Raw genomic sequence first — 57,671 nt, forward strand, 5'->3', positions numbered from 1 at the left:
CCTAGGAGGAGAGGAGCTTCAAACCCTGATTATAACGTTGCTCCTCTCTCTCCTTTGAGGATACAGCTGGTCAATAAGGGCTTAAGCCCTCATTTCACAATACGAAAAATTTATAACCTAGAAAACTTAGGTCATTAGCGGTAAAGTAGGAATAGAAGTAAAATGTATGTTTTCAACCTAGATATAAAAATGATGTCTGGTATTTTAAAGGCTATCAAACCTAATTACCTTCAAGATGTTTATCTCCAACAATTGGATGAACGTTTTTTTGAGCGTTGTTTCGCTCTAAATTCTACTGATGCAGAAGTTTCAGAAGAACTGGCAATCATTGCTCACCGAAATAGCACCAATATCGAAGAGATATTAAATAAATTCTCTGAAGGTTGTACTAATTTACAGAATTGGCTCGATTTGCGTTCAAAAATTACAACTTTTGGGACTAAAGTACAGGCTTTTGTACAAAGCATTTTTCAGTCTGATAAGTCTTCTGATTATTATCAAACTGAAAAAGAGCTATTAGATGCTTATGTTAATAGCTTTTTTCAACAGCTATCTGAACTTAACATGGCTTTATACCATATAGTTGATTCTTACTGGTGTTACTTTTCCTCTGACATCCAAAACTTTGTTTTGCGTGGATATTTTGTATTATCTGGCGTCAACCAAGATTTCTCTTCTGCTGACTTCTCCTCTAATTCTTCTCAAGAGATTAAACAATCTTTTCAAAAATATCAATTTGCATTTTTCAGATTAGAAAAATCCATTAATTCTGTTTTAAGTAAAGAAGAGTTAAATACTCGAAAAAATCTCATAAATAAGGAGATTGCCAAGCTACTTGACAATAACTTGGCAGCACAATATAAGAATGATACCCTAATTCTATCTGAGCGAGATTCTAGATTTCTTCTAGAGATTATAAACAATCCTCCAGAACCTTCAGACGCTTTGTTATCTATTTTTCAGTAAAATTATTAACCTACAGAATTAGCAATAAATTTGTGTCTTGGATCGTTAGTCCCTTAAATTGTACTGGACATACTCGTAGCAGCTTAAAAAAAATATTATTTAACTGCGGGTCAGACGAAGGAGATATCCAGCTTAATAACTACTTAAAGCAATATGCTTGGATTAATCATGAAAGTGGATTAAGTAAAACCTTTGTTGCACATTCCTCTGAAGACAGTAAAAATATAGTTGGTTACTACTCTTCAAGTATGAGCAACATTGAACCATCAGGGTTACCCGATAACTTAAAAAATACTCTTCCTGCTTATCCTATTCCTGTTATGCTAATTGGGAAGCTGGCTGTAGACCAACAACACCAGTCTTTAGGTGTTGGAAAGAGACTTTTAAAACACGCTATTGAAACTGTTTTGCTGATTTCTGACTATATTGGTGTTTATGCAATTAGGATAGATTCAAAAAACGAAAAAGCGAAAAAATATTATGTAGAAAAAAGAGGTTTTTTATCTCTTCAAGATAGTTTAACCGTAATCCTACCACTATCAGTCCTTAAAAAACTTAATTTAGCAATAAAAAAAGAAGATCCGACTTGAAAAACAATTAAAAACTTTTGACGAGTAGATAACGATCGCACTCCCCACCATCCGTGACAGGTTAAGAAAATTACACATTTGTTAAGAGGTTGCAGGAAAAGGGGACAAATCCGGCTTGGATACTGGCTTTCGCAGGGCTTTGACCACACCCTAAGTCTTGTCTTCTACCTACTGAATACTTTATTGTAAAAACCATTCAAAATCAGTAAACTTAAATAGAATCAGAGTGCTGGAGCTGGCTGAAAAATGACTATCGAAGAAGCATTAGTTATTATAGATACAGCGCTGCATCCAGAGTCTTTAAGTGACTTGCAAGAATTAATATTACGTCATTCCTGGGAAGGCAAGAGTTATCCTGAAATAGGAGAAATCTGTGGTTATGACCCTAACTATGTAAAAGACACAGGGTCAAAGTTATGGAAATTACTTTCCAAAAGCTTAGGTGAAGAAATATCCAAAAGCAATTTCCGGACAGTTCTCAGACGGCGTGCTACAGCAGAAGACAAGGCGATACAGGTACAAAATAGACAAGAAGAAATTATCTCCCCCTCCCTCCCTCCCCCCCTCCCCCCCTCCTCTTACCCCCCACTCCCTACTCCCCACTCCCTACTCCCTAAACAAGATTGGGGTGATGCGGTTGATGTCCCCATTTTTCTGGGGCGCACACAGGAAATCAATACGCTTCAGCAATGGATAGTAGAAGAAAACTGTCGTTTAATTGCATTGTTGGGGATGGGGGGTATCGGTAAAACAGCACTGTCTATCAAATTTGCAGAACACATTCAAAATGAGTTTGAATATGTTGTTTGGCGAAGCCTCCGGAATGCTCCACCTGTAGAAGATATGTTGCTCAGCTTACTGCAATTTTTATCTAATCAACAGGCAACAGAAGCAAATTTACCAAAAGATACAAATGGCAGAATTTCTCGATTAATAGACTATTTACGTTCCTCGCGTTGTTTGCTCGTTTTAGATAATGCTGAAACAATTATGGGTGGAGGTAATCGTGCAGGACAGTATTTAGAAGGATATGAAGGTTACGGCGATTTGTTCCGGCGTATAGGAGAAGCTCGCCATAAAAGCTGCTTGTTGTTAACAAGTCGTGAAAAACCCAAGGAATTTGTTGTGCTAGAAGGGGAAATACTTCCGGTTCGCTCATTACCAATTACTGGTTTAACGGAAACAGATGTTAGAGAAATATTAAGAGTGAAAGGTCAGTTTTCTGGTTCCGATAATGAATGGCAATTGCTGATTTCTCACTATGCGGGCAATCCTCTAGCACTGAAAATAGTGGCGGGAGGAATTCAAGATTTATTTGATGGCAGTATTTCTAATTATCTAGAGATTTTAAATCAAGGAACTGTGATTTTTGATGATATACGCGACTTGTTAAAACTCGATTTTTGTCGCCTGCTAGATTTAGAAAAAGAGGTGATGTACTGGTTGGCAATTGAGCGAGAACCCGTTTCTATATTAGAGTTAAGAGAACATATTCTTTCCCCAGAAGCCAAGCAAAAAATACCGGAAACTTTGAGAGGTTTGGGTCAGCGATCGCTTATTGAAAAAACAGCGAATGGTTTTACGCAACAGCCTGTAGTCATGGACTATATTACAGAGCGGTTGATTGACGAATCTTATCAAGGGATAGTGAGTGGAGAAATAAAAATTTTTCAGAATCATTCGCTGTTAAATGCCCAAGTAAAAGACTATATCAGAGAAGCTCAGATTCGTCTGATTGTCAAACCTCTGATTGACAAGCTTCTGGCTGCTAGCAATCAAACTAACTTGGAAAATAGAATAAAGCAAATTCTGGAAAAAGAGCAACAAAAGACACCTCCAGAACCTGGATATGTAGCAGGTAATATTCTCAATATTTTGTCTCAATTAAAAGTTGATTTAACTGGCTATGATTTTTCTCATTTAACTGTATGGCAAGCTTATTTACAAGATACTTCCTTGCAAAAAGTCAATTTTGCTGGTGCAGACCTGACAAAATCAGTTTTTGCAGAAACGTTAAGTAGTATAACTTCAGTTGCTTTTAGTTCAGATGGTGAATTGCTAGCGACATGTGACGTGAATTGTGAAGTGCGCTTGTGGGAAATTAAAGATGTTCAAATAAGATACATAGCATCTTTACAAGGGCATACAAACTGGGTGCATTCTGTGACATTTAGTCCTGTTTCTTCTAGCAAGCCTGAAGGGATGATAGCGAGTGGAAGCGAAGACCAAACTGTTCGTATTTGGGATATCAGCACCGGTGAATGCATCCACGTACTGCAAGGACACACAAGCAGGGTTTGGTCAGTGGCTTTTAGTCCAATTCTAATGGATTCTACACTAGGTGGGATTGTTGCTAGTGGTGGCGATGACCGCACTATTAAACTCTGGGATGTTGCCACAGGAAGATGTCTGAAAACTTTGCAAGAACATACTGGAGGAGTGAGTTCAGTTGCTTTCCATCCTCGAGGAAATTTACTTGCTAGTGGTAGTGGAGATGGTACAATCCGTTTTTGGGATGTCACCGAGGGTCAGTGTGTAAAAATCTTGGAGGGACACACGGGTGGCGTCAGTTCGGTTGCCTTTAGCCCTGATGGAAGTTTACTTGCAAGTGGAAGTGAAGACCGGACAGTTCGTTTGTGGGATATAAAAGAGTCACGCTGTATAAAAACTTTACAAGGACACACGGGTTTAGTTTGGTCAGTTGCTTTTAGCCCTAATGGAAGTTTACTGGCAAGTGGGAGTGAAGACCATACTGTACGTTTGTGGGATATTCCTGAGGGGAATTGCATTAGGGTTTTACACGGACATACCAACCGCATTTGGTCAGTGGCTTTTAATCCCATTTTTCAAAATGGGCTTGGTAGCATTTTAGTGAGTGGTAGCAAAGACCAAACTGTGAGACTGTGGAATGTCTCTAACGGCAGTTGCTTGAGAACTATACGCGGATACACCAATTGGATAGGATGGATTGCCTTTAGTCCTGATGGCAAGTTCCTGACTAGTGCAAATGAAGATCGAACAGTCAGGCTGTGGAATGTTGCTGATGGCAAATGTCAAGCGGTTCTTAAAGGACATACCCATCAGGTTTGGTCTGTGGCGTTCAATCCTGATGGAAAAATCTTAGCGAGTGGAAGTGAAGATCGTACAATCCGTCTGTGGAATGTGGATGATAGCCGATGCATTCATGTTTTATCAGGGCATACCAGTCGTGTTTGGTCGGTTGCTTTTAGTTTGGATGGTAAAACTTTAGCCAGTGGTGGTGGAGATTGCACAATTAAGCTTTGGGATGTAAACAGTGGTAAGTGCAGGAAAACACTAAACGAACACACGAGTTTGGTTTGGTCAGTGGCTTTTTGTCCTGCTCCTATCAGCGCTTCATATAAAGATGGAATATTGGCAAGTGGGAGTGGCGATCGCACTATTAAATTATGGGATATTAACACTGGTGAGTGTATAAAAACTTTAGAAGGGCATAAAAGTTGGGTATTTAGTGTTGCCTTTAGTTCTGACGGCAAGATGTTAGCGAGTTCTGGTGCTGATGGAACTATTAGGTTGTGGAATATTTCAGAAGGGACTTGTGTAAAAGTGTTACAAACCGATACCAAACTGATTTTGCAACTTGCTTTTATTCCGGAAACAGGAAGGCAAAACCTTCCACCATTACTAGCATGTGGTAGTGACGATCGCAAAATCCGTATTTGGGATGTTTCTCAGGGCAAATGTATTAAAGTTTTACAAGGGCATACTGCTTGGATTTGGTCAGTTGCATTTAGCCCAGATGGTAAAATTTTAGCCAGTGGCAGTCAGGATGAAACGATTAAGCTGTGGGACATGAACACGGATGAAAACATCAAAACTCTTGTGTCTGAAAAACCCTACCAAGGAATGAACATCACTGATATTAAGGGTTTAACTCAAGCAAATATTGCTACCTTAAAATCTTTGGGTGCAGTAGAATTTGGTATGGATGAAAAAGGGAAAAATTTATTATAAGGAAAAGCGGTCAGCGAGTGGGTAGATATATATGTTGTTGAATATATTTTAAATTCTTGGGTAACTGTAAATGTTAAAGCAAAATACTAAACCCTCCAAAACAAAAAACCCACCTATCACCTTAATACTTCAGGTTTGTACTTGGATAGAAGTTATTGTACTGACAGCAGCAAGCATTATTTTGTTCTTTTTTCCGGAGTTTAGCAATTCTCGTTGGGTATGGCAAATTCGCCCTTACAACTCACACTTTTTAGGTGCAGTTTACTTGGCAGCAATTGTACCAACAGCCATGCTATTAGTGGTGCGTCAGTGGAAAATAGCACGGCTGATCATCCCCATGCAGTTAACTTTTACCATCATTCTGCTAGTAGTTTCATTATTTTATCTAGAGCGTTTTAACTTTAGCAGACGCATAACCTGGGGTTGGTTCTTCCTTTACGCTATCATTCCCTTCACTACAATCTGTCATATTTGGTTGTATCGACGTTTGCGACCTGTAGAATCTCTTTTTGTATCTTCATCATGGCGTTTTTACCTACGAGTACAGACATTTTTACTGACTTTTTACGGTTTGGGTTTATTATTTGCTCCAAATACTTTTACTGCTTTTTGGCCTTGGAAAGTTGATAGCTTTCACAGTCAGTTATACAGTGCTGTGTTTTTTACCCTTGCTATTGGCGCATTTTTGCTATCCCGTGTCTGTTTATATACAGAGCTTTTTACATTAGGATTAACAGAATTTGTTTTGGGATTCACTCAGATTTTAGGAGTTTTGAAGGCTGATGTAAAACTCCATAAAATTAACTGGTTGATTCCCAGTACTTGGTTTTGGATTAGCATTTTTGTGTTGCTGATGATTTCTGGAGGAGCAATGATTTGGCAATCTCAAAGAACAGTGACCAGTGACCAGTGACCAGTGACCAGTGACCAATGACCAGTGACCAGTGACCAATGACAAATGACAAATAACAAAAATATTACGATTTTACGCTTATATCTCTGGTTAATAGGAAGTAGTTTGTTTGTGCAGGGTATGGTGTCAATGGTTGTGACAACAGCCAACTTGCATCTACCCACCTTAATTCATAAACTCATCATTACAGACCCCTTGCACTCTTTCATTCACATATGCTGGGGACTGGGAATATCACTCTTACTTGCTAGAAGAATCAGCAAACCTCGGCTTGTCCGTTTAGCTTTATCATATGGTGTTTTCATACTTATTCTGGGATTTACAGGCACATTTATCCATCACCCCTTTGGTATGCAACTTGGAAGAGGTGAAAATGTCTTTCATTTCCTAAGTAGTTCAGTAGCTTTGATACTTGGGATTCGGGTGATGAAAGAACTCTAAATTCAGGGTTGGTTTTAAGCCTAGAGCATCGGTACAGTAATCCCAAAAACCCAGTTTCTTCGAGTTGAGCATAGGAGATATCAAGCACGCAAGAGAATTGAAATCGCGGCTATACAAACAAAGTCCACCTGCGTGGACTGATGCATCAAAGCCTGCGGAGGCTGGCTTTGTTTGTATAGCAAGAGAATTCTATTCTTGCAGGCTTGTGCCAAATTGGGATGCTCCCTTACAACATTGAAAGCATTATCGTGCAATAAACTATGAATACTGACAAAGCCCTGATACTTTTAGACAATTTGCTCAAGCCAAAAAGCTTGAATTCCATTCAAGAAACTGTGTTTCGTCACGCCTGGGAAGGAATGGGCTATCGAGAGATGGCGCTTAATTGTGGCTATGATGCAAACTATTTAAAAGATGTCGGTTCCAAATTGTGGAAATTACTTTCTGAAATATTGGAACAGGAAGTGACAAAAAGTAATGTTCGTGCTGTTTTAGGAAGATACGCACGCAGTCTTGCCATGCAAACGTCTTTACAGACTCCTCAAACTCAATTAAAGGATGTAGTTGTTTCTCCTAAACTAACGTCTGAAGCAAGGGAGCCTCAAAATTACAAAGAGACTTTAGACAGGGAAAGTAACAACTCTAACTTAGCAGTTGGCGAAACAGCGATCGCACATCCGCGTGTCGATTGGGGAGAAGCAGTTGATGTTGTGGTTTTCTACGGACGTAATGAGGAACTAACAGAGTTACAAAAATGGATTGTTGATGAAGATTGCCGATTCGTTGCATTATTGGGAATGGGAGGGCTTGGCAAGACGACCTTATCTGTGAAGTTAGCAGAACAACTTCAGCAACACTTTGATTATCTTATCTGGCGTTCTTTACGCAATGCTCCCTCTATTGAAGAAATTCTCGTTGATTTAATTCAGTTCTTTTCTCAATCCCAAGAAACTGAGGCGACTTTACCAAAAGATATTAATGGTAAAATTTTACGTTTGTTAGAGTACTTGCGTTCTTCACGTTGTTTGCTCATTCTTGATAATGTAGAAACAATTTTACGTGGAGGAGATTCACTTGATAAGACTGACACCATACGCGTTGGCAACTATTTGCCTGGATACGAAGGCTATGGTGAACTTTTTAAACGAGTAGGGGAAGTACGTCATAAAAGTTGCTTGTTGATAACTAGTAGGGAGAAACCAAAAGAGTTTATTTCTTTAGAAGGGAATGGTTTTCCAGTTCGTTCCTGGCAATTAACAGGATTACAAGAAGCAGAGGCGCGGAAAGTGTTTCGACTGAAAGGTGAATTCTCTGGTTCAGAAGAAGATTGGAGTACTGTTATTAAACATTATGCTGGTAATCCCTTAGCGTTGAAAATAGTAGCTGCGGCAATTCAAGAAATACTTGATGGAGATATTTCTAAATTTCTAGAATTTTTAAAGAAGGAATTGTTAGTTTTTGACGATCTGCGCGATTTATTAGAGCATCAGTTTAACCGTTTGTCTAAAGCAGAAAAGGAAATCATGTACTGGTTGGCAATTGAGCGAGAACCAGTGACTTTATGTGAACTTCAGAAGAATATTATGTCATCGCTTGCCAAGCAAAAATTACCAGAAACTTTAAGAGCTTTAGGACAGCGATCGCTTATTGAAAAACAAGGTATATTTTTCACTCAAAAACCGGATTTAATGGAGTTAGTGACCCATGAATTGATTGAGCATATTTCCGAAGAAATAATAAACCAAAAATTTTCTCTTTTCCACAGTCATTTTTTGCTCAAAACACAGGCAAAAGACCATATCAAAGAATGTCAAACGCAATTTTTATTAGCACTGCTTACAAAGAAATTAATCGAACGGTTAGGAAGTCAAGCAAATTTAGAGAATCGACTCAAAGATATTCTTGAAAATTGCGGAAAAAGTCAAAGTTTGGAACCTAGTTATGCAGAAGGAAATATTTTCAATATACTTCGTTATTTAAATAAGGATTTAGAGGATGTTTGAAGTGTCATTTGTCATTTGTCATTTGTCACTGGTTACTGGTCACTGGTCACTGGTCACTGGTCACTGTTATGTTGCAACATTGAAATCTTTCGATACGGTAGAAGTTTGAGACGGTAGGATTATTAAGTATAAGTAAGAGTAGGTGAGGTGTATGAATAACGTTAACCCTGAGGAATTCAGTACCAAAGATAATGATATGCTTTTAGAACACGAGCTTACAGGTGGTGAACGTGGGAAAAACTCCCAAGTTTCTCGGCGATCGCACTGTGTTACCATTCAGCAAACAGATGGCACGACAATTGTTCACCACTACACTCGTGAAGATGGCATAGTCATTATCGACCCAGATGTCAGAGAATATTTTCCCAATGCAGAAGCAGTTAACAATGCTTTACGCACACTGATTAACTTGGTTCCCAAGAAACGCGAGTAAATGACAATTCTAACTAGCGATAGTATGGTTTAGATGCAACCGCTATCAACCAGTTCTGTATGAGCGAAACTGTCTACTTAGAAACCAGTATTTTAGGATACCTTACGGCAAGAGCGACTAGAAACCTGATATTGGCAGCGAACATAGAAGTCACGAAAGAGTGGTGGGAATCTCGTAGAAGCTCATTTACACTCTACGTTTCACAAGTTGTTTTGGATGAAGTGGCACGAGGAGACACCGAAATTGCATTGAAACGTTTACAAATCCTCAACGGGTTGCCGTTAGTTGAACTCAATCAGGCTGTAAAAAATTTGTCAGCACAGTTTCTTGCACGCAGTAATCTTCCTCCCAACGCTTCCGACGATGCGGTTCACATCGCCGCAGCAACTGTTCACGGATTAGATTACTTGCTAACGTGGAACTGTAAGCATATTGCAAACGCTCAAATTCAAAGAAAGCTTGCAGCAATCAGCCTTGATTTTGGATACGAGTTACCAATAATTTGCACCCCTTACGAATTATTAGGAGATTAAATTATGTGGCAAGATGAAATTTTAGATGAAATTCACAAAATTCGAGAAGAACACGCTAAATCTTTTAACTATGACTTAGATGCGATGTTTGCAGATTGGCAGAAAAAGCAAGCAGAAAGTGAAAGAGAAATTGTAAGCTTACCACCAAAGCACGGTCTAATAATGCGTTGGAGCCGACAGTTCAAAGGCGATCTGTGAGTGCCAGAGGCGATCTTCTACTACTCTGACTAATCTTAACTGGACTAATCACCCGAAAAGAATGCAATAAATTCCAAAACTTATCAAAATCAAAACTTCTTGGGTCAATTCTTTGACCGGAACGATCGACAGCCCTGTGAGTCGTAATTCTCTCATCCGGGACATTACTTTGAGCAATCAACCAGGCAAGAGAGTTATACTGCTCTTCTGTGTAACCGGTGTGAGTTGTTTCTTTAGTTCCTACTCCAGAAGGCGGAGTTTCTAAACCAACGTGATAGGCAAAGTTATTTACAGATGGAGGCAAATCCGGGTTAGTCTTTACCGTCTCCTGTCCTTGAGAACCATCAAAAACGGAATTACCTGCACCAAAAGCTCTTTTATCCGGCGGAACCAAGTAAACCACAGTGCCATCTAGCTTAATCATAGTGTGGTAACTAGCTTGGACATTCTCATCTTCGTGGGAATTTTTAAAAAAGTTAATGGCACTGGATGCAGGAGCAGCAGTTTCATGAAGCACTATAATTGGTTGATTGTTAACAGGTGTGCCATTCACGTCTGTTGCAAAGCGATCGCCATAATTGCTCGAGTTCGCCCAAGCAATTTCATATCCGGGTTTGTAAGCTGCAAAAGCTGGAGTCGTTTTTACTGAATAACTCGGAGTCTTTGGAGCGTTATTCTTTTGAGTTTTCTGAGCTTTCAGGCGGGGATCTGAAGCTTGACTGGCGATCGCCGTCTTTGCCTTTGGAGTTGGTGCTGTTATTAACTGTTTGATTCGAGAATCTGCTTTAGGTACACTCGCCTGTGGAGTTGGTGTGATTTCAGTTTCCTTCGGTTGAGATTCTAAATCTTCACTAGGAATAGTAGCCTTTGTATCTGATGCTTTTATGCTTTCCTCAGGTTGGAAATCTACATATTGATTGGAAACGGCGGGTTTTGGATTGGATGTGACTTTTTGGTCTTGGAGAAAATCTGCTCTTCCAAGAACCAACCCCAACATCAAACCGACAAGCGCCAGAATACCGAGTACGACACCAGTTGTTTTTACCCTAAATCTCATTTTTTTAACGCTCTTATCAAAACCTTTTACATTTCTGATGTAAAAGCAATAATTTTTAATATAATTTACAAATATAAAATTATACTCTAAAAACAAATCTGTCTATAGGTATATATAGTTAGTGACCAATGACCAGTGACCAGTGACCAGTGACCAGTGACCAATGATCAGTGACCACTAACTAATAATTTATTCGTCAGATTGCCCAACTCGACGAATGTTGAGAATGTCGCTCAGCTTCTTGATTTGGGTGAATATCTGTTCTAGTTGAGAACGATCGCGGATCTCGATCCCCAAGTCAATCAGTGCTGGTTGACCGTTGGAAGTTTTCACTTGAGCGTGACGCACGTTAATACCTTGATCGCTCAGGCGTGAAAGAATATCCTTCAAAACTCCCACTCGGTCTAAGGCTTCAATCTGAATACTCACTGGATATGTTTGAGGACGACCGTAGGGTTCACCTGCTGGGTTCCAATGGACTGGAACTAAGCGTTCGCATTCCACATTATCTAGATTTTGACATCCCTGGCGATGGATGGAAATGCCCCGACCACGGGTGACAACACCAATAATTTGTTCTCCCGGAATGGGGGTACAACAACCAGCAAGATGGTGTACCAATCCTTCGACTCCGACGATTGGCGAGTCAGTGGAACGTGAGGTTGTTGGAGTTGATTCTTTGAGGTTTTTTGCTGCTTGAGATAACTCCTTAGCAAGATCGCTTGTTGAAACTGCCATTGCAGGTTGTTGTGCTTTGACCAATTCTCGCCAACGGTTAAGCACAAGGCTGAGAGTCACTTCACCATAGCCTAAAGCAGCAAGTAAATCCTCACAAGAATGATAATTACATCGCTCTGCAACTGTCTGCATCGGTTGCGACTTAATCAAGTTCTCCACGCCGGATTTACCCAGTTCCTTTTCCAATAACTCCCGACCGCGAGCGACATTTTCTTCACGACGCGATCGCTTGTACCATTGCTTAATTCTGTTCTTTGCGGCTGAAGTTCTGACAAAGTTCAACCAATCCAAACTTGGATGGCTGTTCTTTTGCGTCACTATCTCTACAATATCTCCATTTTGCAAACGGGTGGAGAGGGGAACCATCCGTGCATTCACCTTTGCTCCCGCACAGTGGTTTCCTACCTCTGTATGAATGCGATAGGCAAAATCCACCGTACTAGAACCGGGACTCAAAGAAATCACATCTCCTTTGGGCGTAAAAACATAAACATCATCTTCAAACAAATTGTCTTTAACACTTTCAAGGTATTCCTGAGCATCCTTTAGGTCATTCTGCCATTCCAGTAATTGACGCAACCAAGTAAACTTATCATCTGTTGCTGTCAAATGAGTTGTTAACGAACCGCCCGTTTCTTTATACTTCCAATGAGCCGCAATTCCGTATTCAGCAATCCGGTGCATCTCCAATGTCCGGATTTGCACTTCTAAAGGACGCGCCCACGGACTAATCACACCTGTATGCAATGATTGGTAACGGTTTGGCTTGGGTAATCCAATGTAATCCTTGAATCTCCCAGGAATGGGGCGGAAAGCATCATGCACTATTGCCAAAGCACGGTAACATTCTTCGTTGGTATTAACAATAATTCGTAGCGCTGCCAAATCGTAAATTTCGTGAAATTCTTTATTTTGGCGCTGCATCTTTTGAAAGATACTGTAGAGGTGCTTTGGACGCCCGCTAATATCAAGGCATTGAATTCCTGCTTCTACCAACCGATTCCGCAAAGTTTCAGCGACGCTTGCTAATCTCTCTTCTCTCGCTCCTCGTTTTTCGGCTACGTGCTCTTGAATTTGACGGTATGATTCAGGTTCTAAATACTTAAAGGAGAAATCCTCCAATTCCCATTTAATCCGCCAGATTCCCAATCGATTCGCCAGAGGTGCAAAAATTTCTCGTGTTTCTAGAGCAATGGTTTTGCGTTTGTCTTCGGGAAGATGTTCGAGAGTCCGCATATTGTGCAAGCGATCTGCCAACTTCACCACAATCACTCTAATGTCTTGCGCCATTGACAAGAACATTCGACGAAAATTTTCTGCTTGGCTTTCAGTCTTGCTTTTGAAGTTAATTTTAGAAAGCTTTGTTACGCCTTCCACCAATTGCCTAACTTCAGTACCGAAGTGTTGCTCTATTTCTTCAATTGTGACATTTGTATCTTCCACTACATCATGTAGTAGCCCAGCTGCTATCATAGCAGCACTACCACCGAGATCTCGTAGTATACCCGCAACAGCGACAGGATGAGAAATATATGGCTCTCCCGACTTGCGGTACTGACCTTGATGCAATTGGTAGGCAAATTCAAATGCCCGAAAAATTAGAGATGTTTCGCTATGCCTTCGGTCATCTTCAGCTTGGGCGCTTTGTGCAGATGACCCATTTAGGCATTGCTGTAGCCATTCCGGAAGGGTAATATCAATTCTGGAAGTTAATACAGTGCTGCTCATAGAATAGCGCCAATGGTAATTTAGTGATAAGGTGCAAAAGGGGAAAGAGTTGGCGGTAATACCGTCAACAGAAAGAGTAACTGACAGACGCAAGGAAAATTTGCGTTTTGGGCGATCCCTTAAGGTGTCAGTGCAAATTATCCAGTGCGAATGTCGGGCATAATAGTTGTAAGTGTTGATATATAGCAAATACCGCCCCGAATACTATTCGAGACGCAAGATTTTGAGATAGAGGTTAGAAAAGTTTAGCCTACCAGAAATTTTTTTTGACATTACCTTGTCATTAAATACTATCTCAAGAACTGCTGTATGTCTCTAATTCGTGAGAAATACGACTTATTTGCAACTCAGTTGAAGCAATTGCATTCCGAGATTGCTGCTACTCAATTGGATGCACCCGAAATCAGGCAACGTGTAATAAGCCTGCAAAAATTTTTTCAGCAACAGATTGTACCTTTAGTTAATGAGGACACAAGCAGTCTCAATGGGCGAGTCCAGTCTTATTCGACTGAGATGAGTAAGCAGCTGCGACTATTGGAAATAGATATCACGTTTCTCCAAGGGGCGCGGCAAACTTCCACTGCCAAAGGTAGACTAGATGCCATCGGCAATCGCCTAACCACTCTCATTGAATACTGCAATGCCATATTGGAATAAATAGTACCAGCAGAAGAAGCAATATAACAAAGGAAATAATTAAAAATAATGAAAATAATAATTTAAACTTACTATTGCATTTTAGATTGATATTTCTCCTGTATTTGTCGTAAACTTGACATATTTATAACTGGATAGACTGTTCCTAAAATTTGACAAGTTTTCATGTCAAGAGTTCTTGAAATTTTCAATTTAGTATCCAAGAAGTTTCCAAAAACTAGCATTCACCAAGCAAAATCAATCTAAGTTTGGATAGAAACCTTGGATGTTTTCAATGGGGATCGTAATTGTTTGATTTTCTCTGAATAAAAAATATTTGCCCAGTGACCAATGACCAGTGACCAGTGACCAGTGACCAGTGACCAGTGACCAGTGACCAGTTGAAGCAGAAACAGACTTCTGCAACAACCCTGATGTCCTTGATTCAATCATGTATCCTAATTTTAAAACTTAGAAGTCAATATTCGAGCGCTGATAACAGGGAGGTAAAAATAAAGACACCATTTTTAAGAAATGTAAAGATAATTGGAACCTTTACCAATGACAAATGACAAATGACAAATGACAAATTATTATGAATGAATCTTTATTTTGGATTGACAATTTGCGAGTAGCCTATCCCCATCGCAGTGATGAAGAAATTAAGTGGGCAGTAGATGGCGTGTCTTTCATGCTACAACCAGGTGAAAGAATGGGATTGGTGGGAGAGTCAGGTTGCGGTAAGTCTACGCTAGGAAGAGCTGCAATGCGTTTGTTACCGCTATCGACACAAATTGAGGGAAGAGTGACTTTTCAAGGGCAATCTGTCTTTGATATGACGCCCGAACAGTTACGAAAATTTCGGGGAGAAGCAGTAGCGCTCATTTTCCAAGATCCAATGACACGCTTAGATCCGTTGATGACAATTGGAAATCATTGCGTGGAAACTTTAAAGGCGCACTCACCCCAGTTATCTACCCGAGAAGCCAAGGAAATAGCCATTGCTACTTTAGAAAAAGTGAAAATTCCTGCCAGCCGTTGGAGTCAGTATCCTCACGAATTTAGTGGCGGTATGCGGCAAAGAGTAGCGATCGCTCTCGCTTTACTCCTTAGACCTAAGTTAATTGTAGCTGATGAACCAACCACCAGTTTAGATGTGACCGTTGCTGCTCAGATTTTACGAGAACTCACACGGCTGTGCGGTGAAGAAAACATGGGACTCCTGCTGATTTCTCACGACTTGGCACTTGTGGCAGAGTATTGCGATCGCATTGGGGTGATGTATGAGGGCAAAATGGTAGAAATGGGTTCATCCCAAACAGTCTTTCAACAACCGCAGCACGAGTACACAAAAGCGCTTCTAAAAGCAGCTTTGCATATTCAATCAGTGGATGAGGGGAGTGGGGAGTTGGGAGTTGGGAATGGGGAAAATGCTTCCCACTCACCACTCACGACTCACCACTCCCCTATTTTGCGTGTTACAGAACTCCAACAGCACTACACCTTAGAACCCAATTTTGTAGAACGACTGTTGAGAAGGGAAAGCCAAACAATCAAAGCCGTCGATGGAATTGACCTCGAACTGTATCCTGGAGAAATTTTAGGATTGGTTGGGGAATCTGGTTGCGGAAAGAGTACCCTATCGCGGACAATACTCCAACTGATTCGCCCGACTGGGGGTAAAGTTGAGTTTTTGGGACAAGATTTAACCAGTCTTTCGCGTCAGGAGATTCGCATCTCTAGGCGACAAATGCAGATGGTGTTTCAAGATCCTCATGCTTGTTTAAATCCTGCAATGACAGTAGGGCAAAGTATCGCAGATCCTTTACTGATTCATAAGTTAGCTAGTCCAGATAAGGCAAAACAAGAGGTGATGTGGATGCTGGAAAAAGTAGGGTTAAAGCCAGAGGAGGTTTATTATCGGCGCTATCCTTCCGATTTGTCTGGCGGACAGCAGCAACGGGTTGCGATCGCACGTGCATTAATTACTCGTCCCAAACTCCTCATTTGCGATGAACCAGTGAGTATGTTAGATGCTAGCGTACAATCACAAGTTCTTGACTTAATGTTACAGCTTAAAGAGGAATTTGAGTTAACTTATTTGTTTATTACGCATGACCTTTGGTTGGCAAGATTTTTATGCGATCGCATTGCGGTAATGAACAGTGGCAAAATCGTTGAAATCGGTCAGACAAAACAGATTTTTGCTTATCCACAACATCCTTACACAAAAACCCTTTTGTCAGCCGCACCTCTGTTGGCAAGAGCGTAATACCGATTTTGGATTTTAGATTTTGGATTTTAGATTTTGGATTTTGGATTATTTAGCACTTGCTTCAATCAACTTAGGAATTCTTATACCCGAACCATGTAACTCAACAAATCTATTAAACAGCCACATTGTTTCGTGCTTTGAAAGTCTGTTTCGATCGGTAAGATAGCCTAGATTTCTCTCAGCTAATTTGCGATAATAAGGCAAATCTTCAACCAATGTTAAATAAGAGGCAAGGTGAAGCAGAACTTGCAGGAATGGTTTTGGCCAATCCAAATCGCTGTAAATGTCAATAAAGAAATAATGCTCGTTCTCTGTTAGAGGATGGGCAGTAAACATGACAACGATCCTTTTTTCTTTATAGACAGGAACGCTCAGTTCCACAGTATAGGGAGTATGCAAGATTAAATCCACCTCAGCAATTGGCTGTCTCCAAATTCTTAAGACATTAAAAGGAGAATCCAAATATGTTTCAAAAGTAATTCTACCTCCATTCGGTGTGGATTTAATTGTGTTAATTTTGACAACCTTCAAATTATTGAGGCTAAATTTATGAATTGTCTCTAGATGTTTTAAATTTAACAAGTGATAAATCTGGCATAGATAGGGAAAAGGTAAGATATACTCCTGACTAATCATATGCCGTCTTTTTAACTTCAAACTTCCTGCCTGAGCTTCACATTCCACGTTTTCTTCAGGTTTCAGATACAACCATGTCAAGAAAAAGAAAGAAGCTGTAAAGAGGTGGATTAACTCTATAGTTGATAGATAACCATCAGTAAAAGCTGCGATACTTCTATCAGTAATGCCAAAAAGCCAAGAGGGAATACCAAAGAGCCAAACTCCATTTTTTAGCTTGAAGATAAAAAGACTAATATCTTCTTCTATAAATGGAGTCTTTTTCTTTAATTCACTACTTTCATTCTCAATAATGTTATTCGTAGACATAACAACTTACAAACCTAATATTGACTGTATATAACTGATTTTTTTTGCTATTTACGCTCAGTTTAAAAACTAATAATCCAGCCAACCTCTACCTATAGCTGTAAATATTCGTTACATTGATATTGACCTCATCTGATTTACAGTAATAACAAATACATTTTTGAAAGCTATATATTTGTTTCATAACTTAGAAAGCTGTAGTGACAAAAAGTCATCTATCTTATGAAGGGATAATGAGTAGACTGAAGTGGTAATTTATCTTGAAATTTTGACTTATACATATCTTTTCTTACCACTTAAAGAATACCTATTTCAATAAACCACAAAGACGCGAAGTACACGTTCGCGAACGCGAGTGTGTGTGCTTTGCACATAGCGTCTCGACGAGAAGAAAGAAGAGAAGAAGAGCGGTAATCTTATGGCGGGAGGGGAGTCATGGATTTTCAAACCTCTGGGCGGGTTTTGCCTGTATCGCTGCAAATGCCATTTTTCCTTGAAGAGTAAGCAATATGACTTTTTTGATATCATCTAAAAAAGTCATTAAAGTTGTATAATTTGCTAATATTTTTCGATTTTTGTTTTAGCTAGCAGAAATGATAATCCGCGATGCCACTGAAATTGATTTACCTGCAATTGTGGCAATTTACAATGCTGCAATTCCCAGTCGTTTGGCAACTGCTGATTTAGAACCAGTGTCTGTGGAAAGTCGCCTTGCTTGGTTTAAGGGACGTTCACCCTTAAAACGTCCGCTTTGGGTTCTAGAAGTAGATGGTAAGGTTACTGGCTGGTTAAGTTTACAGTCTTTTTACGGACGACCAGCTTATCATGCTACTGCTGAAATTAGTATTTATATCGCCCCGGAATATCATCGACGTGGTTTGGGACAGCAACTGCTATCCCAAGCTATTCACAAAAGCCCTAGTTTGGGGATCAAAACCCTATTGGGCTTTATCTTCGCTCACAACCTGCCTAGTTTGAAGCTTTTTGAAACATTTGGCTTTCAATCTTGGGGACATTTACCTAATGTTGCAGAACTAGACGGTATTGAGCGCGATTTGATTATTATGGGACTCCGAATTAGAGAGGGATGCGGGAAATAGGGCAATAGGGGGTCAGAAATTTCAACTCCCTACCCCCGTTTTTCGGAATCGCTTCCGGGGAAGGGGTAGTTTTGTACAAGTATAACTAACTTCTATTCTATTTTTGAAAAGTTTCATGAAGATACAATCTTTACATACTTATAATTCTATCTTAGCTTCAACAGCTTTAACTTGTATTGGTATTCTATTTGCTACCGTTGGCATCACAACAGGATTAAACAATCATTCTTTTGTTAAAAAAGCAATATCAACACAGGGAATAGTCATTAATAATTTGCATGACTCAACAAAAAGCTCTAATTCTTACTACCCTTTAGTGAAATTTACAACACGTACAGGCGAAACGGTTGTTTTTGAATCTAAGGTAGGAAGTAGTTCTCCTGAATATACAAAGGGCGATCGGGTTGAAATTTTTTATCATCCCCAAAAGCCTAATGCTGCCATGATTAATACATGGATACATCTATGGTTTTTTCCTATGATTCTTTCTAGTGCTGGCTCTCTTGCTGTATTCATTGGAGCTTCTTTACTGGCGACGAGAGAACTGAAACAAAATAATTTGTTAACAGTGACTAGTGACCAGTTAACAGTGACCAGTGACCAGTGACCAGTTAATTTTCATACTTAACAGTAGGAGATTTGAATTTTGCATTTTATAATTAAAATACATCATGAAATTATAAACTTAGGGATTGAATTATTGATTTTTTTATATTTATATCAATAAAAAATATTTTGTTGAATGCAGATTTTTATTTATTTTAAAATTCTTTCTAAGAAAACACTGTCAATCAAGATAATAAATAAAACTCACTGGTCACTGGTCACTGGTCACTGGTCACTGGTCACTGGTCACTGGTCACTGGTCACTGGTCACTGGTCACTGGTCACTGTTTGGAGGTATTTTGTGCTAGAAGAGAGAAGGCTAATCAGAAGAACTGAGTGGGAAATTACAGAAGGTTTAGCCGGATACCTATTCATGACACCAACTATTCTGGTGTTAGGTACTTTTGTAATAACACCGATTCTCTTGGCTGTTTTTCTTTCTCTACATAAAGTCAAACTTTTAGGTGGAATTGAGTATGAGTTTATTGGTTTTCACAATTTTCTAAGATTAGTTGAAGATGATAGAGTTTGGATTGCTCTACTCAATACAGCACAATACGTTGCTATAGTAGTTCCACTCCAAACTGTCCTTGCTCTCATTCTTGCTGTCACTCTTAATTCAGGGATTCGCGGGAAAAACTGGTGGCGTGTTCTCTACTTTTTGCCAACAGTGACATCTTCAACTGTTCTTACACTTATATTCATGTGGATTTATAACACCAATGGATTGCTGAATGACTTTCTTGCTTTTCTAGGATTACCTACTTATAACTGGTTAGGAGATCCAGCAGTTGCGCTTAAAGGCATTATGCTAATGAATATCTGGTCAACAGCGCCATTATTCATGGTAATTTACTTAGCAGCATTACAAGATATTCCCCGATCTCTTTACGAAGCAGCTGCGATTGATGGAGCTAATAGTTGGCAGCAATTTATTTACATTACTATTCCCATGCTCAAACCTGTTACCTTCTTCGTGGTAACGATGGGAGTCATTGGCACTTTTCAACTGTTCGATCAATCGTACATCTTTTCTAACGGCAGTGGTGGACCAAACAACTCTACCCTAACAGTTGTTCTGTTGATATACCAAGCTGTGTTCCGAAATTTACAAATGGGATATGCTGCTGCGATCGCTTTTATGCTAGCAGCCGTCATTATTAGTATCACATTAATTCAGCGCCGGTTTTTTGGAGGAGAAAGGGTTTGAAAAAGATGTCCCGTCACTTTTGGTTGACAGTCTTGCTCTATATAGTCCTGACATTGTATGCAGTTATTACGCTCATTCCCTTTTTATGGGCGCTTTCAGCATCATTTAAAACCCTCTCTGAAATTGCGGGTGGAGACCCAACTTTCTTTCCCAACAACTTCACTCTCGACAACTACAAACAAATTTTTTTACAAGAACCTTTGTTTCTTCGTTGGCTATTTAATAGCATAGTCATTGCCATCAGTGTGACTATCTTAAACCTCATCTTCAACTCAATGGCAGGTTACGCGCTGGCAAGGTTACATTTTCCGGGTAGACGCTTTTGGTTTTTTCTCATTTTAGCAGTGTTGGCAGTTCCCGCACAAATCACCTTGATTCCCACTTTTTTGATATTAAAAGCCTTCAACTGGTTAAATTCATATCAAGGAATGATTGTTCCTAGCATGGTAAATGCTACCTTCATTTTTATGATGCGGCAATTTTTCATCAATTTTCCTAAGGAACTCGAAGAAGCCGCCCAGCTAGATGGACTCACTACTTTTGGTATTTTTCGACGCATTGTTTTGCCTTTAGCAAAACCCGCACTAGCAGCACAAACAGTTTTTGTATTTATGGGTAGTTGGAATAACTTCTTGCTACCCGTAGTGATTTTGTTTGACCCAGAAATGTTTACCCTTCCCTTAGGTTTAAATACCTTCAAAGGTCAATATATTAGTTACTGGAATTACATTATGGCAGCTTCTATGGTATTCACTTTGCCAGCACTACTTATCTACGCCTTCTTCAACCGATACTTTATTGAAAGCGTCACTTTTACAGGAGGCAAAGGGTAATATTAATTTTGGATTTTAGATTTTGGATTTTGGATTTTAGATTTTGGATTTTGGATTGGGGTATGAGTTATTCTCCCTTGGTCACTGGTCACTGGTCACTGGTCACTGGTCACTGGTCACTGGTCACTGGTCACTCCGGTTTGGGCAACAAATTGCACTCACGACATGATATTGGTATTAGAGCAGCTCAAATCTCTACCTAGTCGTGCTATTGGCTGATGGTGAGTCTATTCCTATATGCGGTGAGACAGACCTGAAGGAGCAGGAGACTGCAAATCTAAAGGGGTTTCCCGCAATACGGAGGATAGCGAGCGCATATGCGATATCGTATAGCGTCTTGTGAAAGGAGATACCGTTCGGGTTAATAGCTAACGGCTGTTAGCAACTATGCTGTAGCGCTAGAGACTGAGCATCGCAATATTTAGCTGTGTTGAGTGTCAAAAATTGTTAAGGGGAAAAATGTTGAGAAGAGTTATTGGCATTTTGGCGGCTACTGTTTTGCTGACGTTTCAATTTATTATTGGTGATGCGTCAGCAGTGGAACTAGATGCAGCTACCCGCACTGTAAAATTAAATGACCAAGGTGATACTGTTGTTCTCAGCCTCCAACAAGTCAAGTCGGGTAAAAGCTTATTTCAATTTGCTTGTGCTCAATGTCATGTTGGCGGTGTGACCAAGACCAATCAAAACGTAGGGCTAGAGCCAGAATCTCTAGCAGGTGCAACTCCACCTCGCGATAACATCGAAGCGTTGGTGGACTACATGAAAAATCCTACAACCTACGACGGAGAGGAAGAAATTGCTGAATTACATCCCAGCACCAAGAGTGCTGATATTTTCACAGAAATGAGAAACTTAAAGGATGATGATTTAGTAGATATTGCCGGTCATATTCTTTTGCAACCCAAAGTTATCGGCTCCAGATGGGGTGGCGGTAAAATTTATTACTAAATCCAGGTGGATAATTTAGTCAATAGCCAACAGTCAATTGTCAATGGTTAATGGTTAATAGTCAAATAACGATCTCGTTATGGACTTTTGACTACAAACTATGGGCTATAGACTGTGGGCTATTGACTCTCTTAGTTTGGGGAGTAGGGAGTAGGGAGTAGGGAGTAGGGGGTAGGGAAGTGGGATTTTAAAGGTAAGCGACTGACTCGTCGTCAAGTGTATTTCAACGCTGACTGAATACTCAGTTGTTCCATAATATATCGCTTGCTACTGTTTAAAAAACTATCTACGACAGATTGTCATATTTGGGCTAAATTGTATTTAAAATGAATAAGGAAAGATAAAACCTGCTGTTAGGAGAAAGGTATGACATTCATTGCGTCAAGTTTACGGCGCTTTGGCTTAGCATTGTTAACACTTTTTTTAGTTGTTAGCAGCTTTGCAGTTTTCACTCCCAGTGCTGCGGCTGATACATATACTGTAAAATTGGGTAGTGATAAGGGAATGCTGGCGTTTGAACCAAGCAAGTTGACAGTTAAACCGGGCGACACAATTAAGTGGGTTAACAACAAAGTTCCTCCCCACAACGTTGTGTTCGATACCGCTAAAAACCCCGCTAAAAGCGCCGATGTAGCTAAGAACTTGTCTCACAAGCAGTTGCTCATGAGTCCCGGTCAAGAGTACGAAACAACTATCCCAGCAGACGCAACTCCTGGTGACTACACCTTCTACTGCGAACCTCACCGTGGCGCTGGTATGGTTGGTAAACTGACTGTTCAAGGTTAATAGACACACCGTTGACCCAAGATATTTTCCCCAACCAAGTACGCGAGATTCACAGCGTCTAAGAAGGGAAACTTGATGGTGACGAGTTTTATCCTCTCTTATGGTGATAAGAGCGATAGAAGAGGGCAAGCTCGTCGCCAAAAATTTTATTTAAAAAAATAAAAATAGCCTTTGTTGACACAAGACTTTCAACTAAAGCTTCTATCAGCCGTAGAATAGTTACTGTATCGGTTTTTTAAGTGGCAGGAAGCTGGTTACAAGGAGACTCCCTTGAAAAAAGTGTTATTGGTTGTGTTCGCGATCGCCCTATCAGTTATATTTACGTTTACAAGTTCAGTCCTTGCAGCCGAAACGTCCAATGGTGCTCAAATTTTTAAAGATAACTGTGCTTCTTGTCATATAGGTGGAGGAAACATCCTCATTGCCGAAAAAACTCTGAAAAAGGAAGCTTTATTAAGTTATCTGGAAAATTATGAAAGCGATTCCATTCAAGCCATTGTTTATCAGGTACAAAATGGCAAAAATGCTATGCCCGCTTTTAAAGGGAAATTAAGCGAATCAGAAATTTTACAGGTTGCGGCTTACGTTTTCCAAAAAGCCGAACAAGGTTGGTAAAAAGGTTATAGTTAGTGGTTAGTGGTTAGTAGTTGGTGGTTAGTGGCTAACAACTAACCACTAACCACTAACAACTAACAACTACCAACTAACAACTAACCACTAACGATTCTCAAGTTGTCTTCTTTCTCTAATCTGGCGTAATTGCCGTATGAGCTTATTTGGTTCATTGGAAGCTGAAGGCTTATCGCTCTCTGCTTCCTGCTGTTGAGATGCTTGTTCTTCACTTGCTTGAGGAGTTGGTGCAGGCTGCTTAATAACTACCTGCTGTTGTTGAGACGATTGTTCGCGATCGCTTTGGGGTATTGTTACAGGCTGCTTAATCCCGACTTGTCGCTGAGACGCTTGCTCGCGATTTGCTGGCAATAAGGATTGAGTCTGCTTTATAACGACTTCTCGATTATTTGATGTCACAGAAACTGCTTCATTGCCTTGAGGACGCAAACGACTCGCTTGATTGGTTGGAGGTTCTTGAGAAGACGCCCGTGAATTTGCCGTTTGGGATTGACTCACGTTATCTTCTTTCCGTTCTTGAGATAACTGAGGATTTAACTTTGGCGAGCGCAACCGCTGAATGAGTTTCTTTTGTGAATTGGAAGATGCTTGTGCGGGAGTGATTTGAGATGGTGCAACAATTTCTTGAATCGTTTCCGGTTTGCTAACATCGCTGCTAGATTTAAAAGCGATGTTAAATGGGTAAAATTTTGGTTTGCCGTTTGCCGATGTCGGATTATTTTGGAAATATTCTCTGAAATACTCTCTTGCAGCAGTTTTCAGTTCCGATGAAACTGAGTTATTGTTAAATTTTATAGATTCTACTTGACCTTGGCTGTTGATAACTAAATCGCCCTCAACATTGCCCTCTTGAGCAACTTTTGAATTCACTGTTGCTGATATAGGCAGTCGTGTTTCAATATTCGGGTATTGCCCCTTAATTTCTAAAAAGCGGTCAGTAGAATTTGTTGTGCTTGATAACATTTCCTGAGATGCCACCGATGGCAATCCAGGCACCTTGACACCAGATTCCTGTGGTAGTTGCTCTATTTGAGGTCCCAAAGCTACATTATCTCCAGCTTTTGGCGTTTCTCCCAGAGGAATTAATGGTTTATAGGGAGAAGCGCTTGGTACTTCTGTTCCTGGCTGTGCCGTTTGTGATGCCATGTTTCCATCTGCTGGCATTGGCATTCCATCGGGAGTCACAGCATCGGTATTGTTGTTCATCATCTCCTGTTGCTGTCTCCAGTTAGCTGCTTGTACTGGAGGTACAGTGTAAGGAATTGGAGAGGTAGTTAGTGGCTTAGCCTCACCCAAGCTTACGCTCGGTTGTTGGTATCGAGGAAAAGGTTTTACTTGTTGACTGTAGGAGGGACTAATTTGCAAATCCCTGCTTGAGGCAAGTTTTAAAGACTGGCTTTTTGGAAAAGAAGCGATCGATACGTTAGTTGCGCTTGGCAGAGGAGGAATTGTCAAATTGCTAGTTGTTTCCGTTGGCGGTGGCAAAGGAGGTAATGCTGGGGTCGATTGAGGCAACAAGTTTGGTGGGGGGACTTGCGGAAGTATTGCAGCTTGTTGAGTTGGTAAAGCGATTTGAGGCATACCAGTTTGTGGCAGACGGTTCATTTCCGCCTGATTCAACTCAACCAATCCAACGGTTTTTTGTTTTGATGCTGATTGTTTGGAGCTAGACTCCATTGGCATCAACGGCATCACAAAAGCAATAACACCGTGAATGCCCAGAGAAGCTATAGCTGCTATCCCAGTAGGCTGGCTTAAGAATTCTGGTATATTTTTCAGGAGGGAGACGTAAGACATAGCTATTCTCGTTCACTCGGCTGGCTTGGGATTATCTAGCAATTTTATATAGTTCTAATGAAAAAAGTAGGAACTTTAAGTATCTTCCTCTACAAATAGTAACTTCTTAACAGTGACCAGTGACCAGTGACCAGTGACCGATGACTGGCGATCAGTAACTTACTAGAGTCTAGACGTACTATTTTACTAGAAAGTTGCGCCTGTGGATACACTATCTTGAAGAAGGCAGTGGGGAGTAGGGAGTAGGGAGTGGGGAATAGAGGTTAAGGAAAAAATCACACCAGTTTTCACCTAAATGAATCACACCGTTGGTAGGGGCGCGGCGGCCTTGCGCCCCTATGGCTGTGGTCTATTTACCTGAAAATAGCTGTAATTACTGCCCTACTCCCTAACTTTGACTATAAGTAGGGAAAAATAAGACAACTTCAAATTAGGGCGAGCGCTCAAGTCTGAGTATACGACCATATCGGGTAAAGTTGCCCTTTCTACTACCCAACTTGTCTTGAGCAATCCCTGCTGTTGCAACATTTGCCACACTTGCTCGTATACCGAACTCACTTTTAGAAGTACGACAACATCAGCCCAGTCTAAAACTGTTTTTAACTCTTCAACCGTGTAGATTGCTGGTAACACGACTAGTTTTTGTTGTCGAATTGTCAAAGGTAATCCCAATACTGAGGCTGCTGCCATTGGAGAGCAAACACCAGGTATAAATTGCACCTTTGCCTCTGGATATTGCTGTTGTATTGTCTGTGCTAAGTAAGTAAATGTACTGTAAAAACTGATATCGCCTTCACAAGCAAAAGCAACGTCTTGACCAACTTGTAAATGTTGCCAAACCTGTTCTGCAGCTTTTTGCCATGCTTGTGTTAAAACTTTTATATCTTGGACGTAAGGAAATGTTAAAGGCAGTAACAATTGCTCTGAACTAAGCCACGGAGCAACAATTGTCTGTGCCATTCCTGCTTTATCCTGAACTCCAGCAGGAAATGCGACTACTGATGATTTTTGGAGTAAACGGAGACCTTTAACAGTAATTAATTCTGGATCTCCCGTACCCACGCTTATCCCGTAAAGAGTGCCAGTTTTACCAGTGACCAGTGACCAGTGACCAGTGACCATTATCTTTAAATATTTTTAAGATTCTTAGATACAATGTAATAAAAATAAACATTTATTGAAAAACAAGGAGTACGACAATCATGCAAAGTACTCAGTTCGATATGGTTCTGCGAAGAATAGCAACGGTATTGTCAGTAGCGATTGTGACCCTGACCCTCGTTGGTGCTACGACTGGCATTTTGCTGTCTTTTTACTACGAACCCGCAGCAGGTAGGGCTTATCAATCATTGAGAGCGATCGACACCGAATTGAATTATGGTTGGCTGTTCCATAAAGCACACATTATTGCAGGTAATGCGGTTGTTGGAGTTTCGCTCATCCAGATTGTCATTATGTTTGTGAGCAGACAATTTACCAAGAGTTGGTTGACTGCTTGGATTAGTGGAATTTTGTTTACTCTGAGTGCAATTGGTTTGGGATGGACGGCAATGATTCTCTCTTGGGATCAAGAGGGATTTTGGCGTTTTAGCATTGAATTGGGAACGATTGAGGCTATCCCCTTTGTAGGTTCCTTATTGAGAGACATTTTGACAGGTGGTGCAGGCATTAGCACCGTAACTGTCCAACATTTGTACACCATTCACAGTTATATTGTCTCAGTGGCTGCCCTAGTGCTGGCTGTGGTGCATCTAGCGAGCGTACTTTGGCAAGACAAGCAAACTTACAAAAAAGCAGAAGTTACCGAGAACAATAACTTACACCAATTTGAACAAAGAATGCAATAGATAAATGGCTCAAATCAATTCTAGACATAACTTTCTCAATCCAAAATCCAAAATCCAAAATCCAAAATCTTAAGATGTGGGAGCATCACTGGTAGAAAGTTGAGCTAACTTTGTTAACGGTATTTCTTCAACCTCTGATAACTTTTCTAACGAGAGGCGAGTTGATTGGTTACTACCGGACAAGCGTTTTAAAAGGCTTGGTCTGGGGTCATGCAATAGGTAGATAATGCGATCGCCCACAAACCATTCTTCAGAAGCTGGCATAACCTGAATGCGATCTTCTCGTTCTACTAAAAGCGGTACTAACTCGCCTCCTCCAATTAATCCTTGTAAATGCTCTTGCTGACGTTCAAAATCGGAAGCACTCAGTGTTGTTGTGCCTAATTTTACACGCCCGTCACTAAGGTAATCATTCCAGGTTTTGATAGATAAATCTGAGAGGAAAGCTTGATTCACCTTATTCTCTTTTATTGTTGTGGTTGCTTGCGGATCGCGAGGAAAAACCGCTAAAACTCTTGGTGGATCAAACTCCTCGGCAGCACGTTGCGCCAAAACAAAATTGACTTCGCCATTACTAGTCATTGCTAAAAAAGTTCCTACTGAGGCGAGTCCGGCCTCTTCTAAAACCCCAGTATCTAGAGCGCTACTAGCAATCACCCTAAGATTTTCTGCTTCTGCTTGGAGACAGCGTTGTGGGTCAGTATCAATCATAACCACTTGTTCTCCCCGTTGTTGAAACAACCGGGCAATTAACAAACTCAAAGGATTGCAGCCAACAATCACTGCTCCAGTTGCCTCTGTTAAGGTAATTTGCAAACATCTGGCAACCCAGCCAGCTGTTAGTCCTTGGCAAACCACCGTCATGATGATGGTGAGGAACACTAATGCTTTAATAGCCTCACCACCGTTAACACCGCGCTGTGTCAGTAAAATGGCAAACAAGGAGGCAACGGAAGCCGAAACAATTCCCCTTGGGGCAACCCAACTGAGAAATAGCTTCTGTCGCCAGTTTAATCCACTATTCCAGGTACACAAGAGGATGTTAATCGGGCGGACGACAAACATCAGTACCAACACCGTGTATACGCCGCCCCAACCTAAAGCAAACAAACTAGCAATAGATAGGTCAGCAGCAAGCAAAATAAATAAAACTGAAACACTGAGAATCGTCAGTTGACCTTTAAAGCGTCTCAACAATCGTTCTTCTGGGACTGAGGAATCTCCAAACACAACTCCGGCGACGACAGTTGCCATCAATCCCGATTCACTGATAGCCATTTGAGACAAAGCAAATAAACCCCACAAACCTGCTAAAACCACCAGGTTTTTGACCTCAAATGACAGAAAATTGGCTCGTTTGCAAATAAAAGACATCAGCCAACCACCAGTTGAACCAATAGCGCCACCAATGCTCAAGCGCATCATCAAGTTGCTAGCAGCCGAGACAAAGTCGGTATGGTCGTTGAGAATTGTGTTGAGCACTACGACAGCCAGAATTGCTCCCACTGGATCGACCAAAACGCCTTCCCCTTCTAACAGAGTTGCAACCTGTCTGTCAACGTTGACTTGTTTCAGCAGGGGACTAATCACCGTTGGTCCTGTGACTACGACTAAAGAAGCGAAGAGAAAAGCAATAGGCCAAGGAAATTCACCCAACCAGTGAGCTGCCATACTACCACCAAGCAGCGTGATTAGGGTTCCGAGGGTGACAAGCAATTGAAGGCTAGTCGAAACTTTGCCCAATTCTTGCAGATCTAGATTCAGCCCGCCTTCAAACAAAATAATTGCCGTTGCTAGGGCGACTATAACTTCTAACCCAGTGCCTAGCATATGGGGATGCAATAGCCCAATACCATTAGAGCCAAGCAAGATGCCAAACAGCAACAAAAAGACGATGCTGGGTACTCTAAGGTATGCAGCCAGCACCTGAGCGCTAATGCCTGCAAAGACGGCAATTACCATTTGCAGGGTCATGTTAAATGATGCTTCCATGTTGTAGATTTTGACCGATATATTTCAAAATCTCTTATCAAGAACAGTAATGGTTGAGTCGGCTGAATGCTGTGCGACACCAGCTGTGTTTTGGTAAACCAGATATTTTTTTTATACTTAGTCTGATATGGTACTCCATTTTTTGAGTTTTGTTGCAATGGATTGGGGATTGGGGGATTTTGGATTTTGGATTTTGGATTTTGGATTTTGGATTTTGGATTGGGGATTGGGGGATTGGGGGATTTTGGATTTTGGATTTTGGATTTTGGATTTTGGATTTTGGATTTTGGATTTTGGATTGGAAATTTTTTCAAAAATATGTTGACATCGGAAGGAAAAGCTGTTACTTTAAGAAAAGTGTGAAGCCTAATGGCGACTGCCCAACGCGCCCCCATCGTCTAGAGGCCTAGGACACCTCCCTTTCACGGAGGTAACGGGGATTCGAATTCCCCTGGGGGTATTCAGTAAAATAAAAAAATAAAAGTCAAAAGGCAAAAGTGAATTCATGAATCTTTTGCCTTTTGACTTTATATAGTTTTCACACGTTGACATATAGCGGCCATATTTAAGCGCATATCATTGCTTAGGCGACGTTCTATCAACCCTACTGGCATGGTACGTTTGGGCCAAAGCCTAACAGTGTAACAGAGACGAGTTGCGCTATCTTCGCCGAGGAAACAAGGCTCTAGTTGCCAACTACCGGAAAAGTCTCTAAAGTCTCCCTCTACCATGCGGAAATTAATTTCCTTGGGGAAGTATTCCTCAAGATCGAGTACGACACGCGCACAAAAGTTTATTTTGAGAAATCGTTGAGCGCCAACTTGCTCTAGACGAATACCTCCTTTTGGGTGTTCTAGCAAACGACTTTTAGTGAGGTTAGGAACAAAGTCAGGTAATGCTTCATAGTCTGTCAACACTTTCCACACCTTTTCCACTGGATGGGGAATTTGGAGTTGAGCGGTGATTTTTCTCTGTCGTTCTGCTGTTTTCTCAATTTGAACATCTACAGATTGCAAAGCAACTGCATCAATTTCCAAATTCAGCTGTTGACAGATGTCGTCGCTAGCAACTAAATCAAGTTCTTCTTGGATGTTATGTTCTTCAATCACTTTTACCAATTATGATTCGCTATCGTTAGAAAATTGGGACAAAGTCAAAGTAAAGCAAATTTCACTCACGTTAGACCCCTCAATTGGCCTGCTTTCAACGGCAATCTCGCCACTTAGGTGCTGTACCAAAGATTTTACCAACGCCAGACCCAAGCCAGTACCGGGAGTCCATCTTCCTTTACCTCGACGGAACTTATCGAAGATGTAGGCGGCTTCTTCTTGAGAAATGCCACGTCCAACGTTAGTTACCTTAATAATAACTCGATCGACCTGTTGATGAACTTCGTGGGTCGCTTGTAAATTAACAACAGTTTCGTGTTCTGAGTACTTATACGTGTTTGTGAGTAACTCTTGGAAAATCCTGTCAAAACTCTCCACTTCTGTCTGTATCGAGAGAGGCTCTTCTGGCAAGTTTAGGGATATACCGATCCCTTTATCTGCTAGTTTCTTCTCAAAAGATGCAGCTATATTCTGAATTTTTGTATTTAAATCAATCGTTTCTAGTTGCGGGCGTTCTGGATCGTTCTCCAGTCTTTGGAGTGTCAGCAAGTCATTAATTAAGTTAATTTCCTTATTACACTCTTCTTCTAGAATATCGAGATATTTTACCTGACGATCTGAACCAATTCCTGGTTGGCGTAGCATACGCAGTGCCATACGCATATTCGTCAATGGGTAGCGCAGGCGATCGCTCAGATTGCTTAAAAATTCATCTTTGAGTTCGTTCAGTTCTCGCAGTTGCTCAACGTATTGCCGAGTTCTTTCATGCAGTTTTGCTTGTAGTTCCAAGCTGCTTTGTAGTTTTGCCGTGCGCTCATCTACTAATGTTTGGACTTGTCGTAAAGTCTGGTTTTGGATGATAGCATTGCTTAATTGAGCACAAATCATCTCCAAGATATTGAGTTCTGATGACTGCCAACTACGAGATGCTGATTGCTGAAGTACCATAAATCCCAAGACTTTGCCTTGAATTTCTAATGGCATTAACAACATTGCTGGCAGTGCTTCCATTGCAAATACGGGCGCAACTGTTGAATTATCTCTTATATCTGTACTATCATTTACGATCACAGGTTTTCCACCGCTCACAAAAGCACGCTGGCATAAACCACAATCGGAAAGATAAAAAGAATTTTCAGAGGTGTCCGATTTATCGATGGAAGAACCTTCTTTTTTCCGACACCACTCACCTACGACATTTGCTTTCGCCTTGGGAATTTGTTTTTTTGGATTATTTCTGATAGAGAGTGGATCTGTGTATTTTAAAAGGATTAGCAGACCCCGATCTGCCCCTAATGTTTCGGCAGTAGATGCAAGTGCTAACTGGAGCATTTGATTTAATTCCCAGTTGCTACGACTGAGTATCGTTAATTGCTGGATTAAGTTTTGGTGCTGAGCACAAGTTTGTATGTACTTCTGTTGGCTGGCAATTTGCTGTACCTGTACCACGTGAGAAAATGCGATCGCACAAGAAGATTCTACAGATTGTAGCAATCGTTTTTCTGATTCAGTCCAGCTATAGGGCTGTGACTTGATCAAGCTAATCACACCATTATTCTTCCCACTAAATCGGGTAGGGATTGCCAAAACGGCTTTTGCCAAAGGTAAGTATTGACATCCAAGCAAAAGACTTTTTTGAATTGTTGAAATGTCTTCAATCGTTAATGGTTCAGAAGCACATTCCATGACTGGTAAGTCCAACTGTTCCATCGGTGCAAATACTTCTCCAGAAGGTAGTAAGCCTGAGTACTCTTTGGCGTACCAATTTGCACTCATTATTTCATTCGATGCCTCAGTGGGTACTGTTACCAGACAACAGCAATCTACATCAAAGGCAACTCCTAGAACTTTGGCAATTTCTTGCAGCATCATTGTCGGAGTCAGATGACTGGCAATGATATGGTTAAGTTCTTGTACCAACTCGAAGTTAGGTTCTTCCTGATGCTGCATCAGCTTGACCGAATGTTGTTTTTGCTTTTCTATACCATCATTTAAGCGCTTTGGCAGTGATGATAAAGGTTTGTTCATTCCTAACACACTCTTAGACATTGACCCCATTTTCTTTTTACAAAATCTTCAAGTCACACATTCCTCGATCGCTCTGCTGCTGCACCCTAATGAACCTCAAATCTTTCTCTCACCTGTTATAGCCCCTTTCTATTTCAGATGACCAAGTTTCTGGTATGTTAAACAAATTTCTAAAAAAGTAAAAAATATGAAAAATATATTAAGCTGCTTCAGCAGAATAATTGTTGGTTTTGGTGTGCCTCGTTAATTTACTAACTTGGACTTAGGATATCTCGCCTGTAACTATATATAAACCGTAATTTCTCTAGATTTGAAGCAAATCTTTCTTAAAGTATTTCCGCACTAACACTGAGGTAAAAATTATTAAAAACGTAATATTTTATTCATCTTCTCTGGTCTCATGGTGTTAGCTTGATTCTGGTCTTTCTCAAAGCAAACGCTTTTGCTGTCTGGTTTTGTGAAATCGAACGTAAATGTTCTACACGGGTAAAAAATATTTTTTTAAATCTTTTTATTTAACGACCTATACTTCATAGCTTATTTATTTTTATAAAGAGAAAAATAAGATATTATGTTAATTTTTATAAAAATTTTCCTGTAATAACAACTACATAGAAACTTCACACTTTTCCCAACAAGAAATTTATCTTAAATATTTAATTAAATTATAATATAAGAAAAGAATATTTAATTATTTAATATATTGAAACGTCAAAATGCAGATCGGTTGCCTATGGGGAGTGCAACCGATCTGGGTTTAATGCAACAAAAGTTTAATCGGCTACCAAACTTTCGACACTCAGAGGAACCATTTCGCCATTTCTTGTTAGTCCTAATAACATTGGTTGTTTTGGTTGTATCAATTGACCCGTGAGCACACAGCGTTCTTCTTGTTGTGCGGTGGCGGATATGCTGGCTCGAATATCAGATCGCGAAAACCTCGGCTTCCACTCACCCGACTTCTGCTGGACGTAATTCCAAAGGATATCTCGGATTAAAGCTTGATATCCCTGATTGCCAGCTAAGTCTTTTAGCTTATCTTTCAGTTCCCGTTCCAAACGGATGCTGGTAACTTCCATATCGGTGGTTGGGGTGCGTGCGATTGTATGCATCATTTTTTCTCCTTTTTCTCCTTAAAGTATGGACAGGATAGTAATACAAGTGTAGTATGTTTAAAGGAATGTTCAATAGGTGAAATTTTCTGTGATATCCATTTACCCCATCTCCATCTCTACTTTCTCGTATGCTGCCAACTGCCGATTTAGTTGGGAATCAGCCGCCGTGGGAGTGGAGTATTTATTTATGGGGAATAATGGTAACCCAAATAAATTGCAACATGTAGAGGGCGATCGTGATTCAAGATATGCCAGCATTAGTGTACTGTATGCAGCACCAAAACTAGACAAAGAAAGCGGGAGGTACAGATACCAGGAAACTGTACCGATATAAGACCAGAACAACAAGAAGAAAATGGTCAAATTTCCAACCCCCGCTTCCACAAGACCAGAAGCGGGGGTTTGTTCATGAGGAGTTAAGCCGTGACCAGCGCAATGCAAGTTCTAGAGCAATCCGTGGTGGTATTTTCCCAAAATTACTTACCACTGTGTCGGGTAAATATCAAGCGGGCGATTGTGCTGCTAGTAACAGACAAGACAGAGCCATTAGACCTTTCCAAAGAAAGGGGATGGACGTGCAAGCAAACCTGGAGTAACAGGAGAGCCTAAGGAATGCTGAAATTAACATACACCGAATCGAGCTTTTACATGGAATGTCTGGCTCAATCGCTGGAAGAATGGGTGGCGCAGCGAGTGATTCTCTCACTGCGAGTTGGTCAATGTTTGTGCGTTGAACCCAGCACTGCTTCCTTCTTGCTTCCTGTTGATTTACCAGGAGTTGAGGTGCTCAGGGCGGCTGTTGTCCGCGAGGACAGCGAAATTATTGCTCTCTGTTCTTGTGATAGCGATTATATAGAAGTCAGTCTGCGAGGTTCTTGGCTTTCTGATGGTTCTGAGGATGCAGATGGCGTTTTTGTGACTGCAATGAGCGATCGTTCTGAATTTTTCCTCCACAAATTGTGGCAACAAGCTCAACAGAGGACTTCTGTCATGAGTGAATAAACAAGGTTGGTAGGGTGAACTGAAAGGTTCACTTTCTACCACATTCCACAAGAATCAAGATATTCATCCAAGCTGATACTACACATTATTACAAAGTAGCGATCGCTTGAAATAACTCATCGGCTAGAGAGTCGGTATCTTAATCCCTGCTTTGTTGGATTTTGCTGCCGATTCAACGCCTCTTTATGAGATATAAAACTTGATACAGCACAGTCTTCTAAGAATTTCAAAAAAATTTTCCAAAACCTCTTGATATTTATGTAGTATTTATGTAGTATACAAGTAATCAAGCAAAAGACAAAAACTTATAAACAAACCGTTATGTTATACATCATGTTACTTCTACAACTTAAACCTCCTCCAAAAGAGGAAAAAAATCAAAAAAAATCAGACATTGATCGCTCTGAATTAGATTTAAATTCTGATAACGAGACTAAAACAAAAATACCTGAATATCTCCATAGAGTACAAGAAATTCATTATCTAGAACGACGACTGTTTTTGTAGTTAATTTTGTAATGTCCATAGGTTAATGCGGGTTCAATTCCCTCTCAACCCATTACGGACTTTAGCCCTCACCCCCTACCCCCTCTCCCAGTGGGAGAGGGGGAACTGACTCAATACCCCACCTTCCGCACCCTAAAGTGTCACACTACGAATTTTGGACGTTTGAGGATTTGGGGTTGGCGATCTTCGCAGCTTACCGTAGGTATCACCATCGATAATTTACCCATGCCTGTATAAAATAAAGCTTTTATTGTTAGTAAAAAACCGAGAAAACCGATTGTGACAGTAGGGGTGCGGAATGGGGGCAATACTACTCGCATAAGCGGAAATTAGAACCCCGTAAATAAGTGCAAAACCGGGGTTCTGAGACCTCAATTATCCTTAACCGAGCAGTATTGGGAACTGAGTACCTTGTTATTTAGAAGAGACTGAATCAATGGCATTAGCAATCTCGTTCAATACCGCTTCTATGTGATTTAATATTTGTTCATTTCTAAAACGAATCACTGAGAAACCATTGGCTTTGAGCCAGTTTTCTCGGATAGCATCTTCAGCCTGCTGAGTGTCATGAATACTGCCATCTACTTCAATTATTAACAGTTTGTCATGACAGTAAAAATCAATGATGTATCTATCTATATTATGTTGTCTGCGAAATTTGGTGTTTAATAAGCGCCGATTTCGTAAACATTCCCATAGTAATTCTTCTGCTGGCGTTTGCTGCTTTCGTAGTTCACGCGCACGTTCCAATAAAGCGTTTGGAATTTGTCTCTTGCTCCCAGCCAGTTCAGACATTTCTGTCGTCACCGACTGTCTCTTGTTCTCGCAATCAAGAGTATCGTGACATCGAGTAACTCCTTCGCCCCCTCTCCCACTGGGAGAGGGGGTTGGGGGTGAGGGAATTTTATCTTGCATAAATTTAAATTGATCTGACCCAAGTCACTCTTATCTTTCCCATTTTTGCCCCCAGATTACCCTTTAATGATTCAGCATCACTACTGGCTTCCGCGTCTTAATGAAGATGGTTCAGTACCAATACTGCAAGGGATAGCGAAAATGAGAAACCCGGTTTCGCACTTATTTACCGGGTTTCTGGACCATAACTTAACCGACAAGTACTGGGTTCAGTACGGGTGATTAAACCTATGTGGCTGGTATGGGTGGGAGAACAGCTCGACACACTTGTATTAACAAATGCAAATAACTCTGACTGTAAATACATGAATCTCAAAGTATAAGCTATTGGGATCGTCGATTTCTACATAATACTTTTCTTTAAAGATTTAATTTATATATCTAAAGTTGGATAGCAGATAACTTAAAGATAAGGATAATAAACCAATATCAATGAAAGTAAAAACTCAATTTTGTGTTAACTTAAGTGATGAATTATATTGCTTTTTGAATTTCTGTAAATCTCTTCGATTTATCAGGTTTAATCTGCTTTTTTTTTCAAAATTTATGATATGCAGGGGTTATTAAGATGCAACTGGTACAAAAAACGGTACAAAAAATTCGCTGCCCAAACTGTGGCAGCGAAGGAGAAAGGCATTATACTTATCACAATCAACAAACTCAGACCCAATGCCCAATCTGTGACTATCTGTTAGTAAGTTGCACGCTTACTGGCAGAGTCATTGAGGCGTATGCCCCTGGTATTTTTGCTAGAAATTAACTGGTCACTGGTCACTGGTCACTGGTCACTGTTCTTCGCAACTGTCCGCAAGCAGCATCAGCTTCGAGACCACGGGAGTAACGAACACTTACCGCAATTCGTTGCTGCTTGAGGACGTTGACAAAAGCTTGAATGCGATTTTCATTGGGGCGTTTGTAATCAGCTTCTTGAATGGGATTGTAAGGAATTAAGTTAACATGGCTTTGGAATCCGCGCAGGTGTTGTGCTAACTCCATCGCGTGTTGTGGCAAGTCATTGACTCCAGCTAGGAGAATAAATTCAAAGGTAATGCGCCGTCTGGTGATTTGTACGTATTCCCGGCATTCTGCTAGCAAATCATCTATAGAATAAGAATGAGCGCTGGGAATGAGTTGTTCTCTGAGTGCTTGGTTGGAGGCGTGAAGACTCACAGCAAGAGTCACTTGCAACTGGTGCTGGGCAAATTGATAAATGCGATCGCGGATGCCAACTGTTGAGACAGTTAAGTTCCTCTGTCCGATGCCCACATCTTGGTTTAAGGATTTGATGGCTCCTATGACATTATCGGTATTGAGTAGCGGTTCACCCATGCCCATGAATACCACATGGCTGACTCGTTGCTGGAAATCTTCCTGAACTGTCAGCACCTGGTCTACGATTTCATGACGTGCCAAATTGCGCTTGTATCCGCCTTTACCAGTAGCACAGAAATCACAAGCCATTGGGCAACCGACTTGGCTGGAAACACAAACAGTCAAACGCTTTTCTGTGGGAATACCTACACATTCTATAATTTGACCGTCTGTAAGTTTTAAAAGATACTTGACTGTATCATCAGGAGCAACAGAACGGTAGTGTATTGTTGAACGCCCGATGGGAGTTTCGGCAACTTCTGCACGCCATTGCTTGGGAAAGACAGAAATATCAGATAGCGATCGCGCTCCCTTGTGATAGATCCAGTCGTGCAGTTGCTTTCCCCTATAAGCTGGTTGTCCCTGCTGCTGCACCCAAGCCGTTAATTCCTCCAGACTTGCTCCGACAAGAGGGGGAATAGAGATAGAGGATTGTTGTGGAGTGGTATCTGTGGCGGAGGAAATTACAGAGACAGACTTAGCAGACATGATAATTACGAATACGCCTTTAAAACTCTATGTTAGGCGATCGCTGTTGCTATTGTTGGAATTTGTTACGAAGAAATCCAACGTCTGTCTGAGTTCTTGTAGTGCGGGCATCTTGCCCGGTATCAACATTACTTTTTCTTAGCTGCAGCAGAAATTGGTAACTGCAAATTTTGATCGTAGACGAACTGGTTGCGAATTTGTATTTCCCGTTTGGGCAACGTATCGTTGGGGTTGAGTGAATCTTGAGTAGAAACCCGCAATGTGTAGAAGCCAACAGGAACTCCATCAAGACGATAAAGACCAAAGCTATCGGTCACAGCAGACAAGACACGTGCGCCAGCACCATTGATAAGTTCTACGCTGACCTTTTCTACTGGCTGACCTGCAATGTCAGTAATGCGTCCAGCTACACCAAATTCCGGTCTGACAGGGAAATCTACACCAGTCACGGCTGAGGATGCGACTTGGGCTACAGCAGAGGATTTCATTAAGGAAAGTTCCACTGGTAGTTCTTCTGGTTCTAGTTGAACAACATAGAGACCTTCACGTAAATTACCCACAAAGAAGTTACCTTTAGAGTCAGTTTTAGCGGAACCAACACTTCTACTGCGGTTATCTAATATCCGAACAACAGTTCCGCTTAGATCGTAGTTCTTGTTATCGCCCTCTACTACAAGTCTCCCAGCAATGCCCCCTTGTTCCTTGCCGATACCACTGTAACTAGCAGGAGTCACTCGTCCATTTGCAAACGATAAATCAGATACTAGAGATACTGACAGGCGATCGTCCCCCCCGCCAAAAATACCTTTAGCTCTTGAAGGAATACCTTGGTATTCTACACGAGCAAATAAACCAGGAAGCACTCGCATACTGGCACCTACAACTGGACCTACTTCTCCATCGCTATAGGCAAGCCCTAAATTCCAACTTAGTTTGTCAAGACTGCTGGGATAGCGACCAAAACCAACAGAATAACGAGGAGATGCATCTCCACCAAATTCAGTCCCAAAAGAAACTTGATAATCACGACCAAATTTATAGCTTAAATCAGAGATATATGCATCTCCATAGGCATTAAAAGACAGTCTTGTTGAGTCACTGGGTTGATAGAAAGCACTAAATAAATACCGACCATCAATATCAGGTCTGCCGTTTAAAGATAAAGTAGAAAAAGGTCGAGCTGAGAAAGTAGGTAATATGTAGCTAGCAGAACTACCTTCATCTTGACGACTGCGCGCAATAAACCCAAGATTGTATTTATTACTGAAGCGATATTTAACTTCTAAACTGTGGTTGTATATTTCTTGTTTGTTTTTACTCGGTCTATATCCTTGAGGTAAAGATTGGGAATTAGCATTAATATCCAACCGATTTAATTGCACATTTAAATCTGTGGAGTAGCCAACTTTATCACCAGAAGTCCCAACACTGGCAGAGAGAACAACTGGGTTAGCTAAACGCCAAACTAAGCCTGCTTGAGTTTGAACTGCATCTGGTACAGCTTGCACTGAACCTTCTAAAGTTAAATTATTTGATAGACCTTGCCGTAATTGATAAAAACCGACAAATTTGCCACTATCTAAAGCGCTATTAGTGTCAATTAAGTTTTGAGCTAAGTTACCACTAAAACCTAGTCCAGCTAGTTGGACATTGCCTCCTGCTGGTAGCAGTAAATCAGAAGGATTGATTCTAACAGAACGAATTTCAGAAGGAATACGCAAATTATTTCTGTCAAAAATGAGAAGTTCTATTTCATTATTTTGACCAACAGGTAAATTAATATCAAGAAATTCGTAGATTCCGTTAAATCCTACTTGTTGTTGGGCAATAACAACACCACCGACTCTCAGTTGTATAAAGCTTGCTGGAGGAACTTGACCGCGAAGTGTTTGCAAAGGTCTGGAACGTCTCGGTAAAAGCTCAGATGCGCCATAGTTGACATTTTCAAAATACTCATTTGGTAGATTACTATAACCAAATTGCAGCCCTGTTAAGTTAACTCCACTTAAAAGAGGATGTAACCCCAAAATTTGCTGACCTATTTGATAGCGAAACTGACCGCTGCGTTTATAGAAGAAGTATTCCGAAATATCTGGTCTGTCTTCAAAGTTATTATCAAGACGTACACGCCATAAACCTCCTGCTAATCTACCACCTAATAGGGTAGAGCTACGAATACTAGTATCTCCACCACTATTCACCAAATCCAACTCTTGTTTAAAGGTAGAAAATACAGTACCAGGTGCTAGAAAATCAGGTATCAGTTGAACCACTGGCGCTTGATATTGGCTGCTATCTCCTTGCCAAGGTAGGTCGGTTAGTAGTGTTAAATCAGCAGTATTTAATTCTAAATTAATTCTTAACTCTTCTTTAAGAGCAGATTGAGTAATATAAGTAATACCGTTAATTTGTTTGAGAGAGTTTGGTTGTAATTTGATAACTCCTAAAGGTGTCTTGGCTTGGACACCACCATCAGTGCTTTCAAGTGTGATTCTGGCAAGAGTTGCAAAGCTTTCTAAAGGAATAAGAAGAGTGTTATTCTCTTGAATAATATCTAAAGTACCAACTTCACGACCATTAATCATCACACCAACCAAAAAAGGTTCACCAGGAGTGCGAGCTAACTCAATTGCCGAAGGGCTGTGGTTACCTTGTGGTGCTTCTTTTTCGTTATTTGTAGTTTCGTTTTGAGTGGATGTAGATGTTTGGTCTAAGGTTGAAGCTGCTATTTTCTGAGAATTTTGGTTGGAATTTTGAAGAGAACCAGAGAGAGAAAGATTAATAAGTTGCTGGACAGCTGCCAATATTTTCCCTACAGCATCCTTCTGAGCAATTTGGTTTAAAGCGTTGGTTAGTTTGTGGCTACTGGACGTTTCATGAGAACCTGTATTTGCAGGGTTTACCTTGTCTATTGGATTTGTTGATGCAGCCGCGACTGCTTGTCCATCGCTAGAGGAACTTTGAGGAGTAGATATTGGTTGAATTCTTGAATCAGCTATTGGAAGAGGATTCTGGGTGTTTGCTTTAGCTGCAAGATCGATAGTACTTTTAAGAGAAGCCGATAGAGAAAAATTGATGAGTTCTTGTACGGTTCCTAAAATTTTTCTAATAGTATTTTTCTCAGCACTTTTGTCCAAAGCTAGAGTGTTATTCGGCTGTTGTTTATTTGCTTGCTCGTGAGAAGCAGTATTAATGGAATCAGTAGCTCGCTCTTGATTGATTGTTAAGCTACTTTTAAGTGAAGTTGGTGCTGTCGTGATTGGTGCAAAGCTCTTTGCTGACTTGTGTTTGCGAAGGCGCGATTGCAAACTAGAGATACCAGAATTTTTCCATTGAGGTATGCAATCTACTGCTTTGCTTTGAGACTGAGCCGATATTTTTCTAAAAAAATCGTCAACCTGATGCGATTTTTGAGTTGATAGGGGAGTCTGAGACGATTGACACAATAATGGCTGTGCTTTTGCTGCACTGGCAATACCACTGTCTTGAGTGGAAGTTTTTGTTAACTTCTCAGAAGAAGATATTGTTTTTGTGGTCGTTTCGCCAGTATTATTCTCAGGCGGTAAAGTAATGACTATTGGCGGGGGTACAGGTGGTAGAGCTAAGTAAAGCATAAGCACAAAGGTTCCAATAACCAGCGCATATATAGGTTTTGAATTGTATGGAATTCATGACCTAAGGATTTTTTAACAGCAAATTGCTTCAGAGGTGAAGTTAAACACACTCTGAAAATAAACAAAGAAGTTTAGAAATTTTAGAAAGGAAAAATTTATTTCTTAGTAGAAGTTGCAGGCGTTGTTCCTGTAGATGCAGGAACAGTGAAGGGGATACCTTGGTCAATTGGTACTCCACTTAATTCGCCGTTGATATCCAAAACGTAATTTCCTGGAGGTAGCTTTTTGGTTATTGGCATGACAACTTGACGCCGGGTACCTGCCAAAACGGGAGTTACATCTAAAACGCCTGCATCTACGACATTTGACGGAAATTTTGCCTGAGTAATACTTGAATAAGGCAAAGACTGGGTAGTTGAAGCCCCAGGATATTTAGCAGCAGACCAAATTGCATACTGACCCTTTACCCTAACATGAGCGTTACCCTGACTGGAAACATCAAACACTGCTCTAAGAGCATTTGGTTTAGAATCAACAGTTAAAGCGTTGAGAACACCAACCTTTTTGATATCTCCTGAGTAACCATAAATAACAACACCTATGCGGGCAATGGTAGTAACAGCCTGGGAGTCTTGACTGTTGGATGGAATTTCTTCTAGATACAGTACAGCACGGTGTTCGCCGGGAGTGGGCTTAACTTTAGGACGAATGGCAAAGCGTATCGTCTGAGCACGACCTGGTGGGATGGTAAATCTAGGAGGCGTAAACACAATCCATTGATCTAAAGATTGCTCGCTAGATGGTATTTCTTGCAGTTTATTATCTTCACCTAGTGTCCAAGTACCAAGAGAAGCTTTTAGCTCAACTGGTTTGTTAGATAAGTTAATAACATTGATAGATTGAGTGCGCGTTTTGCCGTTGATTTCAACTTCTAAACGAGGTGGACTCACACCAATTTCGACGGGTCTGGCACTGGGCATTCCCAAGAGAAATGTTCCAATTAAACTAAGTGCTATACTTGTAGTCTTTTTTAACATAATTAATTTTTAATTTTTCTTACACCAAATACAATATTTCCAATATTCAATCTATTGCATAAGTCAATAGTTGTCTGTTTTCATACAAAACCATTGGCAATTTTCCATCACCCCAGCATATATTTTGCAGGAAGTCTATTCAAGATTTACTGATAACACACTTTTACAGGCAGGTAGCGCTGTCCTTGCGTTTTACACAAATGGTTAGTTTTCCAGAATATTGACTTTGATTGCCATAGTTTGAAAAATTAGTAAATTCTAAACTAAAACCTCCCTGTACAATAGCCGTATTGTTACTTGGATCTTTAGATAATGTAACTACATCTAAGGGGTTGATTTTAACATTATTGAATGGATTTAACGTACCATTATTACCTGTTATTTCATATTTTCCTTCTACCGGTAAATCCTCTTGTTTGACTTTCATTCTCCAAAATTGAGGTAAATTGCGAGTAATGGATGCATTATATGGTAACGGTGGAGCAAGTAAATCTTGCCCATCCATTACATAAACCTGCTTATTCATCAATATTTCCATTTCCTGGAGTGAAGGAATAATTTTATCTGGAGAAACTGTTAGCTCGTAAAGTTGTTGTGGCTCTTGTGGTTGAGTTGTTTGTGCCAAGGCTGAAAGCTGTGGAAAGGTCAAAAGTCCCACGATTACAGCCAAGCACTGTTTAACATTGCGTTGGCGGTTCATTGTTTTAAAACTGAACATAAATGCAGATTTTTCGCACAAAAGTTGATAGACTGAATTCTGGTTTGGACTGGAAATTTTTATTTTGGGAAGAATTCGTAGTTGCGCTTGAGCGCAACTACAAGTCCAATGCCTAAATTCCTGGTTGCATTTGTGCTTTTTTTCAAATCCTTATTCCGAGATGACTTTTGACCTGCTTGTTATAGAAAGCAGACAAAACACCTGCACCAGAAATTACCACAAATTCACTCAAGTGAGATTAAGGTTTAGCTAACGCTTCTACCCTAATAACGCCTCCCTTGTAAGTGCCTGATTGGTTAGCTTGTGATAAATCAAATGTAAGGTTAGCGCCTCCAACCAAAGCTTTAGTTAGAGTGGGGTTACCAGTGGTGTTGATAACTGCAGTAGAACTGGTCAAAGTGGCAGCTGTACCATCCACAGTGTTGGTAAGTACCTTTGTTACAGGTGTAACAGTGACATTTACCCCTGTTGAGCTATTCGACCAAACGGCAAATAGTTCCTTGACATTTTTTACAACTGCTGAAAGGTTGGTACCTGCAGTAATATTTGGCTTAGTTTGGTCAATCAGAGTGTTACCATCTGTATCTGGAGTAGAGTTGAAATCTTTGTCCTGTGCGCCTAAGTCTCCCTGAGTAACCTGCAACTTAACGTTTTGGAAAGTACGCAAGTACATTGTTGGTTGAATGGTAATTTCAACATTTACGTCTTGGTTAACAGCATTGGCTGGTGCGGCAAAAATAGCGCTTCCCAAAGCAACAGCAGAAGTTAGAATGGCTAGAACTTTTTTCATTTTAAAGTTTGCTCCTCGCGGTAGATTTTGTCAATTTTGTAAGTTTGATGAACTCTCGTTTCCTTACACATCCAAATAAATTGGATTTTAATAATGACTGTTTAATAGAAATTCCCTGGTAAGCCCGAGAGTGGATTGAAGAATGAAATTAGAAGATTATTTACAAAAGCCTTATACTTCACCTCCTACTTGAAAAACTTAAATTCTGTCACTACGTCTCGTACTGTCATTTAAGAACAGTTTGCTAAGGTTAGCGTCTACTCTATTTTTCTCTAGGGCTATGTTGTTGCTTATCGATAAAATGTAGTAGGTTGTGACTCAAATGAACGAGACAATGTAGAAGGCTTTTCAATAAGTCTTGAAAAATGCTAGGAAGCCCACTAAAAGCATTACTGTATTTTGGCTATAAGATTTGGGAAATTTCTTTTCCCAGATCTGAAAGTTTTGACAATTTTGCCATAGTATTTGACTGAATACCCAGAAAACGCATTTTTTAGACCATCATTCTCTAATTTATGAATTTGTAGGTTCAGTCAATTTGCTTATTGCTACAAACTAAATTCAAAAATCAAATCTGAAATGTTGTGCCTTTAGTGTTTTCTATTGTTTAGACTACCCATAAAGTGACAAGAACATATCATGATTCAAAATTGAACATTGATTGAGTGGTAAGCTATTGTTGAAACACCTTCCAAGCAGCTTTACAAGAAGACTTTAACCTTTTGAACTCAAAGTCAACTTCAGTAAGAATATGGAATTCTTTAGGGTACAGTGTCCAAATAATTCCGTAATGTTACTTAAGTGTTGAATAATTAAGTTTTACTATAAAAATTAGGGAACATTAGGATGTTTACATAAGTCTAAGAATGCTCTTAAACCCCGATCTAAGCAGCAGTTTGACAACCACAGAACTACTAACAATAAGGCAAATTACTTGAAACTGTTAATGAATGACAGTTGTGGCAGTACAGAGACCAATACTCCTACCACTAAACACTGTACGGGCGCAAGGCATTGCTAACCACTGTACGGGCGCAATGCCTTGCGCCCCTACTAACCAATAACCACTAACATTATGTTTCAAGTCACTCGTCGCCGTCTTGCCCTTTGGTATACCGCTATTACCGCTGTACTTCTGCTGCTGTTTGCAAGTGGAGTGTATTTGTACGTCCGCAATACCTTAATTGAACGGATGGACGATACCTTAAATCATGTGGTGGAAGTTGTAGAGCGATCGCTAGTCATTGAACCAGTCAACTCAGACTCAAATCAATTTCGCGTTAATATAGAAGCCAGTTTTCGCAACAACTCTGACACAGTAGAAGACGATCGCATTGACCTAGAGTGGTTTAGCCCCACAGGTGAACTCCTTTGGTCTACTTTATCGCAACCCCTGAATATTCCACTACACCCCAAGAATATTCCACTACACCCCAATATGACAGGTGAGACTGTCAAAGTTATAAGAAAAGAGGACAAGCTAGCAATTTCCCCCTCCCCCCCTCACTCCCTCACTCAGACACTCCCCCCCTCTCCCTCTCCCCCTCCCCTCCTACTTCGACAAGTCACAGAACGAGTGCAAATTGGTCGGCAAGTCTTGGGATATTTGCGTGTGAGTCATCCCTGGTTTGAAGTCACCAAACCCAGTCATCAGTTGATTTTTGACTTAGCACTGGGTACCGGATTAATGGTCATTTCTGTTGCAGCCAGTGGTTGGTTTCTTTCAGGTAAAGCCATGGAACCAGTGCGCGAGTCCTATCAACGCCTCAAACAGTTTACGGCTGATGCTTCTCACGAACTGAGAAGCCCGATTACCTTAATTCAAACTAACGTCCAAGTTGCCCTTGCTGATTTGGAATTAGCAGAAACAGAAGGTGTAACTCCCTTTCAGTACAAACAACAATTAAAAGTTGTGGAACGACTCACACAGCGTTTGGGTAAATTAGTAAACGATCTGCTATTTCTTGCAAGGCAAGATAGCGGTATCAGCAAAGAAATTTTTTCCCCTTGTCCTCTTGATGCTTTGTTGATAGAGGTCGTTGAAGAACAACAACTGTTAGCTACAGAAAAAAATATAACTTTAACTCTAGAATTAACTGACCCACCTGCTTCACAAACTCACCATGAGTTACTAGATAATTGGTTTACTATGGTTGGAAATTGGGATCAATTAGTGCGGTTATTTACAAATCTAATTGGCAACGCCTTGCAGTACACTTTACCCAATGGACAAGTAAAGGTTGCCCTGACACGCATAGAAGCAACAAATCGTGTTTCTGGGTTACGTCATAGCAACGCCTATCTACAAATCAAGGTGAGCGATACCGGGGTTGGTATTCCTGCAGAAGCAATATCCCGCCTCTTTGATCGATTTTACCGAGTCGATCCGGCGCGTACCCACACGACAGGAAGCACGCGATCGCAAAATTCAACGGGTTCTGGTTTGGGGCTAGCTATTGCTCAAGCAATTGTCCAAAACCATCAAGGTCACATTCAAGTGGAGAGTACACAAGGTATAGGCACTACCGTTATAGTAACTTTACCTATAACTCTTGAGAGTTAGTGGTTAGTTGTTAGTTGTTAGTTGTTAGTTGTTAGTGGTCACTGGTCACTGGTCACTGATCACTGATCACTGGTCACTGGTCACTGGTCACTGGTCACTGATTAAATGCGACCCCTGACAGATAAAGGGGTGTTTCTTGTGACAGATGTAGAGCGATCGCATTACCTACTAATTTAATGGCAATGCTTGATGAAGTAAGCCATAAATTCAACATATAGCAGTTTTGTACAACTACTTTGAGATTCTCGTTGACTTTCCAAGTAGTTTTGCAAACTGCTAGTTTATTTTTGGCAAAAATGACTTCAAATTCAATGCCTTAAAGACAATGCATGAAGGAGGGTTAGATGACAATATCCATTCGAGAAGATGTTGCTTATATTGTACTAAAAAAAATACAAGAAAGCGGTCAGGGAATGCACGAAGTGGAATTCACTGAAACCGACTTAGCAGGGAGACAAATGACTCCAACGGATCTTTTAGGTCATTTGGATTACCTAAATCAAATGCAGTATATCAATGCTGAATTTACAGGCAATGCTTACGGCAATCAGGAAGATGTTCCCGATTTAGTCAATCCCAAAGAAGTTGATTTCAGAATCGCCAATACTTTTGGTGCAGCAGATGGTCCTCTACCTCATTTAATCACCTTTAAAAAGGCAGAACTGACACAGAAAGGTCAGAAAATGTTAGAAAAGATGGAGGCAAATCCTCCCAAAGCATTAAAAGAAGGACCTGCAGTTTCGATTGCCACCAAAGATCTACCTTTTTTGGAAAAGGTCATGCTGAAGGGTAACCTTGAAGACATCTTTGATGCTAGAGATGTAACAGAAGTTGTTTATCGAGTGATGCGTGACTTGATGACAACAGAAGCGGCTGACCGAGTTGCAGAAGAACTACACAAACCTGCTGAAATGACTGACGATAAATCTCTGCAAATGGAAATTGCAGAACTGTGGAAAGATACCAATCCTATTGTAGGCTTCCTCAGCCGTGTTCGTCCACCTTGGCAAGGTCCTGGTATTTTCAAAATTGACTCTGACCGCTTTTTATTCAGAGTTGCAAATGAAGGTGGATTGCAAGCTAATGTAGACCGCGAACTGGTTGTCAAAGCCGTATTTTCTGCTACCAAAGACGAATTATCACAAGAAAGAATTCAGGAAATTGCCACTTGGTTACCTGACTATGTTCGTCAGCTTTGGGAAAAGGCTTAATTGCTAATGGCTAATAGACCAAGGTTTGAGCAGTTTTACCCCACCCTAACCCAGACCTTGGAAAGGCTATACATTGGTCACATCTTTCTTTACAATCTTGAAACCCTTGTCTACAATGCACTGTGAACGCTGAGATTGTCAGCCGACTTGACAAAACCTTTATAAGGCTACGGTGTAGACCGTAGCTTTATAAGGGGGGTAGATTATTTAAGATATTCTGACTTACGATAGAAAGATTAGTTTAAGCTTATAGTTCTTTTCATATCTATAGTAAGAGTTCTAAATCATTAGAAATTGTTATCTTTGTATTAAATTAACAAACACTTTATGTAAGAGGTTCCTAAAACCCACGTAGGTGGGTTTCGTCTGTATAGCCGCGATTTATAATCGCCAAGGCAAGTATTTTATCGTATATCTTTATCAAATAAGATAATTTTTAGAAAATTTTTCCTACAATTCGAGTCAAAAATTTACCAGGAGGTAAGCGTGAATCAGTCATATCAATTACTTAACAAATCGGCTGCTTTTTTTGGTGCTATTTGTGGAGGATTACTCATTGGTTTGTCCTCTATTCCTCAAACCGCACTAGCTCAACAACTCCAACAACCTCAACCAAAACCCAATTCTAATGTTAACCCCTGTCCTAGCATTTTCTACGAAGAACCTCACAATAGTAGAGTTTTGGTTCCTCAAGGATGTCCACCAAACGCAATAACTCGACAACAGTCGTCTCAAGGCGGTCTTCCTACAGGAGTTGTCCCAAGTGACCCAACTGAAGAACAAATAAGAATGGGTGTTGGCGGTGAAGCACCATCTGACGGAAATCAAAATTATTCTGGCAGACAGCAGGGACAAGTTTCTGTGATTGCACCACCATTACCTAATCAGCAACAATCTCCTATCGCTTCAGTCACACCTACAAACGGACAAGTCTCTGTAAGAATCAAGAACGATACAAACGCCGCCATTAATTATGAAGTCATTGGACACACAGAACGGCGTGTTCTCAGTGGAGGACAAGAAGTTGTTTTGCAAAACTTACCAGTACCCGTAACTATTTCTACCGTTCGACAAGATAACGGCTTTGTCCAAGTGATTCCAGTTTCTACTAAACCAGGAATGATTGAGTTTTCTTTAGATGAGCAGACAAATCCCAGTAACGAGCAGGGCGTCATTAGAATTCAACAAAGCGGACAGGTTTATTTGAATTAAGGGTTAGTTGTTAGTTGTTAGTTGTTAGTTGTTAGTTGTTAGTTGTTAGTTGTTAATCGAAAGACAAATAAACACCAACTACCAACCACTAACCACTATCCACTATCCACTAACTATTCTTTTTTACGTTGAAGCTGTCTCATTTTATCAAGCAGTTGTACTTCCAACTTGTTTTCATCAAGATTCCTCGCCAGGATAACTGCTCTCTCGTAAAAATTGCGAGCGGTTGGAAGGTCGCCCATTTGTTCGTATAACTGAGCATACGCCTCAAATGACTTTAATTCTTCTCGCCGACTGTTTAATTCTTTGGCTAGTGTCAATCTCTTTTCTAGTAAGTCTAAGGCTCGTTCGTAACGTCCAACACTACCATGGGCAATAACTAAACCATCAATCGCCCGTAACTGATTAGCGCGATCGCCTGCTATTCTAGCCAACCCCAGTGCTTCACCGTAAGCGCCAATGGTACCTCGATAATCATTGGCTGCTGAGTAAGCATCACCGAGATTATTTAGGGTGTTGGCTTGACCAATGACATCGTTGAGTTGACGGCGGTAATTCAACGCTTTTTCGTAAAGTTTGACGGCTTTGTTGTATTCTCCCAGTCTTGCAGTTGCCAAACCCAAACTATTTAAAGATAGCCCTTGACCTTCTATATTCTTTAGCTGGGTGGCAATTTCTACGGCTTCTGTCAAGGTTTGGAAAGCAGCTTTATTTTCTCCTTTTCGTAGAAGTAAACTGCCAATGTTATTCAAGCCAAAAATCTGACCTTGGAAGTCTTTTATATCGCGAGCGATCGCTAATCGCCGACGCATCGCATCTTCTGCTTCTTTGTAAAGACCCAATTGCACGTAACCCCTGCTCAGAGCATCGTAAGTCAGACCTTGTGCTTTGAGGTCACCGATTGAGTGGTAAAGCTCTAGTGCTTTTAACCAAGACTCAACAGCTTTGTCCGAATGTCCTTGTTGGTACTTTTGTTCTCCTTGTTGCTGCAACTCATCTGCTTGAGTGGTCGCTTCTTGCACCATCGAACGATTGACGGGACGGTGGAGTTGTTCGGTGATGTCGCCTGCACTTGCAGCCAATGGGTACAGCAAGATGACCAACAGCAAAATATAGTTTGCCCTTGGGAATAAACACCCTCTTTTCATAAATTTTTCCGTGCTATTACGGTTTTAAGTAAACGGTTTAACAAGAAATTTAAAATTTACCAACCTAATAACACGTTATTACGTAAATTTACGCTACTCCAGGCTGAAGAAAATTTTCACCTAGGTAGATAGCGCGTATATCTGTTGGTAATTTTTCCTCTAACATACGATAACCTTCCTGGAGAAAATTTGCTACCTCAATGGGAGCGATCGCCTCCCCTTCCGCTTGTAGGTAAGCAGCAATTCTTGTTTCGCTCCAGTGAAACGTTTGAGCCATGACCACGATCAATCGCAACATAGGTGGTAACCGATCTAAAGCTTGTTCCACGTAACACCAAAGTGGCGGAGAAGTGGTTTTAAGAGAATAATGAATTGCTTCGGTAGGTGGTAATTGAATCTCGTTAATACAGAATGCAGTCATGTTAATCAACCAGTTTTGTAAGGTCAGACCCTCCCTAGCAGAGGGCCCGGTGTTTAAATCCAAGCCCCGAAGTTCGTGATAGATGTGCCGCCAGGTGAGAGCAAACAAATAATCTGCTTGCACGGGCGAGCGGGCGGAATGCCGAATCAAAGTATAAACTATAGGAGTGTACCGACAAAAAACTGCTGTAAAGTATTTCCCCGCATCCGGGTTTTGTTGAAACTGAGTTAGTAGTTCCTGGTCGCTTTGATGAAAGAGCGATTTGACCAATGGATGATTGGCTTCAGTAAAATAAGGTATTTGTACCATTGAGATAAAAGTATGTTGCTAGAATTAATGTAAAAGTGGCAATCTTGTTGTTAACGGCAATAATATCCTGCTGTCAGTCTATTAAAGCTGAACAGTTAGAATGTATCGTAATTGATACATTAGAAATACAAATTTAACCAAAGTCCTACATCTACAAACGTTAGAAAGCGGATATCCTTATACAGTCCCAAACGTATTCATGATTATAATAGCCAACGTGTTACAGTCCCTGCTTATTCCTCACACCATCGGCTCGTTTCTGCCCGGACTACCCTTAGACACCTTATTTTCCACCCAGGGCATAATGGTGATGCTACTAGCTGCATATGCTGGTGCCATGTGGATGTTTCTCACCAGCGCCCCAAAAGTGCATACTGTGATGGTGTCCGATTTAGAAATTGCAAGACAGTTGTACGAAGGGCTGCTCGATTTACCAGCAGCAGAAGTTCCTTTGCACTACTACTACAACTACGAGCAAACCATTGGTGCAACAGGAGTCGATCCGTTGTATCTATCTAGCAGCCCATCCTTAGCTGGTAGTAGAATGACAAATGCCAGTGATGGGCTATGGTATCAGATCAAGAAAAATACTCAATTGCACGTCATCACTGGAGCGAGTGTAGGCACTAAAAATCAGCAGCGCCACGTTTGCTTCGATCGAGACTGCCTGGAAATGATTTTAATGCGAGTCGAAACCCGTGGTTTGAAATTTAAAATCCGCAATCAAAAACCTCTCAACTTTTTAGTTAAGGATTACGAAGGGCGCATTATCGAGATGGCTGAAGTGGCAAATTGATTTGGTTAGTGGTTAGAGGTTAGTAGGGGCGCAAGGCATTGCGCCCGTACAGTCGTTAGAGAGTAGGGGCGCAAGGCATTGCGCCCGTACAGTGATTAGTAGCTAGCAGAACAACCAACAACTAACAACCAACCTTAATTCGATCCATACACCCACCTGAAATTTTCTGCAAATTTTTCCAGCAATTCCTCTGCTAAATCCAGTAACTCGAAGTCGTTATACTCAAGACCAGCATACAAATCATTATCAGTAGTTTTGATTCCGTCAGCTAAGACTTTCTTGACAGCAAAAAGTCTTTCATGAGGTTCAAGAATACTTAAACATTTCTCTAACTCAATCGCAACTTCTGCTAGAGACTTGGATTCATCGTTGAATTGCTTGCGTATCCTAACAGCTACCCAATCATTGCTTTCCAGAAATCCAGCGATCGCCGCCACAATTTTCTGGCGCTGGACCTCTTCGTCTTCACCTTCTTCTCCCCACTTTTCCAACCAATCTCCATCCACATCCTCAACATACAAGTCTACGCAGTCAATACCATAAGTCATCCAATCAAGCTGTAATTGTCTGGCTTCCTCTAAATGTTGCAGGAATGTTGTGAATCTCACTTGACCTTCAGAAGATGTTTCTTTCACCATAATGACTAAACTTTAGTTAATAATGCTTTTTTCTAAAAAAGAGTAAATGTAACAGATTTTCGACTATAAATTTAATTTTAAATAAACGCTGATTTTAAGATGATCGCTGTTATATAGCACTACGTTAACTATCTGATTTATACCATCAATTGTATTGGGATTGTAACTTAAGAAAAGCCCTCTATCTATACCCCAGTGTTGTAGAGTATTTTTCCAATCATCGTACTTTTCTTGAGAGAATTCATTAGAAAGACTGGTAATTTGGCTGCAAAGTGGCTTTTGCTGCTTGTTACTCACAATTATATCAGTTGCCATTGACAAATCTACAATATAGCACTGCCAAAAAGTTCCTTCACGCCGGACGACTTCAGTAGCTATAGATTGCAAAAGCGTGGTATCTGCTTGACTAAACTCGCCAGCCATCAGTTTTTGTTTCCAGATTAAGAACTTTGAATCACTTTGCTCCAGCCATTTGGGAAATAAATAACTATACCAATATCTCTCAGTTGCAGTCATTTGCTGATAATACAATTGTCGTTCTTCTTCTGAGGTTTGCGATTTGATGTCTAACCAAATTTGAGCATCCCGTATGATTTGTTGAAGAAAAAACATGACAAATTTCTTAGATGTCAGCGACCCCAGCTTTACATCTTTAACCCAGCGATTTACCTCATCTAATCTTTTCGCTAAGTTAGAATCGATGGAAGATGCTTCTTTGAGGAGTGCTTTTAGTCTATCTTTTATCTCTTTTGCTTGCAACAGATGTTCTACCTCAAACCATGTAATATTCTATATCCCGTAATGTGAATCGTACTTAAATATAAAATATACAGGTTTGTTGGGTGCCATTTGTCAAATGTAACGCACCCTTTTACATTTTCTTTTGGTTACAGCAATTTTTCAGTCAATGAAACACAGAATTTTCTTGTAGAAATGAAACACAGCAGTTTCTTGTGAAATGAAACACAGCAGTTTCTTGTGGAAATGAAACACAGCAGTTTCTTGTGGAAATGAAACACAGCAGTTTCTTGTGGAACGGGCGTCCCCGCCCGTTCATGCTAGAGAAGTCGGGCGAGACGCCCAACCCACAAGATTTTTATTTAACTTAGGTGTACAAATTAAAAGATTTTTAACTTACCTGAGTCAGCCCTTATTTTGCCATTTTGATTTATTCCACTTTATGGCGCTTCTCTCACACCATTACTTTTTGGTGAGTAGTTCTCAATAGCTGCATGGACATATTGACGCACGCTCATTCCCTCATCTTCAGCTTTTTGTGCAGTTGACACTGGTACGTCAGGTAGAGGCGTAAGTATTCTAGTTTTCCTGCTAGAACCACTTCTGGCTCGTCGCTTATCTTTTGCTGCAACCAAGCTTGAAAATTATACTTGCTCATAGTGTTTCTCTCGGCTGCAATTCCCGCAGTCTAGTTCGTGCAGGTTCTTTGTCCTTCTCCCCATGTTTCCCACCAACCTCCATCTACATCCTCAACATATAAGGACGCAGCATCAAGTCCGTACTTCAGAATATCATCCTGTAATTTTTGCGCTGTTTCTACAGCTTGCAGAATTTTTTCTAATCTCTGCTGATGGTCAGTTAATTTTTCATGACTCATGATTCAATTTTTTCAGGAATCTTACTCTAAAAATAAAGTGAAGTGTAAAATTTAAAATTTTAGATTTTAGATTGACAGCTTATTACAAACCCTAAATTTACAGCCGTTTTTAGATTAATAGACCACATGGAGTGGGGTGGGCGTCCTCGCCTGTCCTCTCATCCAGTACGGGCGGGAACGCCCGTACCACGAGAAAATGCTGTGGTTTATTGACTTGAAAACTACTGTAACACTCCGCTACAACATAGCTGTAACGCACCTTATTCTTAAGTATTGGGTTCCTCAGATTCCTGAGATTTCTCCGGTTTTAGTAATGGAAATGCGATCGCATCCCGAATACTGGCGCAGTCTGTCAGCAACATCACCAAGCGGTCAATCCCTATTCCCAATCCACCAGTAGGGGGCATACCATATTCCAGTGCCGTTAAGAAATCTTCATCTACTCCTTGTGCTTCCAAGTCACCAGCAGCTTTGCGTTCAGCTTGGGCTTCCAAACGCTGTCTTTGGTCGATGGGGTCAGTCAACTCGGAAAAACTGTTGGCAGTTTCCCGCCCAACGATGAATAACTCAAAACGTTCCACAAGACTGGGTTTGGAACGATGGGGTTTTGCCAGTGGCGAAATTTCCACAGGATAATCGGTAACAAAAGTCGGCTGGATTAAGTTTTCTTCTACCTTTTGCTCGAAGGCTTCATTCAGAATTTTGCCAATTGAAGAGCAATCTTCTATACCTTCAATACCAGCATTTTTACTTGCTTCTTTTGCCTCTGCCAAAGTTTGGAACGAGTTGAAATCCAATCCCGTATATTCCTTTACCAACTCGTGCATAGTCGCACGTCGCCAGGGTGGAGTCAAATCCACTGGTGTACCTTGGTAGCTAATTTCGAGCGTGCCGAGAACTTCTTTGGCAACGGTGGTAATAATATCTTCCGTTAGTGCCATCATGTCGTTGTAATCGACATAAGCTTGGTAAATTTCAATTGAGGTAAATTCAGGATTGTGGCGGGTAGAAATTCCTTCGTTGCGGAAAATCCGCCCCAGTTCAAACACTTTTTCAAAACCACCTACAATCAAACGCTTAAGATGGAGTTCTGTGGCAATTCGCAGGTACAACTCTATCTCTAAAGTGTTGTGGTAAGTAATGAACGGACGCGCATCTGCACCCCCTGCTTCCGATTGCAAAACCGGAGTTTCAATTTCAATAAAATCACGCTGTTCCAAGTAGCGCCGAATACCCGCAGTAATGAGAGCGCGACGGCGGAATGTTTGCCGAACTTCAGGGTTAACAATTAAATCAATATAACGCTGGCGGTATCGTTTAGCAACATCCGTCAACCCATGCCATTTATCAGGTAAGGGCAGAAGGGATTTAGTAAGAATAGTATATTTTTTTACGTATACAGATAACTCGCCCTTTTCAGTCCGCTTGATTGTTCCTTTCGCTCCCAAAATATCACCGACATCTGTGAGTTGCTTCAAATTATCGAAAGCATCGGCAAAATCTGCCATACCTTCTTCAATGCGCTTTTTTTCCAAGTAAAGCTGAATTGTACCTGTTTCATCTTGCAAAGTGAAGAAAGCTAGTTTGCCAAAAACACGACGCGCCATAATGCGTCCAGCTACAGCAACTTCAACATCAACTTCTTCCCCGTTAGGCAAATCAGCAAATTTTTCCTGTAGTTCAGCAGCATGATGAGTTAATTCCCCATGATAGGCATAGGGATTCATGCCTAGCTGTCTCAGTTGTTCTACTTTCTCTAGTCGCGTGGCACGAATATCTTCTTCGAACATAATTAACGAACTAATTAGGGCAAGATTTAATTATAAGTAGGTCGTCACAAATAAAGCTAGCTTGTTAAGATCGTCATTTATCATTGTTCAAGTGTAAGGGTTTCAGCTATTTTTACATTTTTTCAGATAAATTCTTTTATCTCCACTTACCTACTTAATTATGTTCGCTGTAAGAAGAATTGTGACCGTGTTGGACTAAAAATCATGAAGTAGTGAGCAAAAAACAGTTGTTGACTAACTGCGCTCATGGAATGTAAGGGTTTACTGTTTATTAAGTGAGAGTAGACAGTTGCGCGACTCACCACTACGGGAAACAAAAACACTCTTGTTGCTTGCGATAAGCACGCTTGTGCGGCTTGCGCTTCGCGATCGCTGTCTTCACCTAAAAAATTAACCAAGAGACACTCTATGCAAGGGAAGTTACGGTTTGAATACGATAGTTCTGACGACATCTTGTACATTAACAAGCGCCCTCCTTACCCAGAACAGGAACCAGCTGAAATCGACTATGGTGTCCTTGCTCGTCTTAATCCTACGACTGGTGAGATTGAGAATTTAGAAATTCTGTTTTTCTCTAAAAGATTATCGCAACATCCTCTTGTCGAGCTGCCACTGATAGCAGATTTTCACTTTTCTGCAACTGCATAATCTATGGAGTTAGGGTAAGCCGAGAAACAAGCGCTTAGGTAAACGGACGGGCGAGACGCCCATCCTACAAATTTATATTCTCGTGGGGTGGGCCCCCCCCCCGCCCTGATATTCATAACAAAAACTCGCCCTGAAATCCACGACAAAAACTAAACCTCACCTAATTACCAGAATCAGATCTTCTCATTCTGTCAATTTCTCTTTGTAATTCTTCAATTTGCCGACGCAAAGTTTCTACCTCTCCTTGTTGAGCGGTTTGTGCTTCTACGTTGACTGCACCATATGCAGCAGAACGTTGATAATTCCCCCTCTTAATCTGCCGATATTCCTCTGATTCTGACCACTGTCGCAAATAATGCACGCGTTCGACTGCAAAAGGATGGGTCAAAAATAAACCTCGACCTCCATTGTAAAGCAAAAATTTGTAAATTTGATTTAATCCATCCGCGTCAAGTGCTTGATAATCCTCTGACTGACGGATAAACTCTTGTAGGCTGCATTCGTTAGCATATTTAAGACTGCCCCCAGAAACTTTCATCATCGAAGTCATCACTGGGTTCAAGTCATCCATTACCAACAAAGCCGCCCGGTCTGCGGATAACTCGGCTTTACGCCGCCATTCATAAAAAGCGTAAATCAACCCTTGACTCAACACGTTACCTATGCATAAGGTTAATTCTCCAATGACAGATGCAGCACTCATCGCCCATATCGCCATTTGAATTAAAATAGTATGACCACATTTGATATGCCCCAGTTCATGGGCTAACACCGCCCTGATTTCGGCTTCGCTTAGCAAGTCTAAAATCCCTGTATTTATGACTATATAAGGATGCTCTTGCCCCAGCGCGTAGCTATTCGCTTGGGGATTTTGTAAGGGCAAACAGTGTTGGTTCTGGATAAATATCTAAATCCCGCACGCATTCGGTGAAACATATGGTAAATAGTGGAGTATTGACGAGGCCCAACTTGGATGGTGTTACCCATTGGATAAACTAACTGAGGGCGCTCAACAAAAAATTCCACAAATTTCCGGGCGATAAAATCAAACCCCGGTAAACTACGTAGGGCTTCCTCGGCTTGGCGGTCTAGGGGGTGTTTAAAAGCTTCACTAGAAATTCCTGTATAAGTTGGCATAACTTAAGGGTTAGTTGTTAGTTGTTAGTTGTTAATATAGCAAGCTACTAACGACTAACCACTAACCACTAACTATTAGCAATTAACAACATAATGGATTTTTATGGGGCTATTGCAAGTAAAAAATGAATTTGTAGGGGATTGAAAGCGAGTGATTGAGGCAGAAGTTCATTTATCACTACATAACTTCCTGCGATCGCAGGCGGGGTTCCCTTCGTGGCCTCATCATTTGACGATGGCACGGTTGGTGGCACGCGCGTTGCGTCTCGGTCGGAGTGCTCTCATTC

The 57,671-nt window shown here is 40.8% G+C and carries 54 protein-coding genes, 1 tRNA gene and 3 pseudogenes (1 of these 58 cut by a window edge); 32 read left to right on the forward strand and 26 right to left on the reverse strand.

The features are described from left to right. Positions 1–189: 189 nt before the first annotated feature. From WA1_RS38835 to WA1_RS38875, 9 genes are all read left to right on the forward strand, one after another. Positions 190–966: a hypothetical protein gene (locus WA1_RS38835; RefSeq protein ID WP_201789150.1), complete on the forward strand. Its 777-nt coding sequence runs from the start codon at positions 190–192 to the stop codon at positions 964–966. A 32-nt stretch (positions 967–998) separates the two neighbouring features. Beyond that, positions 999–1,556, forward strand: a complete 558-nt coding sequence (locus WA1_RS38840) for a GNAT family N-acetyltransferase (protein ID WP_017745994.1) — start codon at positions 999–1,001, stop codon at positions 1,554–1,556. A 246-nt stretch (positions 1,557–1,802) separates the two neighbouring features. Next, positions 1,803–5,549 (forward strand): WD40 domain-containing protein, encoded by a 3,747-nt coding sequence (locus WA1_RS38845; RefSeq protein ID WP_066613171.1) that lies wholly within the window; start codon positions 1,803–1,805, stop codon positions 5,547–5,549. Positions 5,550–5,619: 70 nt separating this feature from the next. Continuing rightward, the gene (locus WA1_RS58370) at positions 5,620–6,462 is read left to right on the forward strand and encodes a hypothetical protein (protein WP_017745996.1); all 843 of its coding nucleotides are present in this window, start codon (positions 5,620–5,622) and stop codon (positions 6,460–6,462) included. Between the two features lie 45 nt (positions 6,463–6,507). Next, a complete protein-coding gene (locus WA1_RS38855; protein ID WP_017745997.1) occupies positions 6,508–6,903 on the forward strand; it encodes a hypothetical protein in 396 nt (131 codons plus the stop codon). A 260-nt stretch (positions 6,904–7,163) separates the two neighbouring features. Continuing rightward, the gene (locus WA1_RS38860) at positions 7,164–8,906 is read left to right on the forward strand and encodes a helix-turn-helix domain-containing protein (protein ID WP_017745998.1); all 1,743 of its coding nucleotides are present in this window, start codon (positions 7,164–7,166) and stop codon (positions 8,904–8,906) included. 151 nt (positions 8,907–9,057) lie between these two features. Then, complete coding sequence (locus tag WA1_RS38865) at positions 9,058–9,339, forward strand: hypothetical protein (RefSeq protein ID WP_017745999.1); 282 nt, start codon at positions 9,058–9,060, stop codon at positions 9,337–9,339. A gap of 59 nt (positions 9,340–9,398) precedes the next feature. Then, positions 9,399–9,872, forward strand: coding sequence for a type II toxin-antitoxin system VapC family toxin (locus WA1_RS38870; protein WP_017746000.1), 474 nt, complete (start codon positions 9,399–9,401; stop codon positions 9,870–9,872). Between the two features lie 3 nt (positions 9,873–9,875). Beyond that, on the forward strand, positions 9,876–10,070 hold the full coding sequence (locus WA1_RS38875) for a hypothetical protein (RefSeq protein WP_017746001.1): 195 nt from the start codon (positions 9,876–9,878) through the stop codon (positions 10,068–10,070). On the opposite strand, the gene WA1_RS38880 is transcribed toward WA1_RS38875, so the two are convergent. Continuing rightward, the gene (locus tag WA1_RS38880; RefSeq protein ID WP_017746002.1) at positions 10,054–11,127 is read right to left on the reverse strand and encodes an N-acetylmuramoyl-L-alanine amidase; all 1,074 of its coding nucleotides are present in this window, start codon (positions 11,125–11,127) and stop codon (positions 10,054–10,056) included. The two genes, WA1_RS38875 and WA1_RS38880, sit on opposite strands and share 17 nt — an antisense overlap. Before the next feature lie 189 nt (positions 11,128–11,316). Continuing rightward, positions 11,317–13,593, reverse strand: a complete 2,277-nt coding sequence (locus WA1_RS38885) for a RelA/SpoT family protein (RefSeq protein ID WP_017746003.1) — start codon at positions 13,591–13,593, stop codon at positions 11,317–11,319. A gap of 309 nt (positions 13,594–13,902) precedes the next feature. On the opposite strand from WA1_RS38885, the gene patD reads away from it, so the two are divergent. Beyond that, on the forward strand, positions 13,903–14,250 hold the full coding sequence (gene patD / locus WA1_RS38890; RefSeq protein ID WP_017746004.1) for a heterocyst frequency control protein PatD: 348 nt from the start codon (positions 13,903–13,905) through the stop codon (positions 14,248–14,250). A 237-nt stretch (positions 14,251–14,487) separates the two neighbouring features. Here patD and WA1_RS60730 read toward each other — a convergent pair whose 3' ends face one another. Next, positions 14,488–14,682 (reverse strand): hypothetical protein, encoded by a 195-nt coding sequence (locus WA1_RS60730; RefSeq protein WP_017746005.1) that lies wholly within the window; start codon positions 14,680–14,682, stop codon positions 14,488–14,490. Positions 14,683–14,824: 142 nt separating this feature from the next. Here WA1_RS60730 and WA1_RS38900 point away from each other — a divergent pair, with 142 nt between their 5' ends. After that, positions 14,825–16,501, forward strand: a complete 1,677-nt coding sequence (locus tag WA1_RS38900) for a dipeptide ABC transporter ATP-binding protein (RefSeq protein WP_017746006.1) — start codon at positions 14,825–14,827, stop codon at positions 16,499–16,501. A 48-nt stretch (positions 16,502–16,549) separates the two neighbouring features. On the opposite strand, the gene WA1_RS38905 is transcribed toward WA1_RS38900, so the two are convergent. Beyond that, positions 16,550–17,449: a hypothetical protein gene (locus WA1_RS38905; RefSeq protein WP_017746007.1), complete on the reverse strand. Its 900-nt coding sequence runs from the start codon at positions 17,447–17,449 to the stop codon at positions 16,550–16,552. A 593-nt stretch (positions 17,450–18,042) separates the two neighbouring features. Here WA1_RS38905 and WA1_RS38910 point away from each other — a divergent pair. From WA1_RS38910 to petJ, 8 genes are all read left to right on the forward strand, one after another. Further along, positions 18,043–18,549 carry a GNAT family N-acetyltransferase gene (locus WA1_RS38910; protein ID WP_017746009.1) on the forward strand — a complete coding sequence of 169 codons (507 nt, stop codon included), beginning with the start codon at positions 18,043–18,045 and terminating at the stop codon, positions 18,547–18,549. 115 nt (positions 18,550–18,664) lie between these two features. Next, complete coding sequence (locus WA1_RS38915; protein WP_017746010.1) at positions 18,665–19,156, forward strand: DUF3592 domain-containing protein; 492 nt, start codon at positions 18,665–18,667, stop codon at positions 19,154–19,156. A 372-nt stretch (positions 19,157–19,528) separates the two neighbouring features. Beyond that, the gene (locus WA1_RS38920; RefSeq protein ID WP_081403167.1) at positions 19,529–20,365 is read left to right on the forward strand and encodes a carbohydrate ABC transporter permease; all 837 of its coding nucleotides are present in this window, start codon (positions 19,529–19,531) and stop codon (positions 20,363–20,365) included. Positions 20,366–20,370: 5 nt separating this feature from the next. Continuing rightward, positions 20,371–21,198 carry a carbohydrate ABC transporter permease gene (locus WA1_RS38925; RefSeq protein WP_017746012.1) on the forward strand — a complete coding sequence of 276 codons (828 nt, stop codon included), beginning with the start codon at positions 20,371–20,373 and terminating at the stop codon, positions 21,196–21,198. Between the two features lie 62 nt (positions 21,199–21,260). Then, positions 21,261–21,401 carry a hypothetical protein gene (locus WA1_RS57620; RefSeq protein WP_158516752.1) on the forward strand — a complete coding sequence of 47 codons (141 nt, stop codon included), beginning with the start codon at positions 21,261–21,263 and terminating at the stop codon, positions 21,399–21,401. 256 nt (positions 21,402–21,657) lie between these two features. Further along, positions 21,658–22,149 carry a photosystem II cytochrome c-550 gene (gene psbV, locus WA1_RS38935; RefSeq protein ID WP_017746014.1) on the forward strand — a complete coding sequence of 164 codons (492 nt, stop codon included), beginning with the start codon at positions 21,658–21,660 and terminating at the stop codon, positions 22,147–22,149. Positions 22,150–22,515: 366 nt separating this feature from the next. Then, positions 22,516–22,935, forward strand: coding sequence for a plastocyanin (gene petE / locus WA1_RS38940; RefSeq protein ID WP_017746015.1), 420 nt, complete (start codon positions 22,516–22,518; stop codon positions 22,933–22,935). Between the two features lie 270 nt (positions 22,936–23,205). Continuing rightward, complete coding sequence (gene petJ / locus WA1_RS38945) at positions 23,206–23,550, forward strand: cytochrome c6 PetJ (protein WP_017746016.1); 345 nt, start codon at positions 23,206–23,208, stop codon at positions 23,548–23,550. 102 nt (positions 23,551–23,652) lie between these two features. Here petJ and WA1_RS38950 read toward each other — a convergent pair whose 3' ends face one another. Beyond that, positions 23,653–25,362, reverse strand: a complete 1,710-nt coding sequence (locus WA1_RS38950; RefSeq protein WP_017746017.1) for a hypothetical protein — start codon at positions 25,360–25,362, stop codon at positions 23,653–23,655. A 381-nt stretch (positions 25,363–25,743) separates the two neighbouring features. After that, complete coding sequence (locus WA1_RS38955; protein WP_017746018.1) at positions 25,744–26,484, reverse strand: precorrin-2 C(20)-methyltransferase; 741 nt, start codon at positions 26,482–26,484, stop codon at positions 25,744–25,746. An 80-nt stretch (positions 26,485–26,564) separates the two neighbouring features. Here WA1_RS38955 and WA1_RS38960 point away from each other — a divergent pair, with 80 nt between their 5' ends. Then, positions 26,565–27,209, forward strand: coding sequence for a cytochrome b N-terminal domain-containing protein (locus tag WA1_RS38960; protein ID WP_017746019.1), 645 nt, complete (start codon positions 26,565–26,567; stop codon positions 27,207–27,209). Between the two features lie 69 nt (positions 27,210–27,278). Here the strand turns inward: WA1_RS38960 and WA1_RS38965 are convergent, their stop codons facing one another. Beyond that, positions 27,279–29,201 carry a cation:proton antiporter gene (locus WA1_RS38965; protein ID WP_017746020.1) on the reverse strand — a complete coding sequence of 641 codons (1,923 nt, stop codon included), beginning with the start codon at positions 29,199–29,201 and terminating at the stop codon, positions 27,279–27,281. A gap of 387 nt (positions 29,202–29,588) precedes the next feature. Between WA1_RS38965 and WA1_RS38975 the strand changes: the two genes are divergently transcribed. Then, positions 29,589–29,661, forward strand: a tRNA-Glu gene (locus WA1_RS38975). 67 nt (positions 29,662–29,728) lie between these two features. Here the strand turns inward: WA1_RS38975 and WA1_RS38980 are convergent. From WA1_RS38980 to WA1_RS38990, 3 genes are all read right to left on the reverse strand, one after another. Next, entirely contained in the window at positions 29,729–30,310 is a 582-nt protein-coding gene (locus WA1_RS38980) for an SRPBCC family protein (RefSeq protein WP_026134953.1), read from the reverse strand. Between the two features lie 9 nt (positions 30,311–30,319). Next, positions 30,320–32,368: a sensor histidine kinase gene (locus WA1_RS38985; protein ID WP_026134954.1), complete on the reverse strand. Its 2,049-nt coding sequence runs from the start codon at positions 32,366–32,368 to the stop codon at positions 30,320–30,322. Positions 32,369–33,111: 743 nt separating this feature from the next. After that, on the reverse strand, positions 33,112–33,450 hold the full coding sequence (locus WA1_RS38990) for a ribbon-helix-helix domain-containing protein (protein WP_017746024.1): 339 nt from the start codon (positions 33,448–33,450) through the stop codon (positions 33,112–33,114). Positions 33,451–33,541: 91 nt separating this feature from the next. On the opposite strand from WA1_RS38990, the gene WA1_RS53960 reads away from it, so the two are divergent. The 4 genes and pseudogenes from WA1_RS53960 (at position 33,542) to WA1_RS39000 (ending at position 34,962) form a co-directional block, all read left to right on the forward strand. Beyond that, on the forward strand, positions 33,542–33,787 hold the full coding sequence (locus WA1_RS53960; RefSeq protein WP_336389826.1) for a hypothetical protein: 246 nt from the start codon (positions 33,542–33,544) through the stop codon (positions 33,785–33,787). A 101-nt stretch (positions 33,788–33,888) separates the two neighbouring features. Next, positions 33,889–34,026, forward strand: a pseudogene (locus tag WA1_RS53965) (HNH endonuclease); the annotation flags it as partial. 39 nt (positions 34,027–34,065) lie between these two features. Next, positions 34,066–34,455 (forward strand): alr0857 family protein, encoded by a 390-nt coding sequence (locus tag WA1_RS38995; protein WP_017746025.1) that lies wholly within the window; start codon positions 34,066–34,068, stop codon positions 34,453–34,455. 321 nt (positions 34,456–34,776) lie between these two features. Further along, entirely contained in the window at positions 34,777–34,962 is a 186-nt protein-coding gene (locus tag WA1_RS39000; protein WP_017746026.1) for a hypothetical protein, read from the forward strand. Positions 34,963–35,376: 414 nt separating this feature from the next. Here the strand turns inward: WA1_RS39000 and WA1_RS39005 are convergent, their stop codons facing one another. Continuing rightward, positions 35,377–35,877 (reverse strand): endonuclease domain-containing protein, encoded by a 501-nt coding sequence (locus WA1_RS39005; protein WP_148662865.1) that lies wholly within the window; start codon positions 35,875–35,877, stop codon positions 35,377–35,379. A 568-nt stretch (positions 35,878–36,445) separates the two neighbouring features. On the opposite strand from WA1_RS39005, the gene WA1_RS60735 reads away from it, so the two are divergent. Next, positions 36,446–36,637 (forward strand): replication restart DNA helicase PriA, encoded by a 192-nt coding sequence (locus WA1_RS60735; protein ID WP_081403028.1) that lies wholly within the window; start codon positions 36,446–36,448, stop codon positions 36,635–36,637. Positions 36,638–36,648: 11 nt separating this feature from the next. On the opposite strand, the gene rlmN is transcribed toward WA1_RS60735, so the two are convergent. The 6 genes from rlmN to WA1_RS57625 all read right to left on the reverse strand — a co-directional run bounded on the left by rlmN (position 36,649) and on the right by WA1_RS57625 (position 44,980). Beyond that, the gene (gene rlmN, locus WA1_RS39010; RefSeq protein WP_017746028.1) at positions 36,649–37,737 is read right to left on the reverse strand and encodes a dual-specificity RNA methyltransferase RlmN; all 1,089 of its coding nucleotides are present in this window, start codon (positions 37,735–37,737) and stop codon (positions 36,649–36,651) included. A gap of 128 nt (positions 37,738–37,865) precedes the next feature. After that, a complete protein-coding gene (locus tag WA1_RS39015) occupies positions 37,866–41,351 on the reverse strand; it encodes a carboxypeptidase regulatory-like domain-containing protein (RefSeq protein ID WP_017746029.1) in 3,486 nt (1,161 codons plus the stop codon). A 155-nt stretch (positions 41,352–41,506) separates the two neighbouring features. Further along, positions 41,507–42,388, reverse strand: a complete 882-nt coding sequence (locus WA1_RS39020; RefSeq protein ID WP_017746030.1) for a fimbrial biogenesis chaperone — start codon at positions 42,386–42,388, stop codon at positions 41,507–41,509. Between the two features lie 163 nt (positions 42,389–42,551). Then, complete coding sequence (locus tag WA1_RS39025; RefSeq protein WP_017746031.1) at positions 42,552–43,106, reverse strand: hypothetical protein; 555 nt, start codon at positions 43,104–43,106, stop codon at positions 42,552–42,554. Between the two features lie 238 nt (positions 43,107–43,344). Continuing rightward, positions 43,345–43,896 (reverse strand): hypothetical protein, encoded by a 552-nt coding sequence (locus WA1_RS39030; protein ID WP_017746033.1) that lies wholly within the window; start codon positions 43,894–43,896, stop codon positions 43,345–43,347. 943 nt (positions 43,897–44,839) lie between these two features. Next, positions 44,840–44,980: a hypothetical protein gene (locus WA1_RS57625; protein ID WP_158516753.1), complete on the reverse strand. Its 141-nt coding sequence runs from the start codon at positions 44,978–44,980 to the stop codon at positions 44,840–44,842. Here WA1_RS57625 and WA1_RS39035 point away from each other — a divergent pair. The 3 genes from WA1_RS39035 to WA1_RS39045 all read left to right on the forward strand — a co-directional run bounded on the left by WA1_RS39035 (position 44,972) and on the right by WA1_RS39045 (position 48,882). Beyond that, positions 44,972–46,459: a sensor histidine kinase gene (locus WA1_RS39035; RefSeq protein ID WP_017746034.1), complete on the forward strand. Its 1,488-nt coding sequence runs from the start codon at positions 44,972–44,974 to the stop codon at positions 46,457–46,459. The two genes, WA1_RS57625 and WA1_RS39035, sit on opposite strands and share 9 nt — an antisense overlap. Positions 46,460–47,154: 695 nt before the next feature. Further along, on the forward strand, positions 47,155–47,670 hold the full coding sequence (locus tag WA1_RS61445) for a DUF2267 domain-containing protein (RefSeq protein ID WP_201789230.1): 516 nt from the start codon (positions 47,155–47,157) through the stop codon (positions 47,668–47,670). 486 nt (positions 47,671–48,156) lie between these two features. Continuing rightward, a complete protein-coding gene (locus WA1_RS39045) occupies positions 48,157–48,882 on the forward strand; it encodes a hypothetical protein (protein ID WP_017746036.1) in 726 nt (241 codons plus the stop codon). Positions 48,883–48,995: 113 nt separating this feature from the next. On the opposite strand, the gene WA1_RS39050 is transcribed toward WA1_RS39045, so the two are convergent. Together WA1_RS39050 and WA1_RS39055 are read right to left on the reverse strand one after the other, a co-directional pair. After that, positions 48,996–50,030, reverse strand: coding sequence for a tetratricopeptide repeat protein (locus tag WA1_RS39050; RefSeq protein ID WP_017746037.1), 1,035 nt, complete (start codon positions 50,028–50,030; stop codon positions 48,996–48,998). Positions 50,031–50,118: 88 nt separating this feature from the next. After that, positions 50,119–50,760 (reverse strand): hypothetical protein, encoded by a 642-nt coding sequence (locus WA1_RS39055; protein ID WP_017746038.1) that lies wholly within the window; start codon positions 50,758–50,760, stop codon positions 50,119–50,121. Between the two features lie 199 nt (positions 50,761–50,959). Here WA1_RS39055 and WA1_RS39060 point away from each other — a divergent pair, with 199 nt between their 5' ends. Further along, positions 50,960–51,556 (forward strand): hypothetical protein, encoded by a 597-nt coding sequence (locus tag WA1_RS39060; protein ID WP_026134955.1) that lies wholly within the window; start codon positions 50,960–50,962, stop codon positions 51,554–51,556. Between the two features lie 134 nt (positions 51,557–51,690). On the opposite strand, the gene WA1_RS39065 is transcribed toward WA1_RS39060, so the two are convergent. The 6 genes from WA1_RS39065 to WA1_RS39085 all read right to left on the reverse strand — a co-directional run bounded on the left by WA1_RS39065 (position 51,691) and on the right by WA1_RS39085 (position 55,997). After that, the gene (locus WA1_RS39065; protein WP_017746040.1) at positions 51,691–52,194 is read right to left on the reverse strand and encodes a hypothetical protein; all 504 of its coding nucleotides are present in this window, start codon (positions 52,192–52,194) and stop codon (positions 51,691–51,693) included. A gap of 63 nt (positions 52,195–52,257) precedes the next feature. Next, positions 52,258–52,953 carry a hypothetical protein gene (locus WA1_RS39070; RefSeq protein ID WP_017746041.1) on the reverse strand — a complete coding sequence of 232 codons (696 nt, stop codon included), beginning with the start codon at positions 52,951–52,953 and terminating at the stop codon, positions 52,258–52,260. 493 nt (positions 52,954–53,446) lie between these two features. After that, complete coding sequence (locus WA1_RS60745; RefSeq protein WP_158516754.1) at positions 53,447–53,590, reverse strand: hypothetical protein; 144 nt, start codon at positions 53,588–53,590, stop codon at positions 53,447–53,449. A gap of 30 nt (positions 53,591–53,620) precedes the next feature. Beyond that, positions 53,621–53,809, reverse strand: a complete 189-nt coding sequence (locus WA1_RS39075; protein WP_017746043.1) for a hypothetical protein — start codon at positions 53,807–53,809, stop codon at positions 53,621–53,623. Positions 53,810–54,075: 266 nt separating this feature from the next. Next, entirely contained in the window at positions 54,076–55,599 is a 1,524-nt protein-coding gene (gene lysS, locus WA1_RS39080) for a lysine--tRNA ligase (protein ID WP_017746044.1), read from the reverse strand. A 158-nt stretch (positions 55,600–55,757) separates the two neighbouring features. Next, a complete protein-coding gene (locus WA1_RS39085) occupies positions 55,758–55,997 on the reverse strand; it encodes a hypothetical protein (protein ID WP_017746045.1) in 240 nt (79 codons plus the stop codon). A 10-nt stretch (positions 55,998–56,007) separates the two neighbouring features. Between WA1_RS39085 and WA1_RS39090 the strand changes: the two genes are divergently transcribed. Beyond that, positions 56,008–56,247: a DUF2283 domain-containing protein gene (locus tag WA1_RS39090; RefSeq protein ID WP_017746046.1), complete on the forward strand. Its 240-nt coding sequence runs from the start codon at positions 56,008–56,010 to the stop codon at positions 56,245–56,247. A gap of 160 nt (positions 56,248–56,407) precedes the next feature. Here WA1_RS39090 and WA1_RS39095 read toward each other — a convergent pair. Next, positions 56,408–57,384, reverse strand: a pseudogene (locus WA1_RS39095) (M48 family metallopeptidase). Between the two features lie 151 nt (positions 57,385–57,535). On the opposite strand from WA1_RS39095, the pseudogene WA1_RS60750 reads away from it, so the two are divergent. Then, positions 57,536–57,671, forward strand: a pseudogene (locus WA1_RS60750) (ATP-dependent DNA helicase) (its annotated part continues 538 nt past the right edge of the window); the annotation flags it as partial.

The organism is Scytonema hofmannii PCC 7110, from assembly GCF_000346485.2.
Taxonomy (GTDB): Bacteria; Cyanobacteriota; Cyanobacteriia; order Cyanobacteriales; family Nostocaceae; genus Scytonema; species Scytonema hofmannii.

Coding starts and splice junctions, on each gene's coding strand:
- WA1_RS38835 (WP_201789150.1), top strand. CDS start 190: ATGATGTCTGGTATTTTAAAGGCTATCAAACCTAATTACCTTCAAGAT.
- WA1_RS38845 (WP_066613171.1), top strand. CDS start 1,803: ATGACTATCGAAGAAGCATTAGTTATTATAGATACAGCGCTGCATCCA.
- WA1_RS58370 (WP_017745996.1), top strand. CDS start 5,620: ATGTTAAAGCAAAATACTAAACCCTCCAAAACAAAAAACCCACCTATC.
- WA1_RS38855 (WP_017745997.1), top strand. CDS start 6,508: ATGACAAATAACAAAAATATTACGATTTTACGCTTATATCTCTGGTTA.
- WA1_RS38860 (WP_017745998.1), top strand. CDS start 7,164: ATGAATACTGACAAAGCCCTGATACTTTTAGACAATTTGCTCAAGCCA.
- WA1_RS38865 (WP_017745999.1), top strand. CDS start 9,058: ATGAATAACGTTAACCCTGAGGAATTCAGTACCAAAGATAATGATATG.
- WA1_RS38870 (WP_017746000.1), top strand. CDS start 9,399: ATGAGCGAAACTGTCTACTTAGAAACCAGTATTTTAGGATACCTTACG.
- WA1_RS38875 (WP_017746001.1), top strand. CDS start 9,876: ATGTGGCAAGATGAAATTTTAGATGAAATTCACAAAATTCGAGAAGAA.
- WA1_RS38880 (WP_017746002.1), bottom strand. CDS start 11,127: ATGAGATTTAGGGTAAAAACAACTGGTGTCGTACTCGGTATTCTGGCG.
- WA1_RS38885 (WP_017746003.1), bottom strand. CDS start 13,593: ATGAGCAGCACTGTATTAACTTCCAGAATTGATATTACCCTTCCGGAA.
- patD (WP_017746004.1), top strand. CDS start 13,903: ATGTCTCTAATTCGTGAGAAATACGACTTATTTGCAACTCAGTTGAAG.
- WA1_RS60730 (WP_017746005.1), bottom strand. CDS start 14,682: ATGATTGAATCAAGGACATCAGGGTTGTTGCAGAAGTCTGTTTCTGCT.
- WA1_RS38900 (WP_017746006.1), top strand. CDS start 14,825: ATGAATGAATCTTTATTTTGGATTGACAATTTGCGAGTAGCCTATCCC.
- WA1_RS38905 (WP_017746007.1), bottom strand. CDS start 17,449: ATGTCTACGAATAACATTATTGAGAATGAAAGTAGTGAATTAAAGAAA.
- WA1_RS38910 (WP_017746009.1), top strand. CDS start 18,043: ATGATAATCCGCGATGCCACTGAAATTGATTTACCTGCAATTGTGGCA.
- WA1_RS38915 (WP_017746010.1), top strand. CDS start 18,665: ATGAAGATACAATCTTTACATACTTATAATTCTATCTTAGCTTCAACA.
- WA1_RS38920 (WP_081403167.1), top strand. CDS start 19,529: ATGACACCAACTATTCTGGTGTTAGGTACTTTTGTAATAACACCGATT.
- WA1_RS38925 (WP_017746012.1), top strand. CDS start 20,371: ATGTCCCGTCACTTTTGGTTGACAGTCTTGCTCTATATAGTCCTGACA.
- WA1_RS57620 (WP_158516752.1), top strand. CDS start 21,261: ATGAGTTATTCTCCCTTGGTCACTGGTCACTGGTCACTGGTCACTGGT.
- psbV (WP_017746014.1), top strand. CDS start 21,658: ATGTTGAGAAGAGTTATTGGCATTTTGGCGGCTACTGTTTTGCTGACG.
- petE (WP_017746015.1), top strand. CDS start 22,516: ATGACATTCATTGCGTCAAGTTTACGGCGCTTTGGCTTAGCATTGTTA.
- WA1_RS38950 (WP_017746017.1), bottom strand. CDS start 25,362: ATGTCTTACGTCTCCCTCCTGAAAAATATACCAGAATTCTTAAGCCAG.
- WA1_RS38955 (WP_017746018.1), bottom strand. CDS start 26,484: ATGGTCACTGGTCACTGGTCACTGGTCACTGGTAAAACTGGCACTCTT.
- WA1_RS38960 (WP_017746019.1), top strand. CDS start 26,565: ATGCAAAGTACTCAGTTCGATATGGTTCTGCGAAGAATAGCAACGGTA.
- WA1_RS38965 (WP_017746020.1), bottom strand. CDS start 29,201: ATGGAAGCATCATTTAACATGACCCTGCAAATGGTAATTGCCGTCTTT.
- WA1_RS38985 (WP_026134954.1), bottom strand. CDS start 32,368: ATGGGGTCAATGTCTAAGAGTGTGTTAGGAATGAACAAACCTTTATCA.
- WA1_RS38990 (WP_017746024.1), bottom strand. CDS start 33,450: ATGCATACAATCGCACGCACCCCAACCACCGATATGGAAGTTACCAGC.
- WA1_RS38995 (WP_017746025.1), top strand. CDS start 34,066: ATGCTGAAATTAACATACACCGAATCGAGCTTTTACATGGAATGTCTG.
- WA1_RS39000 (WP_017746026.1), top strand. CDS start 34,777: ATGTTATACATCATGTTACTTCTACAACTTAAACCTCCTCCAAAAGAG.
- WA1_RS39005 (WP_148662865.1), bottom strand. CDS start 35,877: ATGCAAGATAAAATTCCCTCACCCCCAACCCCCTCTCCCAGTGGGAGA.
- WA1_RS60735 (WP_081403028.1), top strand. CDS start 36,446: ATGCAACTGGTACAAAAAACGGTACAAAAAATTCGCTGCCCAAACTGT.
- rlmN (WP_017746028.1), bottom strand. CDS start 37,737: ATGTCTGCTAAGTCTGTCTCTGTAATTTCCTCCGCCACAGATACCACT.
- WA1_RS39015 (WP_017746029.1), bottom strand. CDS start 41,351: ATGCTTTACTTAGCTCTACCACCTGTACCCCCGCCAATAGTCATTACT.
- WA1_RS39020 (WP_017746030.1), bottom strand. CDS start 42,388: ATGTTAAAAAAGACTACAAGTATAGCACTTAGTTTAATTGGAACATTT.
- WA1_RS39025 (WP_017746031.1), bottom strand. CDS start 43,106: ATGTTCAGTTTTAAAACAATGAACCGCCAACGCAATGTTAAACAGTGC.
- WA1_RS39030 (WP_017746033.1), bottom strand. CDS start 43,896: ATGAAAAAAGTTCTAGCCATTCTAACTTCTGCTGTTGCTTTGGGAAGC.
- WA1_RS39035 (WP_017746034.1), top strand. CDS start 44,972: ATGTTTCAAGTCACTCGTCGCCGTCTTGCCCTTTGGTATACCGCTATT.
- WA1_RS61445 (WP_201789230.1), top strand. CDS start 47,155: ATGGAGGCAAATCCTCCCAAAGCATTAAAAGAAGGACCTGCAGTTTCG.
- WA1_RS39050 (WP_017746037.1), bottom strand. CDS start 50,030: ATGAAAAGAGGGTGTTTATTCCCAAGGGCAAACTATATTTTGCTGTTG.
- WA1_RS39055 (WP_017746038.1), bottom strand. CDS start 50,760: ATGGTACAAATACCTTATTTTACTGAAGCCAATCATCCATTGGTCAAA.
- WA1_RS39060 (WP_026134955.1), top strand. CDS start 50,960: ATGATTATAATAGCCAACGTGTTACAGTCCCTGCTTATTCCTCACACC.
- WA1_RS39065 (WP_017746040.1), bottom strand. CDS start 52,194: ATGGTGAAAGAAACATCTTCTGAAGGTCAAGTGAGATTCACAACATTC.
- WA1_RS60745 (WP_158516754.1), bottom strand. CDS start 53,590: ATGAGCAAGTATAATTTTCAAGCTTGGTTGCAGCAAAAGATAAGCGAC.
- WA1_RS39075 (WP_017746043.1), bottom strand. CDS start 53,809: ATGAGTCATGAAAAATTAACTGACCATCAGCAGAGATTAGAAAAAATT.
- lysS (WP_017746044.1), bottom strand. CDS start 55,599: ATGTTCGAAGAAGATATTCGTGCCACGCGACTAGAGAAAGTAGAACAA.
- WA1_RS39090 (WP_017746046.1), top strand. CDS start 56,008: ATGCAAGGGAAGTTACGGTTTGAATACGATAGTTCTGACGACATCTTG.